At 71.6% G+C, this 55,749-nt stretch carries 56 protein-coding genes (1 of these 56 only partly in view); 27 read left to right on the top strand and 29 right to left on the bottom strand.

Annotation, left to right across the window (positions count from 1 at the left end; translation table 11 throughout):
- From ACRWK8_RS07595 to ACRWK8_RS07585, 3 genes are all read right to left on the bottom strand, one after another.
- Positions 1–107, bottom strand: the start of a protein-coding gene (locus tag ACRWK8_RS07595) for a hypothetical protein (protein ID WP_431869180.1). Its footprint begins 289 nt before the window's first position; 107 of the gene's 396 nt are visible here — the first part of the coding sequence; its start codon is at positions 105–107; its stop codon lies off the left edge, out of view.
- A gap of 82 nt (positions 108–189) precedes the next feature.
- On the bottom strand, positions 190–1,581 hold the full coding sequence (gene xylB, locus ACRWK8_RS07590) for a xylulokinase (protein WP_378741827.1): 1,392 nt from the start codon (positions 1,579–1,581) through the stop codon (positions 190–192).
- Positions 1,582–1,622: 41 nt separating this feature from the next.
- Positions 1,623–2,570, bottom strand: coding sequence for a sugar-binding transcriptional regulator (locus ACRWK8_RS07585; RefSeq protein WP_378741825.1), 948 nt, complete (start codon positions 2,568–2,570; stop codon positions 1,623–1,625).
- 216 nt (positions 2,571–2,786) lie between these two features.
- Between ACRWK8_RS07585 and ACRWK8_RS07580 the strand changes: the two genes are divergently transcribed.
- The 6 genes from ACRWK8_RS07580 to ACRWK8_RS07555 all read left to right on the top strand — a co-directional run bounded on the left by ACRWK8_RS07580 (position 2,787) and on the right by ACRWK8_RS07555 (position 8,654).
- Positions 2,787–4,145 (top strand): ABC transporter substrate-binding protein, encoded by a 1,359-nt coding sequence (locus tag ACRWK8_RS07580; protein WP_378741823.1) that lies wholly within the window; start codon positions 2,787–2,789, stop codon positions 4,143–4,145.
- A 75-nt stretch (positions 4,146–4,220) separates the two neighbouring features.
- The gene (locus ACRWK8_RS07575; protein WP_378741821.1) at positions 4,221–5,147 is read left to right on the top strand and encodes a carbohydrate ABC transporter permease; all 927 of its coding nucleotides are present in this window, start codon (positions 4,221–4,223) and stop codon (positions 5,145–5,147) included.
- Positions 5,144–6,034: a carbohydrate ABC transporter permease gene (locus ACRWK8_RS07570; RefSeq protein WP_431869176.1), complete on the top strand. Its 891-nt coding sequence runs from the start codon at positions 5,144–5,146 to the stop codon at positions 6,032–6,034. The genes ACRWK8_RS07575 and ACRWK8_RS07570 overlap by 4 nt, the downstream gene beginning before the upstream one ends.
- Positions 6,034–7,029: a zinc-dependent alcohol dehydrogenase family protein gene (locus ACRWK8_RS07565; RefSeq protein WP_431869174.1), complete on the top strand. Its 996-nt coding sequence runs from the start codon at positions 6,034–6,036 to the stop codon at positions 7,027–7,029. The genes ACRWK8_RS07570 and ACRWK8_RS07565 overlap by 1 nt, the downstream gene beginning before the upstream one ends.
- A gap of 14 nt (positions 7,030–7,043) precedes the next feature.
- Positions 7,044–8,135 (top strand): ABC transporter ATP-binding protein, encoded by a 1,092-nt coding sequence (locus ACRWK8_RS07560; RefSeq protein ID WP_378741815.1) that lies wholly within the window; start codon positions 7,044–7,046, stop codon positions 8,133–8,135.
- 99 nt (positions 8,136–8,234) lie between these two features.
- Complete coding sequence (locus tag ACRWK8_RS07555; RefSeq protein WP_431869172.1) at positions 8,235–8,654, top strand: hypothetical protein; 420 nt, start codon at positions 8,235–8,237, stop codon at positions 8,652–8,654.
- Positions 8,655–8,798: 144 nt separating this feature from the next.
- Here the strand turns inward: ACRWK8_RS07555 and ACRWK8_RS07550 are convergent, their stop codons facing one another.
- The 4 genes from ACRWK8_RS07550 to ACRWK8_RS07535 are packed head-to-tail and all read right to left on the bottom strand — an operon-like array spanning position 8,799 to position 12,372.
- Positions 8,799–9,320: a flavin reductase family protein gene (locus tag ACRWK8_RS07550; RefSeq protein ID WP_378741810.1), complete on the bottom strand. Its 522-nt coding sequence runs from the start codon at positions 9,318–9,320 to the stop codon at positions 8,799–8,801.
- A gap of 20 nt (positions 9,321–9,340) precedes the next feature.
- Positions 9,341–9,886 carry an NAD(P)H-dependent oxidoreductase gene (locus tag ACRWK8_RS07545; RefSeq protein WP_431869169.1) on the bottom strand — a complete coding sequence of 182 codons (546 nt, stop codon included), beginning with the start codon at positions 9,884–9,886 and terminating at the stop codon, positions 9,341–9,343.
- 31 nt (positions 9,887–9,917) lie between these two features.
- Entirely contained in the window at positions 9,918–11,087 is a 1,170-nt protein-coding gene (locus tag ACRWK8_RS07540) for an LLM class flavin-dependent oxidoreductase (RefSeq protein ID WP_431869167.1), read from the bottom strand.
- Between the two features lie 28 nt (positions 11,088–11,115).
- On the bottom strand, positions 11,116–12,372 hold the full coding sequence (locus tag ACRWK8_RS07535; RefSeq protein WP_431869165.1) for an SfnB family sulfur acquisition oxidoreductase: 1,257 nt from the start codon (positions 12,370–12,372) through the stop codon (positions 11,116–11,118).
- A gap of 596 nt (positions 12,373–12,968) precedes the next feature.
- Here ACRWK8_RS07535 and ACRWK8_RS07530 point away from each other — a divergent pair.
- The 4 genes from ACRWK8_RS07530 to ACRWK8_RS07515 all read left to right on the top strand — a co-directional run bounded on the left by ACRWK8_RS07530 (position 12,969) and on the right by ACRWK8_RS07515 (position 15,442).
- On the top strand, positions 12,969–13,511 hold the full coding sequence (locus tag ACRWK8_RS07530) for a cysteine dioxygenase (RefSeq protein ID WP_378741802.1): 543 nt from the start codon (positions 12,969–12,971) through the stop codon (positions 13,509–13,511).
- Entirely contained in the window at positions 13,508–13,912 is a 405-nt protein-coding gene (locus ACRWK8_RS07525; RefSeq protein ID WP_431869160.1) for a rhodanese-like domain-containing protein, read from the top strand. Before ACRWK8_RS07530 ends, ACRWK8_RS07525 begins: the two co-directional genes overlap by 4 nt.
- 175 nt (positions 13,913–14,087) lie before the next feature.
- Positions 14,088–14,234 carry a hypothetical protein gene (locus ACRWK8_RS07520; RefSeq protein WP_378741796.1) on the top strand — a complete coding sequence of 49 codons (147 nt, stop codon included), beginning with the start codon at positions 14,088–14,090 and terminating at the stop codon, positions 14,232–14,234.
- Positions 14,231–15,442 carry a YeiH family protein gene (locus ACRWK8_RS07515; protein ID WP_378741794.1) on the top strand — a complete coding sequence of 404 codons (1,212 nt, stop codon included), beginning with the start codon at positions 14,231–14,233 and terminating at the stop codon, positions 15,440–15,442. Before ACRWK8_RS07520 ends, ACRWK8_RS07515 begins: the two co-directional genes overlap by 4 nt.
- Before the next feature lie 108 nt (positions 15,443–15,550).
- On the opposite strand, the gene ACRWK8_RS07510 is transcribed toward ACRWK8_RS07515, so the two are convergent.
- Positions 15,551–16,093, bottom strand: coding sequence for a winged helix-turn-helix domain-containing protein (locus tag ACRWK8_RS07510; RefSeq protein WP_378741793.1), 543 nt, complete (start codon positions 16,091–16,093; stop codon positions 15,551–15,553).
- A 240-nt stretch (positions 16,094–16,333) separates the two neighbouring features.
- Between ACRWK8_RS07510 and ACRWK8_RS07505 the strand changes: the two genes are divergently transcribed.
- The 5 genes from ACRWK8_RS07505 to ACRWK8_RS07485 all read left to right on the top strand — a co-directional run bounded on the left by ACRWK8_RS07505 (position 16,334) and on the right by ACRWK8_RS07485 (position 21,324).
- Positions 16,334–17,200: a MetQ/NlpA family ABC transporter substrate-binding protein gene (locus ACRWK8_RS07505; RefSeq protein ID WP_431869157.1), complete on the top strand. Its 867-nt coding sequence runs from the start codon at positions 16,334–16,336 to the stop codon at positions 17,198–17,200.
- Between the two features lie 237 nt (positions 17,201–17,437).
- Positions 17,438–18,490 (top strand): ABC transporter substrate-binding protein, encoded by a 1,053-nt coding sequence (locus ACRWK8_RS07500; protein WP_378741788.1) that lies wholly within the window; start codon positions 17,438–17,440, stop codon positions 18,488–18,490.
- Between the two features lie 138 nt (positions 18,491–18,628).
- Entirely contained in the window at positions 18,629–19,678 is a 1,050-nt protein-coding gene (locus ACRWK8_RS07495) for an ABC transporter substrate-binding protein (RefSeq protein ID WP_378741786.1), read from the top strand.
- Positions 19,679–19,685: 7 nt separating this feature from the next.
- On the top strand, positions 19,686–20,459 hold the full coding sequence (locus ACRWK8_RS07490; protein WP_378741784.1) for an ABC transporter ATP-binding protein: 774 nt from the start codon (positions 19,686–19,688) through the stop codon (positions 20,457–20,459).
- Positions 20,452–21,324 carry an ABC transporter permease gene (locus ACRWK8_RS07485; RefSeq protein WP_378741782.1) on the top strand — a complete coding sequence of 291 codons (873 nt, stop codon included), beginning with the start codon at positions 20,452–20,454 and terminating at the stop codon, positions 21,322–21,324. Before ACRWK8_RS07490 ends, ACRWK8_RS07485 begins: the two co-directional genes overlap by 8 nt.
- A gap of 75 nt (positions 21,325–21,399) precedes the next feature.
- On the opposite strand, the gene ACRWK8_RS07480 is transcribed toward ACRWK8_RS07485, so the two are convergent.
- The 5 genes from ACRWK8_RS07480 to ACRWK8_RS07460 form a co-directional block, all read right to left on the bottom strand.
- A complete protein-coding gene (locus tag ACRWK8_RS07480) occupies positions 21,400–22,188 on the bottom strand; it encodes a sulfite exporter TauE/SafE family protein (RefSeq protein WP_431869153.1) in 789 nt (262 codons plus the stop codon).
- 46 nt (positions 22,189–22,234) lie between these two features.
- Entirely contained in the window at positions 22,235–23,395 is a 1,161-nt protein-coding gene (locus ACRWK8_RS07475) for an iron-containing alcohol dehydrogenase (RefSeq protein ID WP_431869151.1), read from the bottom strand.
- A gap of 212 nt (positions 23,396–23,607) precedes the next feature.
- Positions 23,608–24,204 (bottom strand): Dps family protein, encoded by a 597-nt coding sequence (locus ACRWK8_RS07470; protein ID WP_378741775.1) that lies wholly within the window; start codon positions 24,202–24,204, stop codon positions 23,608–23,610.
- A 112-nt stretch (positions 24,205–24,316) separates the two neighbouring features.
- On the bottom strand, positions 24,317–25,531 hold the full coding sequence (locus ACRWK8_RS07465; protein ID WP_431869148.1) for a cytochrome P450 family protein: 1,215 nt from the start codon (positions 25,529–25,531) through the stop codon (positions 24,317–24,319).
- 73 nt (positions 25,532–25,604) lie between these two features.
- Positions 25,605–26,768: a PucR family transcriptional regulator gene (locus ACRWK8_RS07460; protein ID WP_378741771.1), complete on the bottom strand. Its 1,164-nt coding sequence runs from the start codon at positions 26,766–26,768 to the stop codon at positions 25,605–25,607.
- Between the two features lie 294 nt (positions 26,769–27,062).
- Between ACRWK8_RS07460 and ACRWK8_RS07455 the strand changes: the two genes are divergently transcribed.
- Positions 27,063–27,890, top strand: coding sequence for an aldo/keto reductase (locus tag ACRWK8_RS07455; RefSeq protein ID WP_431869325.1), 828 nt, complete (start codon positions 27,063–27,065; stop codon positions 27,888–27,890).
- Between the two features lie 45 nt (positions 27,891–27,935).
- Here the strand turns inward: ACRWK8_RS07455 and ACRWK8_RS07450 are convergent, their stop codons facing one another.
- A complete protein-coding gene (locus ACRWK8_RS07450) occupies positions 27,936–28,091 on the bottom strand; it encodes a hypothetical protein (RefSeq protein ID WP_352388736.1) in 156 nt (51 codons plus the stop codon).
- A gap of 82 nt (positions 28,092–28,173) precedes the next feature.
- Between ACRWK8_RS07450 and ACRWK8_RS07445 the strand changes: the two genes are divergently transcribed.
- On the top strand, positions 28,174–28,704 hold the full coding sequence (locus tag ACRWK8_RS07445; protein WP_378741769.1) for a RidA family protein: 531 nt from the start codon (positions 28,174–28,176) through the stop codon (positions 28,702–28,704).
- Positions 28,705–28,755: 51 nt separating this feature from the next.
- On the opposite strand, the gene ACRWK8_RS07440 is transcribed toward ACRWK8_RS07445, so the two are convergent.
- Positions 28,756–29,661 carry a DMT family transporter gene (locus ACRWK8_RS07440; RefSeq protein ID WP_431869144.1) on the bottom strand — a complete coding sequence of 302 codons (906 nt, stop codon included), beginning with the start codon at positions 29,659–29,661 and terminating at the stop codon, positions 28,756–28,758.
- A 64-nt stretch (positions 29,662–29,725) separates the two neighbouring features.
- On the opposite strand from ACRWK8_RS07440, the gene ACRWK8_RS07435 reads away from it, so the two are divergent.
- The gene (locus tag ACRWK8_RS07435) at positions 29,726–30,319 is read left to right on the top strand and encodes a TetR/AcrR family transcriptional regulator (protein WP_431869142.1); all 594 of its coding nucleotides are present in this window, start codon (positions 29,726–29,728) and stop codon (positions 30,317–30,319) included.
- Here ACRWK8_RS07435 and ACRWK8_RS07430 read toward each other — a convergent pair.
- Complete coding sequence (locus ACRWK8_RS07430; RefSeq protein ID WP_431869140.1) at positions 30,316–31,200, bottom strand: sulfotransferase family protein; 885 nt, start codon at positions 31,198–31,200, stop codon at positions 30,316–30,318. The two genes, ACRWK8_RS07435 and ACRWK8_RS07430, sit on opposite strands and share 4 nt — an antisense overlap.
- Positions 31,201–31,366: 166 nt before the next feature.
- On the opposite strand from ACRWK8_RS07430, the gene ACRWK8_RS07425 reads away from it, so the two are divergent.
- Positions 31,367–32,164: an SIR2 family NAD-dependent protein deacylase gene (locus tag ACRWK8_RS07425; RefSeq protein WP_431869138.1), complete on the top strand. Its 798-nt coding sequence runs from the start codon at positions 31,367–31,369 to the stop codon at positions 32,162–32,164.
- On the opposite strand, the gene ACRWK8_RS07420 is transcribed toward ACRWK8_RS07425, so the two are convergent.
- From ACRWK8_RS07420 to yczE, 8 genes are all read right to left on the bottom strand, one after another.
- Complete coding sequence (locus ACRWK8_RS07420; protein WP_431869136.1) at positions 32,161–35,430, bottom strand: NACHT domain-containing protein; 3,270 nt, start codon at positions 35,428–35,430, stop codon at positions 32,161–32,163. The two genes, ACRWK8_RS07425 and ACRWK8_RS07420, sit on opposite strands and share 4 nt — an antisense overlap.
- 161 nt (positions 35,431–35,591) lie before the next feature.
- Positions 35,592–36,266 carry a uracil-DNA glycosylase gene (locus ACRWK8_RS07415; RefSeq protein ID WP_431869134.1) on the bottom strand — a complete coding sequence of 225 codons (675 nt, stop codon included), beginning with the start codon at positions 36,264–36,266 and terminating at the stop codon, positions 35,592–35,594.
- 207 nt (positions 36,267–36,473) lie between these two features.
- Positions 36,474–36,986, bottom strand: a complete 513-nt coding sequence (locus ACRWK8_RS07410) for a hypothetical protein (RefSeq protein WP_431869132.1) — start codon at positions 36,984–36,986, stop codon at positions 36,474–36,476.
- A gap of 13 nt (positions 36,987–36,999) precedes the next feature.
- Positions 37,000–37,800, bottom strand: coding sequence for a hypothetical protein (locus ACRWK8_RS07405; protein ID WP_431869130.1), 801 nt, complete (start codon positions 37,798–37,800; stop codon positions 37,000–37,002).
- 111 nt (positions 37,801–37,911) lie between these two features.
- Positions 37,912–38,265: a hypothetical protein gene (locus tag ACRWK8_RS07400; protein ID WP_431869128.1), complete on the bottom strand. Its 354-nt coding sequence runs from the start codon at positions 38,263–38,265 to the stop codon at positions 37,912–37,914.
- Between the two features lies 1 nt (position 38,266).
- Positions 38,267–38,740 (bottom strand): hypothetical protein, encoded by a 474-nt coding sequence (locus ACRWK8_RS07395; RefSeq protein ID WP_431869126.1) that lies wholly within the window; start codon positions 38,738–38,740, stop codon positions 38,267–38,269.
- A gap of 230 nt (positions 38,741–38,970) precedes the next feature.
- On the bottom strand, positions 38,971–40,776 hold the full coding sequence (locus tag ACRWK8_RS07390; protein WP_378742073.1) for a glycoside hydrolase family 15 protein: 1,806 nt from the start codon (positions 40,774–40,776) through the stop codon (positions 38,971–38,973).
- Between the two features lie 417 nt (positions 40,777–41,193).
- A complete protein-coding gene (gene yczE, locus ACRWK8_RS07385; RefSeq protein ID WP_431869124.1) occupies positions 41,194–41,844 on the bottom strand; it encodes a membrane protein YczE in 651 nt (216 codons plus the stop codon).
- Between the two features lie 161 nt (positions 41,845–42,005).
- Here yczE and yczR point away from each other — a divergent pair, with 161 nt between their 5' ends.
- Positions 42,006–43,466, top strand: a complete 1,461-nt coding sequence (gene yczR, locus ACRWK8_RS07380) for a MocR-like transcription factor YczR (RefSeq protein WP_378741752.1) — start codon at positions 42,006–42,008, stop codon at positions 43,464–43,466.
- A gap of 38 nt (positions 43,467–43,504) precedes the next feature.
- On the opposite strand, the gene ACRWK8_RS07375 is transcribed toward yczR, so the two are convergent.
- Positions 43,505–44,326: an alpha/beta hydrolase gene (locus tag ACRWK8_RS07375; protein WP_378741750.1), complete on the bottom strand. Its 822-nt coding sequence runs from the start codon at positions 44,324–44,326 to the stop codon at positions 43,505–43,507.
- Positions 44,327–44,639: 313 nt separating this feature from the next.
- On the opposite strand from ACRWK8_RS07375, the gene moaA reads away from it, so the two are divergent.
- The 3 genes from moaA to mobA all read left to right on the top strand — a co-directional run bounded on the left by moaA (position 44,640) and on the right by mobA (position 47,620).
- On the top strand, positions 44,640–45,647 hold the full coding sequence (gene moaA, locus ACRWK8_RS07370; RefSeq protein ID WP_378742070.1) for a GTP 3',8-cyclase MoaA: 1,008 nt from the start codon (positions 44,640–44,642) through the stop codon (positions 45,645–45,647).
- Between the two features lie 138 nt (positions 45,648–45,785).
- Complete coding sequence (locus ACRWK8_RS07365) at positions 45,786–46,973, top strand: RtcB family protein (RefSeq protein WP_431869121.1); 1,188 nt, start codon at positions 45,786–45,788, stop codon at positions 46,971–46,973.
- 44 nt (positions 46,974–47,017) lie between these two features.
- On the top strand, positions 47,018–47,620 hold the full coding sequence (mobA, locus tag ACRWK8_RS07360; protein WP_378741746.1) for a molybdenum cofactor guanylyltransferase: 603 nt from the start codon (positions 47,018–47,020) through the stop codon (positions 47,618–47,620).
- 125 nt (positions 47,621–47,745) lie between these two features.
- Here mobA and ACRWK8_RS07355 read toward each other — a convergent pair whose 3' ends face one another.
- Positions 47,746–48,006, bottom strand: coding sequence for a hypothetical protein (locus tag ACRWK8_RS07355; protein ID WP_378741744.1), 261 nt, complete (start codon positions 48,004–48,006; stop codon positions 47,746–47,748).
- A 545-nt stretch (positions 48,007–48,551) separates the two neighbouring features.
- On the opposite strand from ACRWK8_RS07355, the gene ACRWK8_RS07350 reads away from it, so the two are divergent.
- Entirely contained in the window at positions 48,552–48,761 is a 210-nt protein-coding gene (locus ACRWK8_RS07350; RefSeq protein WP_378741742.1) for a dodecin, read from the top strand.
- 88 nt (positions 48,762–48,849) lie between these two features.
- On the opposite strand, the gene ACRWK8_RS07345 is transcribed toward ACRWK8_RS07350, so the two are convergent.
- The 3 genes from ACRWK8_RS07345 to ACRWK8_RS07335 all read right to left on the bottom strand — a co-directional run bounded on the left by ACRWK8_RS07345 (position 48,850) and on the right by ACRWK8_RS07335 (position 52,330).
- Positions 48,850–49,644, bottom strand: coding sequence for a VldE C-terminal domain-containing protein (locus ACRWK8_RS07345; protein ID WP_378741740.1), 795 nt, complete (start codon positions 49,642–49,644; stop codon positions 48,850–48,852).
- Between the two features lie 183 nt (positions 49,645–49,827).
- Positions 49,828–50,547, bottom strand: coding sequence for a cell wall anchor protein (locus ACRWK8_RS07340; RefSeq protein ID WP_378741738.1), 720 nt, complete (start codon positions 50,545–50,547; stop codon positions 49,828–49,830).
- Between the two features lie 232 nt (positions 50,548–50,779).
- Positions 50,780–52,330, bottom strand: coding sequence for an LCP family protein (locus ACRWK8_RS07335; protein WP_378741736.1), 1,551 nt, complete (start codon positions 52,328–52,330; stop codon positions 50,780–50,782).
- Positions 52,331–52,782: 452 nt separating this feature from the next.
- On the opposite strand from ACRWK8_RS07335, the gene ACRWK8_RS07330 reads away from it, so the two are divergent.
- The 3 genes from ACRWK8_RS07330 (at position 52,783) to ACRWK8_RS07320 (ending at position 55,661) form a co-directional block, all read left to right on the top strand.
- Positions 52,783–53,691 carry an Lrp/AsnC family transcriptional regulator gene (locus ACRWK8_RS07330; RefSeq protein WP_378741734.1) on the top strand — a complete coding sequence of 303 codons (909 nt, stop codon included), beginning with the start codon at positions 52,783–52,785 and terminating at the stop codon, positions 53,689–53,691.
- Between the two features lie 123 nt (positions 53,692–53,814).
- Positions 53,815–54,690: a dihydropteroate synthase gene (folP, locus tag ACRWK8_RS07325; RefSeq protein WP_378741732.1), complete on the top strand. Its 876-nt coding sequence runs from the start codon at positions 53,815–53,817 to the stop codon at positions 54,688–54,690.
- A 224-nt stretch (positions 54,691–54,914) separates the two neighbouring features.
- Positions 54,915–55,661 carry an RraA family protein gene (locus ACRWK8_RS07320; protein ID WP_431869322.1) on the top strand — a complete coding sequence of 249 codons (747 nt, stop codon included), beginning with the start codon at positions 54,915–54,917 and terminating at the stop codon, positions 55,659–55,661.
- Positions 55,662–55,749: the final 88 nt, after the last annotated feature.

Raw genomic sequence — 55,749 nt, 5'->3', positions numbered from 1 at the left:
AGGGTGGTGACGGTGTGCGCCACGACCAGCACGCGGCGGCAGTCGGGCGCCGTCGACCAGCCGGGGGCCGATCCGATGGGTACCCTCAGCCGCTCCTCGACCGACATGTGCTCTCCCGCCACTCGTGTCCGTTCTGCCCGGTCCGCGACGGAACAGGGTACCGAATCCCCGCTCCGTGGCGGGGGCCGGTCAGACCCCGTGGGTGGCGCGGCGGTGCTCGGCGTAGCGTTCACGCACCCGCAGGCCCACGTCGGGGGCGTGGCTGGACTCCTCCTCCGGCGCGCCCAGGGGCCACACCGGGGGTTCGGCGGTTCCGGCGAGGGTCCAGGCGGCCTGACGGGCCGCGCCGATGGCCACGTACTCGGCGGCGGGCGGCACCACGATCGGCGCGCCCAGCACGAGCGGCGCCACGGCCCGCACGGCCGCGGACCGGGCACCGCCGCCGACGAGCAGGACACGCTCGACCGGGACCCCGCTCGCGGTCATCGCGGCCAGGCCGTCGGCCAGTCCGCAGAGCATGCCCTCGACGGCGGCGCGCGCGATGTTCTCCGGACGCATGTTGTCGCGCGTCAGTCCGTGCAGTGAGCCCGTCGCGTGCGGAAGCTCCGGGGTCCGCTCCCCGTCCAGGTAGGGCAGCAGGACGACCCCGCCGGCGCCGGGTTCGGCGTTCAGCGCGAGGGCGTCCAGCCCGGCCAGGCCGGTGCCGAGCATCGCGGCGGTGGCGCTGAGCACCCGCGCCGCGTTCAGGGTGCAGGCCAGCGGCAGGAACCCGCCCGTGGCGTCCGCGAACCCGCAGACGGTGCCGGTGGGGTCGTGGGCGGGCCGGTCGTGCGCCGCGAACACGGTCCCGCTGGTGCCGAGCGAGACCACGGCGTCACCGGGCCGCAGGCCCAGCCCCAGCGCGGTGCCCATGTTGTCGCCGGTGCCGGGGCCGATGACGGCTCCCTCGGGGGTGTGACCCACCGGTTCCGAGGGAGCCGCCACCCGGGGCAGGTCGAGTTCGCGGCCGAAGGCGCGGACGAGCAGGTCGGTGCGGTAGGCGCCTTCGGAGGGCGACCAGTACCCGGTGCCCGAGGCGTCGCCCCGGTCGGTGGTCGGCGCGGTGCGGGCCCCGCCCAGCCGCCAGGTCAGCCAGTCGTGGGGGAGCATCACCCCGCGCGTCCGGGCGGCGTGGTCCGGTTCGTTCTGGGCGAGCCAGCGGAGTTTGGTGACCGTCAGACTGGCCACCGGCACGTTGCTCACCGCGTCCGCCCAGGCCCCGGGGCCGCCGAGCTCCTCGACCAGGTCGCGCGCGGCCCCGGCGGAGCGGGCGTCGTTCCACAGCAGGGCGGGCCGCACCACCCGGCCGTCCTCGTCCACCACCACCATGCCGTGCTGCTGTCCGGCCACGGACACGGCCGCGACGCCGTCGAGCAGCCCCGAGGAGGCCGTCGTCAGCGCCGTCCACCAGTGCGCGGGATCGGTCTCGGTTCCGTCGGGGTGCGGCGCGCGGCCCTCGCGCACCACCTTTCCGGTGGTGGCGTCGCAGACCACGATCTTGCAGGACTGGGTCGAACTGTCGATTCCGGCAACCAGCGTCATGTGTGCTCCGTGTGAGTGAGGGGTCGAAGCGTGCGTGGAGGTCAGTTCATCGCTGACTCGAGGAGGATGCGTGCCGTCGTGGTGTCGGTGACCAGTGAGGAGATCACCCCGGTCTTGAGGGTGGAGTGGATGGCCTGGGCCTTGCCCGAGCCCCCGGCCACGGCGATGACCTCGGGGACCGCGCGGAGCTGGTCCAGGGTGATGGCGATGACGCGGGAGGTCAGTTCCGGCGCGATGGGGGTGCCGTGCACGTCCACGGTGCGCGCGCACACCTCGGCCTGGACGCCCTCGCGTTCGAGGGCGGCCCCCTCGGCGGGGGAGAGGGCGTCGCGCACCAGGGAGAGCGTGGGAGACCACGAACCGATGGCGACCACGGCCTTGTCGAGTTCGCCGTAGCGCTGCATGGCGTCGGCCACCTGGGGCTGGCTGCGCAGCGCCTCCGCCGTGCCGGGGTCCGACACGACCAGTGGGGCGTAGACGGGGAAGGCCGGGCCGCGCGCGAGGCTGGCCACCCTCCGCACGAGTTCCACCGAGTTCTCCTCCACGCCGCCGGGCAGTACGCCGGTGAGCTGCACGACCGTGCACCGGGGCAGGTCGCCCAGGGCCAGAGTCATCGCGTTGAGGGTACGGGAACAGGCGAGCCCGAGGGTGTCGCCCTCCTCGAGGATCTCGGTCAGGTACTCGGCGGCGATGCGCCCGAGGCTGCGGTGCAGCGCCTCGCCCTCTCCGGCGTGGGCGACCACCACCGCCTGCTTGAGGCCGTAGGCGGTGCTCAGCCGCTGGGAGAGGTCGGTGTCCACCTCGGTGGGTTCCGCGATCTCGATGCGGACGATCCCCACGTCGCGGGCCTCCTCCAGGATGCGTGCGACCTTGAACCTGCTGATCCCGAAGTCCTCGGCGATGCGGATCTTGGAGTCGCCCGCCAGGTAGTACCTGCGGGCGACCGCGGTGGCGCGGATCAGTTCCGCGGGTCGGAACGCGTGCTTCATCTACGCCCTCCAGTGGTGACGCTCAAATGAGCGGAGTATCGCCCATTATTGCACCACGGGTTGACCGGTGACACCCGTCACAACTTAAATGAGGCCCGGGCCGCTCATGTGTTAGCAACAACGCTCATATGAGCGGCTGGTGCTCGGAGGAGACCGCACGGCCATCCCCCGCGTGTGATGCCGCGGTTCTCGCCTGCCTACCCCCAGGAGGAAGTCATGTTCACGAACGCACCGCGAGGCGTGCCGCTGGTGGCGGCGGCCACCGGACTGGCCCTGGTCGCCACCGGCTGCTCGGGGGCCGGGGGCGCCGGGGCGGACGGCGACCGGATCGTCACCGTCGCCACGGTCTCCAACCCGCAGATGGAGGACATCGAGGCGCTCGCGTCGGAGTTCAACGACGCGCACCCCGACATCACGGTCGAGTTCGTGGTCCTGCCCGAGAACCAGCTCCGCGACCGGGTGACCCAGGACATCGCCACCCAGGGCGGCCAGTACGACGTCGTCACCATCGGCACCTATGAGGTGCCCATCTGGGCCGAGAACCAGTGGATCCTCAGCCTCGACGAGTACGCCGCCGATCCGGACTACGAGATCGACGACATCATCCCCACCGTCCGCTCCGCCCTCTCCCACGAGGACCAGATGTACGGGGCGCCCTTCTACGGCGAGTCCTCCTTCCTCATGTACCGCGAGGACCTCTTCGAGGAGGCCGGCCTGGACATGCCGGAGCGGCCCACCTGGGAGGAGGTCGAGGAGCTCGCGGCCGAGCTGGACGACCCGGACACCGGCACCGCCGGGATCTGCCTGCGGGGGGTGCCGGGCTGGGGCGAACTCCTGGCGCCGCTGAACTCGGTGATCCTCACCTACGGCGGCCAGTGGTACGACGAGGACTGGAACGCCCACCTCGACTCACCCGAGGTGGAGGAGGCCGTCACGACGTACGTGGACCTCGTCCGCGACCACGGACAGTCGGGCGCCCCCAACGCGGGCTTCACCGAGTGCCTCACCACCATGGCCCAGGGCGACGCCGCCATGCTCTACGACTCCACCGTCGCGGCGGGCAGCCTGGAGGACCCGGACTCCAGCAGCGTCGTCGGTGACATCGGCTACGTCGCCGCGCCGACCATGGAGACCGAGCACGCGGGCTGGCTGTGGGCCTGGGCCCTGTCGATCCCCTCCACCTCCACCGACCCCGAGGCCGCGTGGGAGTTCGTCTCCTGGGCGACCTCCAAGGAGTACCACCAGCTCGTCGGTGAGGAACTGGGGTGGGAGCGCGTCCCGCCCGGCGCGCGCGTCTCGACCTACGACATCCCCGAGTACCAGGAGGCCGCCGAGGCCTTCGCCGGTCCCACCTACGACGCCATCGACAACGTCGACGTGGAACAGCCCGGGGTGCACCCGCAGCCCTGGACCGGGGTCCAGTACGTGTCCATCCCCGAGTTCCAGGACCTCGGCACCCTCGTCTCCCAGGAGATCTCCGCCGCCATCGCCGGCCAGCAGACCGTGGAGGAGGCCCTGGCCAAGTCGCAGGAGTACGCGGACCAGACCGCCGTGTCCGGTGGCTATCGCGACTGAGAACCCCCGGTGCCGGACACCGAACCCGGCACCGGCACCGGAGACCTCCCCACCCCGACTCCCGCAAGGAGGGCCATGACCGCTCAGACCCCGCCGGAGACGGCGCGGCGCGGGCCCCGGACCCGGGACCTGACCCGGGCGGAGCGATGGCTCCGGCGCGGTCCGCTGCTGCCGGGACTGCTGTTCGTCATCGCGATGACCCAGATCCCGTTCCTGTTCACCGTCTACTACAGCTTCCAGAGCAGCAACCTGCTGCGCCCCGACTCCGACTCCTTCGCCGGGTTCGCCAACTACGGCAGCGTCCTGGGCGACCCGCTCTTCCACAACGCCGTGGCCAACACCGTCCTGCTGACCGTCGGCGCCGTCCTGGCCTCGCTGGTCCTCGGGCTGGGCCTGGCCCTCCTCCTCGACCGCGCCTTCCTCGGCCGGGGGATCGTCCGGACCCTGATGATCACCCCGTTCCTGGTCATGCCGGTCGCCGCCGCGCTGCTGTGGAAGACCTCCATGTACCACCCGGTGTACGGCCTGCTCAACTGGGTGCTGTCGCCGTTCGGGGTCCAGGCGGACTGGGTCAACGACTTCCCGCTGCTGTCCATCGTCATGGTGCTGACCTGGCAGTGGACCCCGTTCATGATGCTCATCATGCTCGCCGGGCTCCAGAGCCAGTCACCCGAGGTGCTGGAGGCCGCGCGGGTGGACGGCGCCGGACCCCTCGCGGTCTTCCGCCGGATCACCTTCCCGCACCTGCGCCGCTTCGTGGAGCTGGCGATCCTGCTCGGCACGATCTACATCGTGCAGACCTTCGACGCGATCTACATGATCACCCAGGGCGGCCCGGGACAGTCGACCACCAACCTGCCCTACTTCATCTACCTTCAGGCCTTCCGCTCCTTCGACGTGGGGGAGGCGGCCGCCGCCGGAGTGATCGTGGTCGTCGCGACCCTGGTCGTCGCCATGTTCGCCCTGCGCGTGGTCTCCAGCCTGTTCGAGGAGGAGTCGTGACCCCCGTGACCGCACCTCCGGCCGCCCCGTCGGGGACGACCGCGCCCCGGCCCGGCTCGGTCCGGCGTCGACGTCGGCGCCGACCCGTACGCCCCCTGCCGGGCCTCCTCGCGTGGGCGCTGGGACTGCTGTTCTTCTTCCCCGTGCTGTGGATGTTCCTCACCGGCTTCAAGCAGGAGTCCCAGGCCTCCACCAACCCGCCCACCTTCTTCTTCCAACCGACCCTGGACCAGTACTCGGCGGTGATCGGGCGCGACTTCGTCCCCTACCTGCTGAACTCCGTCCAGGCGTCGGTACTGTCGACGATCCTCGCCATCGTCCTGGGCCTGCCCGCCGCCTACGCGCTCTCCCTGGTGCGCGTCCCGGCGTGGCGCGACTCGCTGTTCTTCTTCCTGTCCACCAAGCTCCTGCCGCCGGTGGCCATGATCCTGCCGCTGTACGTCATCGCCAGGAACCTCGGCGCGCTGGACGACGCCCGCACGCTCACCCTCGTGTACACGGCCATGAACCTGCCGATCGCGATCTGGATGATCCGGTCGTTCCTCGTCGAGCTACCGAAGGAGGTCCTCGAAGCCGCCCGGATGGACGGAGCGCGCCGGTTCACGGAGATACGGCGCGTCATCCTGCCGATGATCGCCCCCGGACTGGCCGCCACCGCCCTGATCTGCTTCATCTTCGCCTGGAACGAGTTCTTCTTCGCGGTCAACCTGACCGCGTCCCAGGCCTCCACCGTCCCGGTCTTCCTCGTCGGCTTCATCAGCGGCGAGGGCCTGTACTGGGCCCGACTCTCGGCCGCCTCCACCATGGCGGCCCTGCCCGTGATCCTCGCCGGATGGGCCGCCCAACGGTGGCTGGTCCGCGGCCTGTCCCTAGGAGCCGTGAAGTAATGCGCGCACTCGTTGTCAGCGAACCCGGAAGCTACTCCGTCCAGCAGGTGGACGACCCCAAGCCCGGCCCCGGGCACGTGGTCGTCGCCCCGGCCGCCGTGGGCATCTGCGGTACCGACCTGCACATCATCGACGGGGAGTTCGCACCCACCCCGTACCCCATCGTCCCCGGGCACGAGTTCGCCGGAACCGTGGTCGCGGTCGGCTCGGAGGTCACCGACGTGGCCGTCGACGACCGGGTCGCGGTCGACCCCTCCCTGTTCTGTGGTGAGTGCGCCAAGTGCCTGGTGGGTCGGGGCAACCTGTGCGCGCGGTGGAACGCGGTGGGCGTGACCCGGCCCGGCGCCAGCGCCGAGTTCGTCTCGGTGCCAGCGGCCTCCTGCTACCGCATCCCCGACGCCATGCCCTTCGAGCACGCCGCGCTCATCGAGCCCCTCTCCTGCGCCGTGCACGGGTTCGACCTGCTGCCGGGCCGGGTGGGCGAGCACTACCTGGTCTACGGGGCGGGGACCATGGGCCTGCTCATGGCCCAGCTGGCCGCCTCCGCCGGGGCCGCCAGCGTGTCCGTGGTCGACCCCAACACCGACCGCCTCGCGGTGGCCGCCTCCCTGGCGGCGGACGCGGTGGCCGTCGGCGCCGACGCGCTCGACCGCTCCGACTGGGAGGTGGTCATCGACTGCACCGGCGTGGTCCCGGCGATCGAGGACGGTCTGACCAGGGTGGCGCGGGGCGGCACCTTCCAGGTGTTCGGGGTGGCCCCGGCCGAGGCCACCGCGACCTTCTCGCCGTTCCGTATCTACAACGACGAGATCACCGTGGTCGGCTCCATGGCCGTGCTGCACAGCTACGGGCGTGCCGTGGACATCATGGCCAAGGGGGTCGTGGACGCCGAGACCATGGTCACCGACTCCTTCGGCCTCGACGACTACGGTCTCGCCGTCGAGGCCTTCCGCGCCGGTCGCGGCCGCAAGCTCCAGGTCAACCCGCAGCTGTAGAGGAGTGATGCCACGTGGCATCGGTCAGTTTCGAGAAGGCCACCCACTTCTACCCGGGCTCGGACGCGCCCGCCGTGGACGAGCTGAGCCTGGAGATCGAGGACGGGGAGTTCCTGGTCCTGGTCGGACCGTCCGGCTGCGGGAAGTCCACGTCACTGCGCATGCTCGCCGGACTGGAGGAGGTGGACCACGGGACCATCCGCATCGGGGACACCGACGTCACCGACCTCAGCCCCATGGACCGCGACATCGCGATGGTGTTCCAGTCCTACGCGCTCTATCCGCACATGACCGTGGGGCAGAACATGGGCTTCGCCCTGGAGATGGCCAGGGTCGGAAAGGAGGAGCGGACGCGCCGGGTGGCCGAGGCCGCCGAGCTTCTGGACCTGACCCCGCTGCTCGACCGCAGGCCCAAGGCGCTCTCCGGCGGCCAGCGTCAACGCGTGGCGATGGGCCGCGCGATCGTGCGCGAGCCCCGGGTCTTCCTGATGGACGAGCCGCTGTCCAACCTGGACGCCAAGCTCCGGGTGTCCACCCGTACCCAGATCGCCGAACTCCAGCGCAGGCTGGGCGTCACCACCGTCTACGTCACCCATGACCAGGTCGAGGCCATGACCATGGGCGACCGGGTCGCGGTGCTCAAGGACGGGCTGCTCCAGCAGTGCGACACCCCGCTCGGGCTCTACGAGCGCCCGGCCAACGCCTTCGTCGCCGGGTTCATGGGCTCGCCCGCGATGAACCTGCGCGCGTTCCCGGTCACGGGTGAGGCGGTGCGGGTGGGCGGTCACGACCTTCCGCTGAGCCCGGGACAACGGGCGCGTCTGGCCCGGGAGGGCGCGGACTCGGTCCTGTTGGGCTTCCGGCCCGAGGCGGTGGACCTGGTGGGCGACGGGGACGGCTTCCCGATGGAGGTCGGCCTGGTCGAGAACCTGGGCGCGGACTGCTACCTGTACGGGGGGATCCCGGGGCACCCGGCCGACAGCGACCTGGTGGTGAGGGTGGCCCCGGACCGCGCCCCGAGCAGCGGGCAGGTCGTCCACCTGCGGGTCCGGCCGGGACAGGTGCACGTCTTCTCGCCGGGGTCGGGGGAGCGCCTGGACGCGTGACCGCCGCCATGGCCGTGTCGGACACTTCTCCCTTGCCCTCGTGAGGGTGCGTCAATAAACTTGAGCGCAGACAACTCAAGGACGAGGGGAAGTGGTCCGATGCGCGTCACGGATGTCTTCGCGGGTACCGACGAGCGGATCGACGAGCACCTGTGGGCCCAGTTCGAGGCCGAGCCCGTGGCCCGGGTGGACAGCGGCCGCTTCGGCGGCGACCTCGTGGTCGAGGTCGAGCTCGCCCCGGGCGTCGACCCCCGAGGGGTGGTCGTCCTGCGCGAGGGCGACACCCTCGTCCTCGCCCGGAGCGCGGACCGCGCGCCCCTGTGCCGCGTGGACCTGAACGCCCCGATCGGCCGCCCGACCCTGCGTCGCGGCACGGGCGGGCTCACCGTCACCGCGCCCCTCACCGCACCCGCACCGGTGGCCGTCCTCCCGGGGCTGCGCCCCGTCTCCCGCTCCACCGGCGTGCGTGCCGCCCTGGCCCGACTCGCCGCCCGCCTCCGGGCCCCGTTCACGCGCTGACCCGCGATCCTCCGCCCCACCCGGGCCTTACATGTGCGCCCGGCGTCACGGTGCGGATCCACGAGGCACGGACCGCACGGCGGAGGGGAGCCCCCGTCAGTTCGGGGCCCCTCCGCCCAGGCGAGGGGGTTCGCGGAGCCGTGCCTACTCCGTCGGAGTCACCGTGGTGAACCCGCCCCGGTGGTAGAGGAGCGGCGGCCGCGGGTCCGTCAGGACCAGCGTGTGGGTCACCTCCCCGACGACCAGCCAGTGGTCACCGATCAGCCGGGTGTCGAAACGCGTGCAGACCAGGTGCGCCACCGCCCCGTCCAGCAGCGGCACCCCGTCCGGGCCCGGTCGCCAGGCCGTGGGCGGTGCGAAGCGGTCGACGTCCCTGCTCGCGAACCGCGCGGCCACGTCCGCCTGCTCCTCGCTCAGCAGCTGCACCCCGAACTCGCCCGCGCGGCGCAGTGTCGGCCAGGTGGTGGACGTGTCGGCCACGTAGAAGGACACGAGCGGTGGATCCAGGCTCACGCTGGTGAAGGACGTGGCGGTCAGTCCCACCGGCCTTCCTCCGACGCTCGCGGTGATGACGACCACCCCGGCCGGGTGGTGGCGCATCGTCGCGCGGAACCGGTCGGCCTCGGCCCGGGTCCGGCCCGGGGACGAGGTCTCGGTGACACTCAACGGACTCTCCCTTCTGGCGGTCAGACGGTGGTGGTCCGGGATCGGACGGCGGCGCGCAGGGCCGAGGCGGACCGGTGGGCCCACGGCTCCAGGACCGCGTCCAGCCGTAGGCCGGGGTCGTCATCGGTGGGCACGGTGTCCTGGAGCAGGGCCAGCCCCGAGGTGGGAACCGTGGCCCCGAGTTCCAGGAGCAGCGGGCGCAGGTGCACGTCCACGGCCAGGGTGTGCGCGGGGGAGGCCATCACCAGGACGGGGACGGCCGTGACGCCCTCCAGGACACCGGACGGCAGCAGGTCCAGGAAGACCTTCAGCAGTCCGGTGTAGGTCGCCTTGTAGGTGGGGCTGGCCACCACCAGGAGATCGGATCCGCTCACCTGTTCCAGGGCCGACCGCACGTCCAGGGTGGGTCCGGGGGTGAGCAGCAGGGGCGAGAGGTCCGCCAGTTCCAGGACCTCCTGCTCCGGAGGCAGCCCGGCGGCGCGTGCGGCGTGGTGGGCCACGGCCTGGGCGGCGGTGGCGGTGCGGGAACCCGGGCGCGGGCTCCCGACGAGGACGGTCGTGGTCATGACGGCTCCGGAACGGAAGGAAGGGGCGGACTCAGGTGGTGGCGGGCTCCGCCACGGCGAAGGGGACGAGGGTGCGGCCCCCGGTGGCCTCACCGCCGTCCGGATGCCGCCACAGGCCGCGTTCCCGGAGCAGGGGCAGCACACCCTCACCGAACCAGTACGCCTCCTCCAGGTGCGGGTAGCCCGACAGGACGAACTCGCTGATGCCCACCCGGTGGTACTCCTCGATCAGGTTCGCGACCTGTTCGTGGCTGCCGACCATCGCCGTACCCGCCCCGCCGCGCGCCAGCCCCACACCGGCCCACAGGTGGGGGTGGATCTCCAGGTCGTCGGCCCGGCCGCCGTGCAGGTCCAGCATGCGCCGCTGCCCCTCGGACTCGCTCCGGCGCAGACCGCTCTGCACCTGGGCGACGGTCTCGGGGGAGATCCCGTCGAGCAGACGCCGGGCCTGCGCCCACGCCTCCTCCTCGGTGTCGCGGCTGATCACGTGCAGCCTGATCCCGTACTCCAGGGTCCGACCCCGTTCGGCGGCCAGCGCGGAGACCCGGCCGATCTTCTCCGCGACGGCGGCCGGAGGCTCACCCCAGGTCAGGTAGGTGTCCACGTGCGAGGCGGCCACCTCCAGAGCGGCGGGGGAGGAACCGCCGAAGTACACGGGCGGGCGCGGGGAGGGCGTCCGCTGGAGGGCGGCCCCCTCGACGGTGACGTGCTCGCCCCGGTGGTCCACGGTCTCGCCGCGCCACAGGGCGTCCACCACACGCAGGAACTCTCCGGTGCGCCGGTACCGGGCGTCCTTGTCGAGGAAGTCGCCGTGCTGGCGCTGCTCGGCGGACTCGCCGCCGGTCACCACGTTCAGCAGCAGGCGGCCCCCGCTGAGCCGCTGGTAGGTGCTGGCCATCTGCGCGGCCAGGGTGGGTGAGAGCAGGCCGGGACGGAAGGCCACCAGGAACCTGAGCCGCCTCGTGCCCCCGACCAGCATCGCCGTGGTCAGCCAGGCGTCCTCGCACCACGATCCGGTGGGGGTGAGGACACCCTCGAACCCCAGCCGTTCGGCGGCCTGGGCGATCTGGCCGAGGTACTCCAGGGAGGGTTCGCGCGTGCGCCAGGCGGGGGAGGACACGACGTCCGCGCCGTGGCCTCCGCCGACGACGCCTCTGCTGTCTCCCTGCGTGGGCAGGAACCAGTGGAAGGTCAGGGGCATGAGGGTGTCAGTCCTTGCTCTCGGGGCGCTAGATCTGTCCGTGCCGGGGAGGCCGGCGACGGTTGAGGGAGTACTCCCCGACGTGCTGGACCTTCCAGCGCACCGGGTCGTGGACGGTGTGGGTGCGGGCGTCGCGCCAGTGGCGGTGCAGGTTGGCCTCGTCCGCCGTGGCGCGGGTGCCCGCCGCCTCGAACAGGGCGGAGGAGACCTCCACGGCGGCTCGGCCGCCGACGACCTTGGCAGCGGCGACCGCGACGGAGGCCTCGGCGGTGGCGTCCTCCGCGCCGGGGGCTCCCCCGGCCAGGAGCGCGTCGGCCGCCTCCACACGGTCGGCGGCGGTGCTGATCAGGGCCTCGGCGGAGCGGACCTGGATCTCCAGCTCTCCGAAGCTCTGGACGAGCAGGAGGTCCTCGGTCGCGGTCTCGACGCCGCTCTCGAACCAGGGGCGGCTCTTGGTGCGTACGAACTCCGAGGCCTCCTCCAGTGCCCCGCGCGCGGCGCCGACGTCGATGGCGGCGTGCAGCAGCTGGGCCAGGGCTCCGTAGGTGGTGGGGCCCTCGAAGGTCCGGTACTGCTCCAGGACCAGCTCGGGCCAGACCGTCACCCCGGACAGGTGCACGGTGCCGCTGGCGGTGGTGCGCTGGCCCATGCCCGCCCAGTCGTCCTCGATCCGGACCCCGGGGTGGTCGGCGGGGACGAACGCCAGGTGCGGGCGGGGGCCGTCCGGGGTGGCGCCGGGCGCGACCACGGCGAGCCAGTCAGCGAACAGGGATCCGGTGGCGTAGTACTTCGTGCCGTCGATCCGGTACGCCTCTCCGTCACGTTCGATCCGGGTGGCGTGGGTGTGCGCGTTCCGGCCGGAGCGCTCAGCCTGCGCGTTGCTGACCAGGGCGCCCGCGAGGACGTCGGAGTACACGCGGCGCCGGGCCTCGGGGCCGCCACGCAGGCGCAGGGCGTTGAGGAAGGCGAAGTGCGGCTGGAGGATCTGGGCGAGGCTCAGGTCGGCGGTGCCGAGCAACCGCAGGACCTCCGCGACGGTGGCGGCTCCCACGGCCGCCCCGCCGAGGTCGCGGGGGACGGTCACCCCCAGCAGACCGGAGCGGGAGAGCGCACGGAGGACGTCGTGGGGCAGACAGCGGTCCCTGTCGCGGGTGGAGGCTTCGCGCGCGACCAGGGGGACCAGGGAACGGGCCACGCGGACGGCTTCGGCGGCGGAGGTCAACACGGGAACCGGGGTGGCGTCGGGGGGCGTGTCGGGGGTGGTTCCGGTGATGGTCTCGGACAAGGGGAGCCTCCTGAGCTGGGGCGCGACCGACACGCCCGGTAATCCTGAATGCCTACTGGAATTACCCGGAATCAAAGCACGTGTGGAGCGGGTCGGTCGTGAGGCACCGATCGTCGGTGTGGCGCGGTGGTTCTGTGGGTGTCCGGGCCGAGGGTCGGGCGGCTCCGCGCATGGCAGCCCCCTCGGCCCGGAACGTGGACCGGCCTCGCGCTCGTGATGTCCGTCCGGCGGGGTGGCCCGGGCGGCGCGAGGTTCGGCGGGTCCGCGCCGACCGGCTCCGCGATTCCGGTCGGCGTGGTGTTCACTGTGGTCGCCGGAACCCGATTTTGTCAACCAATAAAGTAGGGATTTATCGAAGCGCGAGGTCAGGGGTGGTGATGGGTGGGTGGCGCGTGGTGCTGGCGGGGCGGGTGGGGCCGGAGGTGGCGCGCCACTACCGACTAAACCTGTAGGGAATATGGTTTACTGGCGAGCATGGCAGTCAGCGCATCACCACACCTCCGGCCCTGGTGGCGACCGCTCACCTTCGACGAACGCTGTCAGTGACACCGTCCCGCACGACCACTGACACCGCCCGGAGAGAAGCACGAAGCCCCATGACCGTCGACGACACCGCCGCACGCGCCGCCGCGCCCACACCGCTCACCCTGGACCGCCTGTCCGAGCTGACCGCGCAGGTCGCGGAGGAGGTCCGCCAGGGAATCCACGAGATCCGCTTCGACGCCGAGAACCGCTGGTCCGTCCGGCTCCACGCCGACGACTACACCGACGTCTGGCTCATCTCCTGGACCCCCGACCAGTCCACCCGGCTGCACGACCACGCGGGCTCCCTCGGCGCCCTGACCGTCGTCACCGGGGAGCTGGTCGAGCACTACTGGGACGGGGAGCTGCGCGAACGCGTCCTCGCGGAGCGCGGGGGAGGGCGCTTTCCCCTCGGTCACGTGCACGACGTCACCAACACCTCGGACCGTCCGGCCGTGAGCGTGCACGCGTACTCGCCACCGTTGACCGCCATGCACTACTACGAGGTCACCGGAGACGACGCGCTGCGCCGGACCGGCAGCATCCTCACCACCGACCCCGAGCCCGACGTCCCCACGCTGGAGTCCGTGCCCGCCGCCGAGGGGGTGGGCCGGTGAGCCACGTCGAACGCCTCCTGAACAGCAGGCGCGCCCACCTGGAGCGTCTCACGCCCGCCGAGGCGCTGGACGCCCAGCGCGAGGGCGCGCTCCTGGTCGACACCCGGCCGGTCGTCAACCGCGCGGCGGAGGGAGGGATCCCCGGTGCCCTGGTGATCGACCGCAACGTCCTGGAGTGGCGGCTCGACCCCACCAGTCCGGACCGGGTGGCCGAGGCCGACTCGCCGGACCGGCACGTGGTGCTGTTCTGCAACGAGGGCTACGCTTCCAGCCTGGCCGCCGCCCAGCTCCAGGAACTGGGGCTGGCGCGCGCCACCGACCTGGTCGGTGGTTTCCGGGCCTGGCGCGAGGCCGGGCTGCCCGTGACCGAGCCCGAGCGGGAGTCCGCTCCCGCCTCCTGACCCTGTCCCGGGCGGCCCCGACCCCGCCGCCAGGGTTCCGCGGCTCCGCGTGTCCCTTATTCATACTAAATAAGTAGGTTTAATGAGGAAGGGTCGCCGGCCCCGCGACCCTTCGCAGTACCCCCCGCTCCGTCCCCCGACCCAGGGCGCCTCGAGTGCCCGGAGGAGAAGCGTCATGAGTGAGACACCCTCCAGACCGACACCCACCACCCCCGCGCGGACCGGACCCAGGATCAGCGAGGACTGGGCCGCCACCCTCACGGGCCTCCTGCTGCTCGGCCTGTGCCTGCTCGGTGTGATCCCCGAGGGGCTGATCCCGTGAGCACCGGAACCCCCGATCCCCGCGCTCCCCACGGCGCCCCGGAGGAGGGTCCTCCCTCGGAGGCCGCCCCGTCCACCGCCGCCGAGCCCCCCGCTCCGGAGGCCTCCCCGCCCGGCACGCCACCGCCCGCCTCCCGGGGCTGGACCGCCCTCGGCCTGCTCGTCGTGCTGGCACTGGCCGCCGCCACCCGGTTCCTGGAGTCCTGGGTCCCCGAGGCAGCCGAGGGCACCGCACTGTCCGGGTTCGCCAGCGCGGTCGAGTACCCCGTCTACGCGATCCTCCTCGGTCTGGCGGGAAACCTCGTCCTGTCCCTGACCGGACTCCTCGATCGTCTCTCCCCGGCCTTCCGGACCGAGTTCCTGATCAAGACCGGGCTGGTGCTCCTGGGCTCCACGGTCCTGTTCGACGTCATCATCCGCGCGGCCGGACCGGCCGTCCTCCAGGCCCTGGTACTGGTCACCTCGGTCTTCCTGTTCACCTGGTGGCTCGGGGGCAGGCTCGGGCTCGACGACCGCCTGCGGGCCCTGCTGGCCTCGTCGGTCTCCATCTGCGGCGTCAGCGCCGCGATCGCGGCGGCCGGAGCCGTGCAGGCGAGGAAGGAGCAGCTGGCCTACACGGCGAGCCTGGTCATCCTCTTCGCGGTCCCCTCGATCTTCCTGCTTCCCTGGCTGGTCCAGGTGATCGGGCTCAGCGACGCCCAGGCGGGCGCGTGGATCGGCGGCAACATCGACACCACCGCCGCGGTCGCGGCCTCGGGGGCGATCGTGGGCGAGGACGCGCTCCAGATCGCCTCCATCGTCAAGGCCACCCAGAACGTCCTGATGGGTGTGGTCGCGGTACTGCTCACGGCCTACTTCGCCTTCCGGGTGGCCGCCACGGACGGAGCGGCCGCCGAAGGGCGCCCGGGGCTGCGCACCCTGTGGGACCGCTTCCCCAAGTTCGTGCTGGGCTTCCTGGTCGCCTCGGTGGTGGCCACGTTGTGGGCCAACAACGCCGCCGAGGACGCCCAGGCGGGTCTGGACACCGCCAAGGCGCTGCGGGACTGGTTCCTCATCGCGGCCTTCACCAGCATCGGGCTGGAGTTCCGGCTCGGCTCCCTGCGCGAGGCGGGGTGGCGTCCGATCGGTGTCTTCGGCGCCGCCACCGCTTTCAACCTGCTGGTGGGACTGCTGCTGGCGATGCTGCTGTTCCGGGGGTTCTCCTTCTGACCCGGACGAGGGAGGGGCGCGGCACCGTGTGGGTGCCGCGCCCCTCTTCGTGCGCGCGGGCTCGGAACGGTCGCTCCGCCCGAGCGCTCCGATCGGTGGCCCGGTCGGTCAGTCCTCCCGCCCCGGGGCCGACGTCGAGGGGCCGTGGTAGATGTAGCCGACCTTGCGCACGGTGGCGATGCGGCCTCCGGCCCGGCCGAGCTTGCGGCGGAGGCGGTGGATGTGCACGTCGATGGTGCGGGAGTGGAGTTCGCGACTGGAGCCCCAGACCCGTTCCATGAGCTCGCCCCGGGTGACCGCGCGGCCGGGGGAGGCGGTCAGGCACTCCAGGAGCTCGTACTCCTGGAACGTCAGCTCGACCTCGGTGCCCTGGGCCCACACACGGCGGGAGCCCCGGTCCAGGAGCAGGTCGCCGCCGGTCTCCGGCGCGGGGCGGACCCCGGGGTGCGGTTCGTCCACGACGACCCCGTACACCAGCATGTACCGGCCGCTCTCGGGGAGGGGGAGCACACCGAGGAGGGAGTGCTCGCCCCCCGGGGCCTCGGCGGTGGGTGGGGAGGCGGGTCCGGGCACGGCGGTCAGGGCCGGGTGACTCCGCGTCGGGGTGGTGCGGGCGTCGGCTCGGGGAGGTGCGGTGTGTGCGCTGAGCATGTACCCATGATGCTTCCAGTTCCCTTTAAAAGCTACCGGATTAGTAGGTAATTTGTCCCGCTGTGGGGAAGGCCACGATGGGCTCGCGGCAAAACGGATTTTTCCTACCAAGAAGGTGGTCTAGTCTCTGGTATCAGCGTGCCCGGGTCCCACGAGGACACCGGGCCGTCCCGGCGCCGGTCCCACCGTCGCCGGACACCCCCCGCCATCCTCCGTCCCACGACCACGAAGGAGTGCACCATGCGCACGACCTCGACCCTCATCGGCGCGGCCGCCCTGGCTCTGACCCTCGCCGCCTGCGGTTCCCCCAGTGAGCAGGCCTCCGGGTCCGCCGACGCCGAGGCCGGGGAGGGGCCGCTCCGGGTCGGAGTCAGCCCGGTGCCGCACGGTGACATCCTCGCGTTCATCGACGAGAACCTCGCGGAGGAGGCCGGGCTGGAGCTGGAGATCGAGGAGATCGCCGACTACAACACGCCCAACGCCGGGCTCGTCAACGGTGACCTGGACGCCAACTACTTCCAGCACCGCTCGTTCCTGAACGAGTGGGTGGAGAACGGCCCCGACGCGGACCTGGCCTACGTCACCGACGTCCACATCGAGCGGCTGGGGCTCTACTCCGAGACCTACGAGGGCGCGGACGACCTGCCCACCGGCGCCAAGGTCGCGGTCCCCAACGACCCGGCCAACCTCTACCGCGCGCTGACGATCCTGGAGACCGAGGGTCTGATCACCGTGGACCCCGACGCCGGTGAGACCGCCACCGAGAAGGACGTCGTCGACAACCCGAAGGACCTGGTCATCACGCCGCTGGAGGCCGCGCAGCTGCCGCGTTCCATCGCCGACGTCGACGCCGCGGTCATCAACGGCAACTACGCCATCGAGGCCGGGGTCACCGAGGACGCCAACGTCCTGGCCTGGGAGCCCGAGGGCGACGACTACGTCGAGAAGTACGCCAACGGCCTGGTGGCCCTGGAGGAGAACGTCGACGACGAGCGCGTCCAGCTGCTGGCCGAGCTGCTGCACGACGAGCGGGTCCTGGAGTACATCCAGGAGACCTGGCAGGGTGTGGTGCTGGCGGTCGACGCCGACGGCTCCGTCGCGGAGTAGCGTCCGCGGGCCCGCCGCGCCCTCGGGCGCCCTTCCACCCCCTCGGGGCGGTGGAGCCTCCGGCTCCGCCGCCCCTTTCGTGTTCCCTGGTGGGTCGTGGTGTGGTCACCCTTCGTGGTCGTGCGTGAGTAAGGTGTCCTGAGTCACAGGAAACCTCCGCGCCTCCTGTTCCACAAAACCTACTTATTAAGTAGAGTTTGGCCCGTTCGTCCCTCTGATCACCCGAAAAGGACCCTCATGAGCCTGCGCAAGACCGTGCTTTCGGCCGCCGCCACGGTACTGGCGATCGGGATGGTCGCGACCGCCTGCGGCGGGTCGGCCGACGGTGACGGGGGCGGGGACGCCGACACCCTGACCCTCGGCTACTTCCCGAACATCACCCACGCGCCCGCCCTGGTCGGTGTGGAGAACGGCACCTTCGCCGAGGCCCTGGGCGACGTCGCACTGGACACCCAGACGTTCAACGCGGGCCCGGACGCCATCAACGCGCTGTTCGCCGGTGAGGTCGACGCCACCTTCATCGGACCCAACCCGGCCATCAACGGGTGGTCCCAGTCCGACGGTACGGCCCTGCGCGTCATCGCGGGTTCCACCTCGCGCGGCGCGGGCCTCGTGGTCCGTCCCGGGATCGACTCCGTGGACGACCTGCCCGGCACCACGCTGTCCACGCCGCAACTGGCCAACACCCAGGACGTGGCGCTGCGCTGGTTCGCCCAGGAGCAGGGTTGGGACGTCGACACCGAGGGCGGCGGCGACCTCTCGATCATCCCGCAGGACAACTCCGACATCATCAACGCCTTCGAGCTCGGGGAGATCGACGGCGCCTGGGTCCCCGAGCCGCACCTGAGCCGCCTCCTGGTGGAGCTCGACGGCGAACTGCTGGTGGACGAGACGGACCTCTGGGAGGAGACCGGAGGCGAGTTCGTCACCACGCACCTGATCGTCAGCGCCGAGTTCCTGGAGGCCCACCCCGACGTGGTGGAGGACCTGCTGCGCGGCCACATCGAGACCGTCGACTGGATCAACGACAACCCCGAGGAGGCGCAGGCGGCCGCCATCGCCCACCTGGGGTCGGTCTCCGGCAGCGGGCCCAGCCCCGAGGTGGTCGCCTCGGCCTTCGAGAACACCAGCTTCACCGTGGACCCGATCGCCCCCTCGCTCCGGGGCGGAGCCGAGCACGCCGAGGGCGTGGGCCTGCTCGAGCCGGTCGACCTGGAGGGCATCTACGCCCTGGACCCGCTCAACAAGCTCCTCTCCGAGGGCGGCGGCGAGGCGGTCGCGGGGCTGTAGCGGCCCCCTCGACACGGGGTGGCGGGTCCGAACGGGGGCCGCCACCCCGGCTCGCGCCACCCCGGTGCTTTCACAAAACCTACTTATTAAGTAGAGTTTTTCCCGTCCCTCCGCAGACACCCGACAAGGACCCCTGAGATGCGCGTTTCCCCGACCCCGCTGAGAACCATCGCGGCCACCCTGGCCCTGGGGCTGGCCGCCACCGGGTGCGGGGGAGACGGGGACGGTGGCTCCGCCGACACCCTGACCCTCGGCTACTTCCCCAACATCACCCACGCTCCGGCCCTCGTGGGAGTGGAGCGGGGCATCCTCGACGAGGCCCTGGGCGACGTCGAGTTCGCCACCCAGACCTTCCACAACGGACCCGACGCGGTCAACGCGGTCTTCTCCGGAGAGATCGACGCGGCCTTCCTCGGCCCCAACCCCGCCGTCAACGGCTGGTCGCAGTCCGAGGGCGAGGCCCTGCACGTCATCGCGGGGGCGGCCACCCAGGGCACCGGCCTGGTGGTCCGCGACGACATCGAGACCACCGACGACCTGCCCGGACACACGTTCTCCACACCGATGCTCGGGGGAACCCAGGACGTGGCGCTGCGCTGGTTCGCCCAGGAGCAGGGCTGGGAGGTCGACACGGCGGGCGGCGGCGACCTCTCGATCATCCCCCAGGACAACCCCGACACCGTGGACGCCTTCCGGCTCGGGGAGATCGACGGCGCCTGGATCCCGGAGCCCCACCTGAGCCGGGTCCTGGCCGAGGACGACGCCCACCTGCTCATCGACGAACCCGAGCTGTGGGAGGAGACCGACGGCCAGTACGTCACCACCCTCCTCGTCGTCAGCGCCGAGTTCCTGGAGAGCGACCCCGGGGCCGTGGCCGACCTGCTGCGCGGCCACGTCACGTCGGTCGACTGGATCAACGACCACCCGGAGGAGGCGGCCGAGACCTCCCGCACCCACCTGGAGGCCCTCACCGGCGGTGAACTCGACCCCGAGCTCACCACAGCGGCCTTCGAGAACGTCACCTTCACCGTCGATCCGGTCGCGCCGTCGCTCCTGGTCCAGGCGGAGCAGGCCGAGGCCATCGGACTCCTGGACCCGGTCGACCTCAACGGAATCTACGCCCTCGACCCGCTCAACGACGTCCTGGCCGAGGCCGGACACGAGCTGGTCGCCGGGCTGGAAGGGTAAGGGCACCATGACCGCCATCACCGAACCCCGGACGACCGGGACGAACGCCGTGGAGATCGACGCCATCTCCAAGGTCTTCGGCCGGGGCAGGGGCGCCGTGACCGCCATCGACGGCATGTCGATCAGCGTCGGCACCGGAGAGTTCCTGTCCATCGTCGGCGCCTCGGGCTGCGGCAAGAGCACCCTGCTGTCGCTGGTCGCCGGGCTGGAGGAGCCCACCACGGGGGCCGTGGACGTCGGGGACCACCGCGTGGCCATGATGTTCCAGGAGGCCGCGCTGTTCCCGTGGCTCACCGTGGGGGCCAACATCGAGGTCCCCATGAAGGTGAACCGGGTCCCCGCGGCCGAGCGCCGCAGGCGCGCCATGGAGCTCTTGGACCTGGTCCGTCTGACCGGTTTCGAACGCAAGCGCCCCCACGAGCTCTCCGGCGGCATGCGCCAGCGCGTGGCCCTGGCCCGCGCCCTGGCCCAGGACGCCGACGTCCTGCTCATGGACGAGCCCTTCGGGGCGCTGGACGCGATGACCCGCGACATCCTCCACGACGAACTGGAACGGATCTGGCGGGAGAGGTCCCTGACCGTCCTGTTCGTCACCCACAACGTCCGGGAGGCCGTGCGCCTGGGCGACCGGGTCGTGCTCCTGTCCAGCCGTCCCGGCCGAGTCATCGAGGAGTTCACGGTGGACGGCGAACGCCCCCGTCGGATCGACTCCGTACCCATCGCGGAGCAGGCCGCCGCCATCACCGACCGACTGCGTGAGGAGGTCTCGCGCCATGCCTGAGACCGACGTGCGGGACCGCCAGGTCCAGGGGCTCGACGCCCTCGAACTCCAGCCCCGACGCGGTGTCGAGGAACGCGGCGCGGGGGAGATCGCCCGGGGCGTCTGGGCCGCCACCTGGCCCAAGCTGGCCGCCGTGGTCATCGTGCTCGCCGCCTGGCAGGCGGTCGTGTGGTCCGGGTGGCGCACGGAGTTCGTGTTCCCCGGCCCGGACCGGGTCCTGCCCACGCTGTTCAACGAGGTGACCAGCCCCGAGTTCTGGACCGCCGTCCAGGTCACCATGCGCCGCGCCTTCGTCGGGTTCGCGCTGGCCCTCGCCGTGGGAGTGGTCGTCGGACTGGCGGTGTCGCAGTTCAAACCGCTGCGGGCGGCGATCGGCTCGCTGATCACCGGCCTCCAGACCATGCCGTCGATCGTGTGGTTCCCGTTCGCGATGCTCCTGTACGGGATCAGCGAGTCGGCGATCATGTTCGTGATCATCCTGGGCGCGGCCCCCTCGATCGCGGGCGGACTGACCTCGGGCATCGACTACGTGTCCCCCTCGCTCCTGCGCGCGGGCAAGGTCATGGGTCTGCGCGGGGTCCAGCGCTACACGCTGCTCGTCATCCCGGCGGCGCTGCCGATGTTCGTCACCGGACTCAAGCAGGGTTGGGCGTTCGCCTGGCGTTCGCTGATGGCCGGGGAACTGCTGGTCATCATCAACCAGCAGAACTCGATCGGCTGGGCGCTGAGCCAGGCCCGCCAGCTCAACGACGCCGAGCGGCTGCTCAGCTACATCATCATCGTGCTCGTCATCGGCATCATGATCGATGTCTTCTTCAGCTGGGCGGACCGCTCCCTGCGTCGCCGCTGGGGGATCACCCAGTAGCCGACACGAGGGGGTGGGGGCCGCGCGTTCGAGGGGACGCGCGGCCCCGCCGCGTCCCGGCCGGGAGCTCCCCGGTCAGGCCAGCAGGCCCGCCAGGTACGCGACCCCGGTGAGCGACACCAGTCCGCCGAGCAGGAACCGCAGAGGCCGTTCACCCAGACGGCGTCCGAGGGTGACTCCCACCAGCGCGCCCAGCGCGCCGCCCGCTCCCAGAGCGAGGCCCACGCCCCAGTCCGGGGCGGCCGGGGCCGCGCCGAAACCGATCCGGTCGAACACGGCGTAGGCGCCCAGCCCCGCCGCCGAGGTGACCAGGGTGGTGGTCAGACCCACCAGTGCCGCCCGGGAGGTGTACCAGCCGCCCACGGCGATCAGCAGCGGGGCCAGGAGCGAGCCCCCGCCGATCCCCACGGCGGAGCCGAGGAGCGCCGCACCTCCGGCCGCGAGGGCGAGCGGGACGGTGCGCGCGCGGCCTCTTCCCGCCACGGGTGCGGGCCGGGCCCGTGCCCGTGTGACCAGCAGCCGGACGCCCATGCCGAGCATGAGCACCGCGAGCAGACCCCGGAACAGCGCCGGGTCCGACAGCCACGTCACACGGACCGCGGCCCCGGCGACCGCGCAGGGGACCGCGGCCCCGGCGGCGACCAGCGCCCCGGTACCGTGACCACGCACGGAGCGGGCCAGGCGGCTCAGTCCGAGCGGGGTGGCCACGACGTTGTAGAGCAGGTTGGTGGCGCTGACCGCGGGACCGTGCAGGCCCAGCACGCTGAGCTGGACGGGCAGGAGCAGCACGGCCCCGGAGACCCCCACCGGTGTGGTGACGGCGGCGACGGAGAATCCGGCCAGGACGGCGAGGAACAGGGTCACCCGAAAACCCTACTGTAATAGTAGGGATAAGGTGGTGATCCTCGGATCACCCGTACACGGCGTGGTACAGCTCCACGATCTCCTCGGCCCCGGGCACCCGCGGGTTGTTCCCGGGCGACCCGGAGGCCAGCGCCTGCTCCGCCATCAGCGGGGCCAGTTCCCACCAGGGCTCGGGACCGATCCCGTACTCGCGCGGGGTCGGCACCTCCAGCTCCTGGTTGAGCAGGCGCAGCTCCCAGACCAGGGCGCCCGTGGCCTCACCGGTCGTGCTGTCCGGGGCGGCCAACCCCATCGCGCGTGCGCAGTCGGCGTAGCGGTCGGGCGCGGAGGGCACCGAGAACTCCGTGACGGCGGGCAGGAGCATGGCGTTGGACAGTCCGTGCGCCACCCCGAAGTGCGCGCCGATCGGCCGGCTCATCCCGTGCACCAGGGCGACGCTGGAGTTGGAGAAGGCCATCCCCGCCTGGGTGGCGCCCACCATCACCGCCTCGCGTGCGGCCCGGTCGTCCGGGTCGGCGTACACGGTCCGCAGGTGGGCGAAGATCGTGCGCATCGCCTCGCGCGCGAACCCGTCCGAGACCGGGTTGGCCCGCGCGCTCACGTACGCCTCGATCGCGTGGGTCAGGGCGTCCACCCCGGTGTCCGCGGTCAGACGCGCAGGCATGCCCAGCGTGAGCTCGAAGTCCACCAGAGCCGCCCGGGGCAGCATCGCCAACCCCGCGCAGAGCATCTTCTCGCCGGTCTCCGCGTCGGTGATGATGCTGTAGCGCGTGCACTCCGAGCCGCTGCCCGCCGTGGTCGGCACCGCCACCACGGGCAGGGCGGGCGTGTCAGTGACCACGGGTGACCGGTAGTCGCGCATCCGCCCACCGTGCGCGCCCAGCAGGGCGACGGCCTTGGCGGTGTCGATGGGGCTGCCGCCGCCCACACCCACCAGGGAGTCGAAACGGCCCTCCTCCAGCGCCCGCACCCCCGCGTCCACCACGGTGGTCGTGGGATCGGGGACGGTGTCGGCGAACACTCCGGGAGTGAGACCCGCCCCCTCCAGGTCGGCCAGGAGCCGCAGGAAGAACGGCTGTCGCGCGACGAAGGGGTCGGTCACCAGCAGCGGACGGGACAGGCCGAGGGCGTCCAGGGTCCCGGCCAGTTCGGCCGAGGCCCCCGCGCCCACGCGGATGACCTGGGGCAGGACGATGGAAGCGGACACTGGGGGTACCTCCGGGGGCGGGAGCACGGGCTCGGTCGGGTGCCCCCGGGTGCCGGGGGTCACGACGCCCGGTACCTACCCCCCTCTCCGGTTCGACTCCTCCCGGGCCGTACCGATTTCGTACCGACTCCGTCACGCACCGTCCCGGCGCGGACGGAGGGCCGGGCGCGTGGCCCGGCCCTCCCGCACGGTACGACGGCTGGCGGAGCGGGTCAGGCGTGCACGAGCGGGGTGTCCACCAGGTGCTCGGCCACGAACCAGGCCTGCAGCTCGTTGGTGCGGATCACGTCCGAGACCAGCACGTCGTTGGAGCCGTCGTCGCCCTGCTCCTGCACGCGCGCGGCGGCCTCGTGGGACTCCTCCAGGATCGACTCGTGCGCCTCCAGGAGCCGCGAGAGCATCGCCGGGACCTCCTCCACGCCGTTCGGCGGGCGCGGGATGCGGGTGAGCTCCGCGACGTGCCTCGGGTCTCCCACCGCCACCCCGCCCAGGGTCTGGACGCGCTCCGCCACGGTGTCGATCAGCTCCGTCAGCTCACCGGCGTGCTTGTCCATCAGCAGGTGCAGCTGGTAGAAGGTGTGCCCGCGCATGAGCCAGTGGTGCTTCTTGTACAGGTCGTGCAGGATACGGAGATCCGACAGCACCTGGTTGAGCCGCTGACACGAGTACATGCGCGCGTCGTAGGACAGACCGACCGGCAGCTGACGGACCGTCCCGAACTTCTGAATCTCCTCGCCCCTCTGGTGGAGCCACGGCTGGCTGTTGCGCGGCTTGGGTGTCTGGCTCGAACTCTGGTCGGCGGTGGTCACTGCGCGTCCCCCTCCGGGTCGGTGTGCTGCGTGGAACAGGAAGCTCCGCCAGCCAGTCTTGGTCACGGACCGTTGTCGGGAGAGAAAACGCACGCCATGTGGTGGCAAGGATTCAGACGGCACCCCGGTCGAAGGTCACGGGCAGCGCGAACAGACCGTGCATGATCATGCTCGGCCACCACCGCAGCTCGCTCTCGTCGACGGCCAGCCGCACGCCGGGCAGTCGTTCGAGGACGGCGGTGACCGCCAGCCGGGCCTCCACCCGGGCCAGCCGTGCCCCCACACAGAAGTGCGCGCCGTGACCGAAGGAGAGGTGCGACGCCTCGCGCCGTGGGTCGAAGACGTCCGGGGCCTCGTACCTTCGCGGGTCGCGCCCGGCGGCCAGCAGCGACACCAGGACCGGTTCGCCCGCCTCCAGCCGGACCCCGCCCACGGTCGTGGCCTCCGCCGGGAAGCGCCAGGTCGCGTTCTGGAGCGGGCTCTCCAACCGCAGCGCCTCCTCGATCGCTGGTCCCACCAGCGCCGGGTCCTCGCGCAGCCGCGCCAGCTCCTCGGGTTCGCGGAGCAGGAGCAGGAGCATGTTGCCGATCAGCGCGACCGTCGTCTCGTGCCCCGCGACCAGCAGCAGGAACGCCGTCGAGGTCACCTCGTCGCGCGTGAGCCCACCGGCGCGGTGGGCTTCCACCAGGTCGCCCAGGAGGTCGTCGGAGGGTGTGCGCAGCCGGGCCTCCACCAGCTCACCCAGGTAGGCGTCGAACCAGTCCGTGGCCGCGCCGATCGCCTCGTGCTCGTCCGGCGAGGAGGAGTCGATCACCGCCGCCTGGCGGTGGAACTCGGGCCGGTCCGTCTCCGGCACCCCGAGGATGTCGCAGATGATCGCGATGGGCAGCGGGTAGGCCAGGTCGCGCACCAGGTCCGGTTCCGCCTCCTTCGCCAGCGTGGTCACGAGTTCACCCGCGATCCGTTCGGCGCTCTCCTCCAGCGCCCGCACCCGGCGCGGGCTGAACGCCGCGCTGGTCGCCCTCCGGAGCCGGGAGTGGTCGGGGGCGTCCACGTTGACCATGCTGCGCACGAGGCTGGGCCGGTGGTCGAAGGGCAGACCCAGACCGGCGCGGTACCAGGTCTCGTCGGCGCGGCGGGGGTCCTTGAGCATGGTGGGGTCGGCCAGCACCGAGCGGGCGTCGTCGTACCGGGTCACCAACCACGCCCAGGCGCCGCCGGGGAGGTCGACGCGGTGGACGGGGTCGTGCTCGCGGAGCCACCGGTAGGCCGGGTGGGGGTCCGCCTCGAACTCGGGTCCGTGCAGGGCGGGGGGTGTGGGGGGCATACGCCGGTCCCTCCTCGTGGGTGCGGTTCCCCCGTCTCCTACCCACCCGAGCGCCGCGGTGGCGCGGGGGCGGTCAGGGGGACACGGCGCAGGCCGTCTCCAGCACGAACCTCGGCCAGGGGCGGTGCGGGTCGTGGCCGGTCAGTTCACGGACCCGCCGCAGTCGGTACCGCAGGGTCTGGGCGTGGACGTGCAGCGACTCCGCCGCCGTCGTCGCCGCGCCGGTACGGAAGTAGGCGCGCAGCGTGTCCAGCAGGTGCCGGTTGTCGTGGGCCAGCAGCGGCCCCAGGACCACCCGGCGCACGGTCGTCGGCGCGACCCCGCCTCCGTTGAGCAGTGCCAGCACGTGGGCGTCGGAGTCCCGCAGCAGCCCGTCCGCGCCGAAGGCGTGCGGGGGAGCGGTCTCCACGGCGCCGTCCGCCAGCCGGTACGCGGCGGACAGGTCGGCGAGCCCGCGCGGTTCCAGGGCACAGCCCCGCCACCCCCGGGCCACCAGCGCCGCCGTGACCCGCTCGGAGTCCCTGGGAGCGGCCAGGACGACCACCCGTCCCGAACGGGTCGTCACCAGGGGGTCCGTGCCGCCCGCTGACGCCTCCGCCACCAGTTCGAGACCGACCGCCACCGTGACGTCCTCCGGGCGCGCGGGCTCGGCGACCACCAGCACCGCCGGGTCGGGCGGTGCGATGCCCAGGGTGCGCGCCCGGTCCCGGATGGCGCCCTGGGAGGCCTGGCGGCCGATCAGCAGATCGTCGAGGAGAGCGCGCCGGGCGCGTTCCCGGTCCGCGTCCAGACGTTCGGCGGCCTCGGCGTGGCCGGTCTCCAGACTCTCGGAGATCTGGTCGAGGGAGGTCAACCACAGTTCGCTCAGAGCGAACACGTCGGCGGCGTCGAGCCTCGCGCCCGCCCGCTCGCGCAGCGACCGCACAGCCGTGGCCGAACCGACCCGGTGCGCACGGACCACGGCACCGATCGAACGCCCGTCGGCGGCCCGGGCCCGCCCGATCCCACGGAGCCGCTCCACGTCCTCCGGAGGCAGCCGGAGGGCGCCGCCCACCCACAGCTCCAGGGACCGGGTGACCAGCCAGCCGGTGATCGCCCGGACCTCGGCCAACTGGGAGCCGTGCAGCGCCCGGTACGCGGGGACCTCCGCGTAGACCTCGGAGACGATCCGCTCGACTAGTCCGGCCCGGTCGCGCTCCAGCTCGGCGCTGACCCGCGCGCGCTCCTCACGCCCCATGCCCCTCCTCCGGCCCCCTCCGCCGTCCCCCGGCCCGCGGCCGCGTCCCTGGCGTGGGCGGGCAGCCTATCGCCCCCTCCGGCCCCCGACCCAGACCGACCATCCGGGTAAAAACCGTGCACATGCGCGGCGCAGCCTCAGAGCCCGACCTCCGCTGACATGGCAGTATGCGCACACAGGCCCGGGAGAGAGCACGAGTCCAACACCGAGCGTCGGCGTGCCGGGCGCGCCGGTCACACACCGGTCGGCCGGGGGAACGGCCGGGCCGGACGGGGAGTACGGGGGATGAGGACGATGACGGTTCCCGGCATCGCGCTGAACAACGGGCTGCAAATGCCGCAGCTGGGTTTCGGCGTGTGGCAGGTGCCCGACGACTCCGTGGGCGAGGCGGTCTCACACGCCCTCGAGACGGGCTACCGCAGTATCGACACCGCCGCCGCGTACGGCAACGAGGAGGGGGTGGGCGAGGCGCTGCGCCGGTCGGGGCTCCAGCGGGAGGACGTGTTCGTCACCACCAAGCTCGCCAACTCCGACCAGGGCTACGACGCCGCCCTGCGCGCCTTCGACGCCAGCTCGGAGCGGCTCGGCGTGGACGTGGTGGACCTCTACCTCATCCACTGGCCGCTGCCCGAACGCGACCTCTACGTGCCCACCTGGAAGGCGCTGGAGCGCCTGTACGCGGAGGGCCGTGCCCGCGCCATCGGCGTGTGCAACTTCAAGCAGCCGCATCTGGAACGGGTCATGGAGGAGGGCGGGATCGCTCCCATGGTCAACCAGATCGAGCTGCACCCGCTGCTCTCCCAGGAGAAGACGCGGGCCTTCGACGCCGACCACAACATCGCCACGGAGGCCTGGAGCCCGTTGGGGCAGGGCGAACTCCTCCGTCACCCGCTCATCACCGAGATCGCCGAGGAACTCGAACGCACGCCCGCGCAGGTGCTGCTGCGGTGGCACGTCCAGCTGGGCAACGTGGTCATCCCGAAGTCGGTGACGCCCGAGCGCATCACATCCAACTTCGAGATCTTCGACTTCGAGCTCTCGGAGGAGGACATGGCGCGGATCAACGGCCTCGACGAGGGGCACCGGTTCGGACCGGACCCGGACGCCTTCGACGGCGACTGAGCCGCGCGGCCGACCGGTGGCCGGTGGCGGCGCGGCCCAGAGCGGCTAGCGCAGCTCGCGGAGCCTGCGGGCACCGGCCAGGGTGGCGTCGATGCCGTCGCGGCGCACACGGGCGACGTACACGCCGCCGCCGACGAAGATCGCGAGGAAGAGCCCGACCACAGCGGTCAGGGCCAGGACGGACAGCACGGAAGAGATCATGCGGTCATGGTAGCCGCATGTCGGACGACGCTCTCCCCGGGGGAGTCCCGGGTGCGCGCCGAGCGAGACGGAGGGTCCGCCGATGGACCAGACACCGCACGAGATCATCAACCCGCTCTCCCTTCCCGACCCCGTGGGCTACGCACACGCCCTCGTGGTGACCCCGGGCCGCACCGTGTACGTGGGCGGACAGACCGCCCTGCGTTCCGACGGGGCGCTGACCGGCGACTCGCTGGTGCAGCAGTTCGACCACGCGCTCGCCAACGTGGTGGAGGCGCTGCGGACGGCGGGCGCCGAGCCCGCCCACGTGGTGAGCATGCGCGTCTACACCACCTCCATCGGTGTCTACCGGGTCAACCTCAGGACGCTCGGTTCCGTCTACCGACGGCACATGGGCCGCTACTACCCGCCGATGGCCGTCCTGGGCGTCACCGAGCTCCTGAAGGAGGGGGCGCAGGTCGAGTTCGAGTGCGTCGCGGTGATCCCGGACCCGCGTGACAGCGCCGAGCTGGCCGGGGAGGGACCCATCGGTCTCGTGGAGGAGGTCGACGACCCCTTCGTGGACGGCCCCGGAACCGACGAGCCCGGGGAACCCGAGAGCGCGCGACACTGACCCGCGCCGGGCCGCGCCCCGACCACCAGGGTCGGGGACGCGCCCGCCCGGTCACCGTTCCGGGGACCGCACCAGGAGCACCGCCACCACGCACACCCCCATCCCGGCGAGGGCACCCGCGCCCACCGGCTCCCCGAACATCAGCCACGTCCACACGAGTGTGGTGGGTGGCGTCAGGTAGAGCAGCGCCGACACCCGCGCCACGCTGGTCCGGGCCAGGTTGACCCAGTACAGCCCGTAGCCGCCCAGCGTGGACAGCAGGACCACCCATGCCACCGCGGCCCAGAACCCCGGAGCGGCGGGCGGGGCCAGGGTCCCCGTCGCGGCGGCCAGCCCGGTGAACAGGACCGCGCTCACCGCGCACTGCACGGCCAGCGCCTCCACCAGGCTTCCGCCGGGACGTGTGCGCCGTTCCACCAGGGTGGCGGCCACCAGCGAGAGCATGGCGCCGAACGGGAGCGCGTACGCCCACCAGGGGGCGGATCCGGTTCTGAGCAGGTCCGCGCCGACCACCATGGCCGCGCCGACCAGGCCCACCAGAAGCCCGAGCACCTGGCGTCCGCGCACCCGCTCCCCGAGCAGGGGGAGGGCGAGCGCGGTGGCCACCATCGGTTGGAGGGCGGCGACCAGAGCACTGGTCCCGGCGGCCACTCCCGCCTCGGCGGCGGCCACCACTCCGTACAGGTACCCGGCCTGGGCCAGCACTCCGAGCACCGCGTGCAGCGCCAGGTCGCGGCCGCCCATCCGGGTTCCCCGCCACAGGCACCAGGCCACGAGCAGTCCGCCGACGACAAGGAAACGCCAGGCGAGCAGGGTGGTGGCCGGGGCCTGTCGGGTGCCCAGCTCGGCCCCGACGAACCCCGAGCTCCACATCACGACGAGTCCGGCGGCCAGCAGGAAGGGGATCAGGGGGCGGGAGGTCGTTCGGGTCCGTGTGCGCTCAGCGGTGGTCTGCATGCCGCACACGTAAACACACCGGTCGGTATACTCACAATGTAGTCACCGAACCCAGGAGGAAACGATGACCGGCATCACCGAGGCACCCCGGCTCACCCCCGCCGCGCGCCGCGTCCTGGACGTGGCCACCGAGCTCTTCTACACGCGGGGGATCAACACCGTGGGCATGGAACTGGTAGCCGAGCGCGCCGGGGTCACCAAGAAGACCATCTACGACCGGTTCGGTTCCAAACAGCGGCTGGTCGTCGCCTACCTGCGCGCCCGTGACGCCCGCTGGCGCGACTTCCTCGCCGCGCACCAGGACCCGGACGCCTCACCGCGTGCCCGGATCGGGGCGACCTTCGAGGCCCTGGACGCGTGGATGCGGCAGGAGAACCAGCGCGGCTGCGCCATGGTCAACGCCTACGCCGAGCTCTCCGACCCCGAGCACCCCGGCCGCGCCGTGGCCGAGGAACAGAAGGAGTGGCTGCGGGACCTGTACACCGACCTCGCCCGGGAGTGCGGGGCGACCGCCCCCGGGACGCTGGGCTCCGTCCTGGCGATGCTGCACGAGGGAGCCGTCGTCGCGCGCAACGTCACGGGGGAGGCCGACGCCGCCCTGACGGCGCGCGCGGCCGCCGACACCCTCCTCACCGCCCACGGGGTCCCGGACGCCTAGAGGTACCCCAGCCGGGAGAGTTCGTGGCGGGCCACCTCGTGCACGTCACCGTGGTCCCCGCGGGTCAACCGCTCCCGCCACGACCCCACGCGCCACGAGTGGTCGGTCAGGAGTTCGCTGGCCGAGACCCGGGCGCCGGTGAACTCCAGGAGGCGCTCGGCGGTCTCGATCTCCTGCCCGTGCACGTCCTCGTAGCGCAGGGTCATCAGCTGCTCCGGGCCGATCTCCTTGCGCAGTCGCGCGGACATGCGCACCGCGCCCCGCCAGCGCATCGCGCACTTGGTCGCCACCGACCCGTCGGTGAAGTCACCCAGATCCGACTCCTCCTCCAACCCGAAGAAGTGGTTGGGGAACTCGTGGTCCAGCTTCATGAAGCTGGGTTTGAGCCAGGCCAGCGACCGCTCGTCCTCCATCATGTCCGCGACCACGTCACGGCCGTCGCGGATGATCTGGACGAAGCGCGCGTCGGGGAAGGCGGCGTGCAGGGCGCTCGCCGAGTACAGGAGGTCCGGGCTGGCGTCGCCGTAACGGCGCGCAGCAGCGCTGTGCTCGCAGGGTTCGGCGGAGGCGTTGGCCGGCACCCGGGCGCCGGGCCCGGGGCACCTGGGGCAGGTCAGGGGGGTGAGATGCCAGATCTCGGCGTAGGCCTCGCGCAGCAGGGTCGCGGTGCCCGACACCTTGTCCTGTGCCAGGGAGGGGCGCCTGGCCACGGCGTAGACGGCGTTGAGCACACCGGGGGATCCGGCGCCGATATGGAAGCCGGGCGCGCGGGCCAGGGCGCGGGCGATCACCGGAACCCCGGAGTGGGGGGCGCCGAGCACGAACACCGGGCGCTCGACCTTGGTCCCGTTGACCACGAGGATGTAGGAGGGCTGCTTCATGATTGTGTCGTATTTTTGCACCCTTTGCCCTCCTCGTGTGCATCGGCTGGGGCCTGGCGGCACCCGCCCCACACGTTCCCCGAGGTTAAGGGCAGGATCGGTCCGGAAAGCGCCGTGCTGGGCCAAGACCGGGGAAAGCCGTGCAAAGACGCTGTAAGAATGGGGTATGGCCTCGATGACCGACGACACCACGCCGTTCGCCGACCCGGACGGGTTCGAGCACGCGGCGGACCTGCTCGCCTCCGCGCGGCGCGTCACCGTCCTGACCGGCGCCGGAGTGTCCACCGATTCCGGCATCCCGGACTTCCGTGGCCCCCAGGGGCTGTGGACCACCGATCCCGACGCCGAAGCGATGTCGGACATCGACAGCTACATGGGAGACGTGGACGTGCGCCGCCGCACCTGGCTGGCCCGCCGCTCCCACCAGGTCTGGAAGGCCGAACCCAACGCGGCCCACCGCGCGCTGGCCGACCTGGCTGCCGCCGGGCGCCTGCACGCGCTCGTCACCCAGAACATCGACGGCCTGCACCAGCGCTCCGGGGTGCCCGAGGACGAGGTCATCGAGGTCCACGGCACGATGCTCCGGGTCATGTGCATGACCTGCGGCCTGCGCACCCCCAGCCCGGAGGTGCTCGATCGCCTCGACGAGGAGTCCGACCCCCGGTGCCCGGTGTGCGGGGGCATCCAGAAGACGGACACCATCTCCTTCGGTCAGCGCCTGGACCCCGAGGTCATCGAACGGGCCGCCCAGGCCGCCCGCGAGTGCGACGTGTTCGTGGCGATCGGCACCTCGCTCACGGTCCACCCGGTCGCCGGGCTGTGCGACGTCGCCATGATGGGTCGGGCCGCGCTGCTCGTGGTCAACGCCGAACCCACCCCGTACGACGACTACGCCAGCGCGGTCCTGCGCGATCCCATCGGTGACGTCGTCCCGGCCCTGTTCAGGAGGGCCCTGGCGGACTAACCGAGACCGTCCGGGGGCGGCCCGGCCGACCCACCGGGGTGCTCGAAGGGCTCGGCCAGGCCACCGGGATACCCGAAGGGGTCGTCCCCCGAGGCGGCGGCCCGGCCGATGGGCACGGGCCGGGACGGAGGCGTGTCCCGGGGCCCGTCCATCGGTTCGTTCTCCAGCCGGCCCACGAACTGGAGCAGTTCCCGCCTGAGCCGCTGGAAGGAGTCCCACACCGCCGGGGGAGTGGCCTGTCTCCTGACCATGCCGCGGAGCGCCTTCTGGACCATCCGGGACAGCGCGAGCCGGGAGTCCGGGCTCAGCTGGTCCGGCCAGGACCGCAGGTCCTCCACGGCCTGCCGCAGCACGGTGAGTACCACCTGGTCGGGTTCGTCACGGAAGATGAGGCGCGAGTAGCTGCTCAGACGGTCGGTGACCAGGGTTTCCGGGATCTGGTCGATCGGTTCCAGGCGCAGGCGCAGGACCTCGTGGGTCTCGACCCAGGACTTCTGGTCTCCGCTGGTGTACCAGGTGCCCAGGTCGTCGGAGACGTAGCGCAGGTACGGGGTCAGCAACAGGGCCATCCGGGAGGCCGTGCCGTTGGCGCGCATGGCCGTGGAGCGGAGCAGCCGCGAGACCACCGTCGAGTAGGGGACCTCCACCTCATAGGGGTTGAGGGTCGAGGGATCCCCCGGGGAGTCGGCGCGGAGTTCGAAGCCGACGCACTCACCGACGTTCACGGGTTCGCCGTGGTCGCGAGTGAGGGCGCTGAACGGGCGTTCGCCCTTCCAGTAGCCCAGGTGGCGCATCCGCATGAAGTCGACGATCCCGAACCACTGGGTGGCGGACAGGGCACGCCAGAGGGCCACCGTTCGCCGCCAGGCGCGCCAGGGGTCGTCCGAGTCCGGATAGAGGCTCTCCAGGGGCACCGGCTCCTCGCTGACCAGGATCAGGAGGGTGACCAGGTTCGCGGTGTAGCGCGCCTCCCGCGAGGTGACGGGCATCCGCAGGGGTTCGTACCCGGGGAACGAGCGGTTGGCCGCGGGGAAGGGCGCCTCCTGGAAGAGCTCCAGGAGGAGTTCCCGGAACTCCTCCCGTAGCGCGGGTTCCTCCTCCAGCCGACGGGTCAGGAGCTCGTCCAGGAAGGTCACCACCCGGTCCCGGCCCGCGTAGGCCGCGAAGGACGCCAGCGCGTACAGCTCACCGTCGTCCAGGTGCAGGGCCCGGCTCCGCCTCCGGGACACCCGGGCGCGGTCCTCGACCAGTTCCTCCAAGGCCGCGACCACCATGCGGGCGACCAGGTACTCACCGAAGGTGGCGTGCAGGAACTCGAAGGCGCTGCTGGTGCCGTCCGTGGTCCGGGACCGCGCCTCGTGGACGAAGAAGAACCGTCCCAGCACCTGGTGCGCGGGGGCGATCCGGCCGTGGAGGTCGGCGTCGTCGGGGTTCTCCGCCGCCTCGGGCATGAGGACGGCCAAGTCCTCGTCCAGTTCCTCCGCGCGCACGCTCTGGCGCCCCCGGGCGAACATCGCCATCGCGGCCACCTCCAGCCGCCGCAGCTCGTCCTCGATCGCCCGGTCGAGGTCACGACCGCCCAGATGGGGCCGGTGCTTGTCGACCTCGCGCCGGGCGAACATGGTGAGCAGCCGCTCGTACAGCTCACCGTGGGAGAGGTCGTCCGAGGCGTCGAGCAGTGCGTTGCCGTGGGCGTCGTAGATCAGCAGCATGATCAGGAGGAGGGGCTGCTCGGCGAGGTCGCGGTAGCGGAGCACCGCCTCCGGGGTGAGCGGTCTCAGCTTCGCGGACCCGAAGGCGCGGGTGTTGGCGCTGGTCCACACGGCGAGCATCTGCTCGATCTGGGTGTCGTCGAAGGCCTCCAGACGGATGATGGTGGTCAGCGGGGGGAACCGGGTCCGGTCCGCCACCAGCGTGCGGCTGGTGACGATCACGACCACCGGCTGTCCCAGGGCCTCCTGGCGCTGCTGGAACTCCTGGACCCGCTCCAGGTAGTCGGAGCGGTCCACGCCGGTCGCCTGGAGGAGTTCGTCGAAGCCGTCCAGGATGATCACCGGCAGCGCGCCGTCGGCGTCGTCGGCCAGCTCCCGCCAGGAGACGCTGGCGTGCAGGTCCGCCCGGAGCCCGTCCTCGATCTGGACGTGCAGGGGCGCGTTGGGGCTGACGGCGCGCAGCTCCACGCGGATGGGGAGGAAGTCCTCCGGCGGCAGCTGGGCGGCGAGCATCTCGGTGAACTTGGACTTGCCCGCGCCGGGGTGGCCGAGGATCACCGTGGGGTACTCGGTGGCCCGGGGATGCGTGATCAGGGAGGCCACGATCGTCTGGAGGTCGTCCTGGACGGGAAAGTCCCGCCACCAGGCGTCACTGGCCGCGTTGTGGGTCTCGTGCGCCATGGTGACCCGCCCGCGTGGCGGGATGTAGGCCGTGCGGAGGGAGGGCAGCACCAGCCCGGCCGGTGCGTCGTCGGAGCGCAGGATCGGCCGGTTGAGCACCGCCTGGTAGGAGGCGGTGAGTTCCTGCCTCCTCCGGGTGACCGGACGCGTGGAGCTGATACGCGCCAGCTGTTCGTGCAGGTCGGACAGGCCGGTGCCGATCTCCTCCCGGGTCCGTTCGTGCTCACTCGTGTGCAACCACATGCCGAACTCGGGGATCTCGGCCCCCAACCGCCGGATGTTCTCGTCCAGGCGTCCGGGAACCACCTGGGCCATGGTGGCCCTGAACTTCCGCACCAGGAGGTGGTCCGGGGTGATCCCGTGCCGTTCCGCCACCGCCAGACCACAGGCGAAGTCCGCGACGCAGGCGGCCGCGCCCTGCGCGAACTCGACCGTCACCGTGCCGCGTTCCCGCCGGTGGCCGGAGTGGGTGATCGGGAAGGACGGTCGTGGACCGGGGAGCTCCAGCAGACGCGCGCCCAAGAGCGCGAACTGCTCGTCCGACGTGATCTCCAGGTCGTCCAGCCCGAAGGGCATCCCGACCCGTGTGAACACCTCGTCGGCGGCCTCGAAGACGGAGGTGACCACCAGGATCTGGTGGGCGGCCTGGATCTTCTCGGACCGGGTCAGTCGGCTCTCCCCACGGAGCCTGCCGCCCAGCCCCTCCAACAGCTGGCGGCCCTTGCTGACCAGGGCGCCGCGCATTCCGAACAGGTCGGGGACGCCCACCAGACCCAGCCCGCCGTCGGCCACCTTCTCCGCGAGGTCCAGTGCCTCCGAGTCGCCGCCGCCGAGAATCCTGAGCGCGTCACTGTAGGTGAGCCGTTTGGCCATCGGTGCCTCTTCCACGTCCGGGGGTGTCTGGGGGCGGGAACGCGATCGGACCCGACACCGGGGGTGGCATCGAGTCCGCACGTCAGAAGGGGTTGCGCGAGTATGGGGTTGTCCGTCGCCGAGCGCCCGCGGGGGCGGACGCTCACGCCCGGTGGGACGTCCTAGGGCAGCTGCCAGTTCACCGGTTCGGCGCCCTGTTCCCGGAGCATCTCGTTGGTCCTGCTGAACGGCCTGGAGCCGAAGAAACCGTTGCGGGCCGAGAGCGGGCTCGGGTGCGCGGACTCCACGCACGGGATGCCCGGCATCATCGGGCGCAGGTTGCGGGCGTCGCGGCCCCACAGGATCGACACGAGCGGCTTGCCGCGCTCGGCCAGGGCACGGATGGCCTGCTCGGTGACGGCCTCCCAGCCCTTGCCACGGTGCGATCCGGCGTTGCCCGGAGCCACCGTCAGGACCCTGTTGAGCAGCAGGACGCCCTGCTCCGTCCACGGCGTGAGGTCGCCGTTGGAGGGCATCGGGGTGCCCAGGTCCTCGCCCATCTCCTTGTAGATGTTGCGCAGGCTCGCGGGGAGACGGACCTCCGGCGCCACGGAGAAGCTCAGCCCGACGGCGTTCCCGGGGGTGGGGTAGGGGTCCTGGCCCACGATCAGCACGCGCACGTCGTCGAAGGGCTGTTGGAACGCACGCAGGACGTGGTCCCCGGCGGGGAGGTAGGTGCGGCCCTCGGCGACCTCCTGGCGGAGGAAGTCGCCCATAGCGGCGATCTGCGGGGCGACGGGCTCCAGCGCCTTCGCCCAACCGCTGCCCATGATCTCGTGCAGGTCCTTGTTCGGCATGGCCAGAACACTAGTGGCAGCCGCGGACATCCAGACCCGTTTCGGCACCCGGAACCGTCACACCCGAGTCACGGCTACGCGGCGCGCGTGGGCAGGGGCGGACCCGCCGCCGCCATCGACCCAGGTGGGAGGAGCCCTCCCCGTCACCGGGCGCGAGGGTTCGTGGGAGTGCTGGACCGCTCGACCCGCTCCCCGGACGGCCACCCGTCACGAGAACAGGTCGACCAACAGGGCCGTGAGCGCGAACAGGACCGTGGCGACCAGGCAGACGCGCAGGACCGCCGCCGAGACGTACACGGCGCTGTCGACCGCGCGGAAACGGCGGTTCAGGGCCTGGATCCGGTCCCGTTCCTCCTCCAGGTGGTGTTCCAGGTCCTTCCGCTGCTCCTTGGCGAGCCGCTCCGCTGCGTCGAGGGACTCCCGCAGCTCGTCCAGGTGCTCCCTGGCCTGTTCGGGACCGACCACGGCCCTGAGCTGTTCCGGGTGATCGCTGCTGGGCATGTACCCGTAGACACGGCTCTCGCAGTTCCGGACGGCGGTCAGCCGCTTCTGGAAGGACGCACGTTCGATGTCCAGCTCGCGTTCCCTCCTCTCTCGAACGAGTCCGGTGACGACCAGTTCGTCGGTCGCCTGCACGGCCCTCCGGCGTGAGTCGCCGTGAACCCAGCTCAGCGCCAGGACGGCCGGGAGGGAGAGCACGATCAGAAGTAGGATTCCCATGGTTTCGGGCACGCTAGTAACCCATTCCCCTCTCCTGCGCGCTCTCCTTCGGAATCGACTCCCGGGCCTTCGACGCGAGCTCCAGGAGTCGATCGCGCGGTGAGCCGACCACGTGTTCCCGTGCTCCATCCTCAGCGTTCTTCGGAGATCCCGAGCTCTCGTCGGGTGCTTCCCGGGGTGTCGTCGTCTCCGGCGTCCCGGGGTGCGCGTCGGTCCGCGGAGTACCCTGTGTCCGACCCTCGCCCTCCTCGGGCCGGTAGGTCTCGATGATCTTGGAGAGCGTCTCCCGGTAGAGCTCCTCGGGAGATCCGAGCTTCCGGAGGAGTTCCGGCGAACTGCTGGCGGTGATGGCCCCCAGTTCGCTCCTTCTCTCGTTGACGACGGTCGTCATTCTCTCGATGGCGGACTTCATCTGGTGTGACTTCACGATGTAGGCGTTGTCCTGTTCGATGGCCAGGCGGGCCATCCGCTCCTGGGGTTCGGTCAACCCCGAGAGTTCGACGATCTCGAAGGTGCCGTCGCTCCGGCTCCGGACGTTTCCGGCCTCCAGGAGTGCTGAGTAGTTCTCCGAGATCCGCGCCAGCTGGAAGTCGATCCGGGTCCTGGCCTCGTCCAGGGACGCGGGCACGTGCTCCGCCCGGTCGGCGAGCCTCTCCGCGCTGTTCCTCCTCTCTTCGGTGAGGGAGTCCCTGATCTCCTCGATCTCGACGAGGAGTTCGGTCGTGTCGTCGAGGGATCTCTCGGATCTCTTCTTCTCTTCGGAGCGGTGGGCTCTGTCCTCTCTCATCCGTTGTCGGATCTTCTCCTGGATCACCGTGCGGATCGCGGCGGTGGTCAGAGCGGCCAGGGCCCCCACGATGACTGTCGGCAGGGCGACGACGGCAGGCTCCTCTGTTCGGTGGTCGGCGTGCGCGGTCGGTCCGGGTCAGTGGGGTGAGCGGCCGTCGAGGTGCGGGATCGCGGCCGCTTCGGAGCTCTCCCTGACTTCCAGGAGGGTCCTGGTGACGTGGTCCGTGCTCAGTCGCTCTCCTTCCCTCGCCGCTCCTCGAACCGCGCTTTCGAGTGCGCCGAGTCTGGCTCCCAGGGATCCCTCCGCGCCGGAGATCTCGTTTCGGGTCCCCTGGATCCTGTCCAGGTCCTGTTCGAGACGGCTCATGTAGTCCATGTCGGGGACCAGGACGGCGGATCTGCCGACTCTCACCCTGTGGAGTGTGTGGGCGACGATCAGTCCCGTCGACGCTGTCAGGACCAACAGCAGGAGGACCGAGGGGATCGGCACGTCATCTCTCCCATTCCTGCGTCGGTTCGGCGCTGGTGGGCCCGGGCTTCGCCCTGGGCGGGGCGTTCCCGGGTCTGCGGGCTCTGTTATCCTCCCGCGCGGGCCTCTCCACTCGGATGGGCTCGCGTGGTCGTGTCCCGGACCTTCCCCTTCGTGCCTCGGCGGCGACCGTGAAGATGTCCTGGACCGCCTTCGACCCCGAGGGGAGACTCGGTTCGGAGAACTTCTCGATCCGTTCCACCATGGCTTCCATGGAGTCGAACTCGGTCCTCATGTTCCTGAACTTCCGGTCCTTCTCGCTCCTGACGGACCTGAGCCTGAACACGACATGCCCCAGGGTGTCCCTGATGCCCTTCCTAGGTCCGTCGAGGGCGAGCTTCCGGGATTCCAGTTGTCTCTGTCTCTCCTTCTCGGTCTCCCTGCCCATCAGGCTGGCCGTGATCGTGGCCGCCGCGGCGACGGCGACGGCGGACACACGTGCTGTGGTGAGGAAACTCTGTGCCACGGGTGCCCTCTCGTGCTGTGTTGGTGCGCGGCTTCGTTCCGAAGGCCCGACCTCTGGCTGGGGGAGGGGACGCGCCAACAGGTTTTTTACCAGGGTTTCGACGCGGGAAGCGGCACCCAGCGTGGCCACTTTCGGTCATCCGCTTGACGCACGGGAACGCCCCCGCGCCTGGGCGCGGGGGCGTTCCCGGGAAGGACCACCTAGTCGGCGCGCCAACCGCCCTGGCGGTCCGCGAGGTTGAGCGCCGTGGTCACCAGGGGCACGTGACTGAAGGCCTGCGGGAAGTTCCCCACCTGGCGGCCGCCCCTCGGGTCCCACTCCTCCGCGAGCAGACCCACGTCGTTGCGCAGGGACAGCAGCCGCTCGAACAGCTCCCGGGCCTCGTCCTGGCGGCCGATGGACAGCAGGGCGTTGGCCATCCAGAAACTGCACGCCAGGAAGGCGCCCTCGTCGCCGGGGAGCTGGTCGGCGGAGTTCTCCAGGTCCGTGCGGTAGCGGAGCACGAAACCGTCCACCATCAGGTCCTCGCGGATCGCCTCGATGGTGCCGACCACGCGGGGGTCGTCGTACGGGAGGAACCCGACCTCGGGGATGAGCAGCAGGGCCGCGTCCAGCTCCTTGCTGCCGTAGTACTGGGTGAAGGTGTTGCGCTGGGGGTCGTAGCCGTACTCGCACACCTCCGCGTGGATGGTGTCGCGCAGGGCCCGCCACCGTTCGATGGGCCCCTCGGTGCCGAACTCCTCGATGCTGCGGACCGCGCGGTCGGCCGCGACCCAGGCCATCACCTTCGAGTGGACGAAGTGCTGCCGGGGGCCGCGCACCTCCCACAGGCCCTCGTCGGGCTCGTCCCAGCACCACTCCAGGTAGTTCACCAGGGACCGCTGGAGGCCCCACAGGTGCTCACCGCCCTGGATGCCCGAGCGCCGCGCCAGGTGCAGCACGTCCATGACCTCGCCGTACACGTCCAGTTGGTACTGGCCCACGGCGGCGTTGCCGATCCGGACCGGGGCGGAGGACTCGTACCCCGGAAGCCACTCCGCCTCCCACTCGGTGAGGCGGCGCTCGCCCCGGATGCCGTACATGATCTGCATCAGCTGCGGTTCGCCGGCGACGGCGCGCGCCAGCCACTCGCGCCAGGCCATGGCCTCGTCCGTGTACCCCGAGCGGATCAGCGCCTCCAGGGTGATGGTGGCGTCGCGCAGCCAGCAGTACCGGTAGTCCCAGTTGCGGACCCCGCCGATCTCCTCGGGCAGGGAGGTGGTGGGCGCGGCCACGATCCCGCCGGTGGGGCGGTAGGTGAGGCCCTTCAGCGTGATGAGGGAACGCACCACCGCCTCACGGTAGGGGCCGTCGTAGGTGCACTGGTCCACCCACTTCTCCCAGAAGCGCTCGGTGCGGGAGAGGGCCTTCTCCGCGTCCAGGTGGTCGGACTCCTCCACCTGGGAGGGGTGCCAGGTCATCACGAACGGCACGCGCTGTCCGGCCGTGACGTCGAAGGTGGTGTCGTGGGTGAAGTTGTGACCCTTGAGGGCGACGGGGGCGCTGAGCCAGATCGCGTCGGGGCCGGCGATGGCGACGAGTTCGGTTCCGGCCCGGTGCATCCACGGGACGACGTGCCCGTAGTCGAAACGGATGCGCATGGTGGTGCTCATGCGCACGGTGCCGCTCAGCCCCTCCACGATCCGCACGATGTGCGGGGCACCGCCCCGGGGCGGCATGAAGTCGATGACCCGGACGGATCCGGTGTCGGTGTCCCACTCCTGCTCCAGGATGAGGGTCTCGCCCCGGTAGTGGCGCCGGTCGGCCTTCTCCGCCCCGTCGGCCGGGCGCAGGGTCCAGTGCCCGTTCTGTTCGTCGCCCAGGATCGCGGAGAAGCAGGCCGAGGAGTCGAAGTCGGGAAGGCACGCCCAGTCGATGGACCCGTCCCGCCCGACCAGCGCGGCGGTCTGCATGTCGCCGATCATTGCGTAGTCCTCAATCCAGCCGGGCACGCGGCTCACCCCCAACACGTCGTCTTCGTCTGTGCGGTGGCGTGAGCCGCCCCGTCGCCACGGGGAGCGTCGCCTCCGCGCGCACGCCCGTGTGCGCCCCTCGTCGGGGACCCGTCGCCCGACCCTCCGGATCGGGGCGCCGTTCCGGTCATGTCTCCCCCCGGACCGCCCGCAGCTGCCTCGTACCCGGTTATGTGCCCAGGCGCGGGCAGGCGAAAAGGCCGGTTGTGGAAAGGACCCGTCCCCCACCGGTCACCGCGGTCCCCATCTTCCATGCTCCACGGGGGCCTGGCTACGGGTGGATGCACGTGCATCCGGGCGTGCGGGAAGTATGTCGCGGTATGGGTGACTTCCGTCGGGGAGAAGTTATGACGCGGTGATCAACGGGAGGTGACGGGACGGCTAACGGCCCGACGGGGCGGGACTTTCCGGCTATTCCTCGGGCATCCGCAGCATCGGGAGGAACACCTGCGCCAGGGGTCCGATCGTCACCATGAACACCACCGTCCCCACACCGACGGTGCCGCCGAGCAGGAACCCGGACAGCGCCACGGTCACCTCGATGAGGGTGCGGGCCCGCCGGATCGACAGCCCGCGCGCGGCCAGCCCCGTCATGAGGCCGTCGCGGGGTCCCGGGCCCAGCCCCACGCCGATGTAGAGGCCGGTCGCGATCGCGCACACCAGGACCCCGGACGCCAGGAGGACGATCCTGACGCCCAGTGCCTCGGGCGCGGGCAGCAGCCAGAGGGAGAGGTCCACGGACGCGCCGACCACCACCACGTTGCTCAGGGTGCCGAGTCCCGCCCTCTGGCGCAGCGGGATCCACAGCAGGATCAGGAGGGCGCCGACGATGACGCTCCAGGTGCCGATCGACAGGCCGGTCTGGAGGGACAGCCCCTGGTGCAGCACGTCCCAGGGCATGGCGCCGAGGTCGGACCGGAGGAGCAGGGCGCCGCTGAGCCCGAACAGGTAGAGGCCCAGGTAGAGCTGTGTGAGGCGGCGCAGCCGGGGGCGCGGCAGGACCGGGGTGATCAGCACGCGTCGGACCAGGGCAACCACGGGGCTCGGGGTTCGTTCGGACAAGGCCGGCCTCCACTCTCACGCGGACGCGTGAAGAGATTCATGGGGTGATTGGATGACCATCCGCAGAGGGGGCCACATCGGTATCGTGGCTCAAGTGGTGCTCGGATTGAAGAGCCAATCCCGGCAACTGGCCCGATTTCTCCCCCGGCGAGGTGAATCCCATGGCGAGGCAGCGCACCGACCACCCCCGGACCGGTGGTGGCACACGGCGGATCAACGGTCGGCTGCTCGCCCGGCTGATCGGTGAGGCCCCGGTCGAACGCCCCTTCTACCTCGCGATCGCCCGCGCCGTGAGCGGGCTGGTCCTGGACGGACGGGTCCCCACGCACACCCGGCTGCCCGCCGAACGCGACCTCGCCACCGCGCTGGGAGTCAGCCGCAACACGGTCACCGCCGCCTACGCCTGGCTGCGGGAGAACAGCTTCCTCGACAGTCGGCAGGGCGCGGGCAGCTGGACCGTCCTGCCCGACTCCGGGACCCGGGGTCCGGCGCCCTTCGTCCCCGCCGCCGAACAGATCGACCTCGGCGTGGCCGCGCCCCCGGCGGTCGACGGACTGCGGGCCGCCTCCTTCCACGCCTCCGAACAGCTCGCGGCCCACGTGGGTGGGATCGGGTACTACCCCTACGGTCTCCCCGAGCTGCGGCACGCCATCGCCCGACGGTACGTCGAGCGCGGGCTGCCCACCACGCCCGAGCAGATCTTCGTCACCAGCGGCGCCCAGCAGGGAGTCACCCTGGCCATGGAACTGCTGGTCGACGAGGGGGACGAGGTCCTGCTGGAGTCGCCCACCTACCCGCACGGACTGGACGCGGCCCGACGCAACGGCGCCCGCGTCCGCACCACCGGGGTGACCCCGCAGGGCTGGGACATGGAGTACCTGGTGGACGCCTTCCGGCAGCGCCGACCCTCGGTGGCGTACATGATCCCGGACTTCCACAACCCGACCGGCGCACTCATGGACGACGACGAGCGCCGGGTCCTGGTCCGGGAGGCCCGCCGCGCGGGCAGCCACCTGATCATCGACGAGTCCGGGGCCGAACTGGCCATCGACTCCGGGGACCTGCCCGCCCCGGTGGCCGCGTACGACACCGACGGGCGCGTGCTGACGGTGGGCTCGGTGGCGAAGCTGTTCTGGGGCGGACTGCGGGTGGGGTGGGTCCGGGCGACCCCGCCCATGGTCACCCGGATCATGGCGATCCGTCAGCGCGTCGACCTGGCCGGGTCGGTGCACGACCAGCTCACCGCGACCCACCTGCTCTCCGACGTGCTGCGTATCCGGGCCGAGCGCAGCCGTCAGCTGCGCCGCAACCGGGACGCGCTCCTGTCCGCGCTGCGCGAGCGCCTGCCGGACTGGCGGCCCAGCGTGCCCGGCGGCGGCCTGGTGCTGTGGGCCGCGATGCCCCAACCGGTCGCGACCGCGCTGTCGGAGGCCGCGATCCGGCACGGGGTCCACCCGGCGGCCGGGCCGGTGTTCGGGGTGGACGGCACCCTGGAGCGCTATCTGCGTCTGGCCTACACCCGACCGCCGGACGTGCTGGTCGACGCCGTGGATCGGCTGGCCGCGGCCTACGCCGAGACCCTGGCCCACCCCTCGCAGCCGCGCGGGCAGCTGTACGTGTGAGCTCCCACCGGTCCGGTGGTCGGGTGCGCTCCGCTCGGTCAGACGGCGAAGCGCCGCGCGAAGCGGACCACCTCGTCGATCACCTCGTCGCGGTTGGTCTCGTTGAACACCTCGTGCCGCGCGCCGGGGAAGACGCGCACGGTGACGTCCTCGCCCGCCACCGCCTCGATACCGACCCTTGTGTCGGACAGCGGCACCAGCCGGTCCTCGTGGCCGTGCACCCACAGCAGGGGGAGCGAGCCGAGACTGCCCGCGGCGTTGCCCCGCTTCATCTCGGTGAGCAGGGCGTTCACGGTGGCGCGCTTGAACGGGCCGTGCCAGACGAGTGCGTCGGCCACGTAGGCCGCGCCGACGGCCGGGTCCCGGGAGAGCGTGGCCGGGTCGATGGGGGCGTCCGGGATCACCTCGGCGGCGGCGATCTCCTCCAGGGCGGACCAGCGGCCCAGGACCGGACCGGTCAGCGCCAGGGCCTGCACCGCGCCCGGGTTCACCTGGGCGTAGCGGGTGGCGATCAGGCCGCCCATGGAGTGGCCGACCATCACCAGGGGGAGGCTGCGGTAGGCGGTGCGGGCCTGGGTGACGACGCGGTGGACGTCCTCGACCACCCCCGCGTAGTCCTCGATGAGCACTCTCTCCCCGGAGGAGCCGCCGTGGCCCCGGTGGTCGGCTCCGTAGACCACCGCTCCGGCGGCGCACAGGTCCCGGGCGACCTGGTCGTAGCGGCCCAGGTGTTCGCCGTAGCCGTGCACGAGCACGGCCAGCCAGGTCGGTTCGCCCTCGGTCGGGGCCCAGGCCCGCGCCGCCAGTTTCCCGGAACCGTCGGGTCCGCCGGCCAGCCCCCACTCACGTGTGCTGATCACCGTGTCCTGCCTCCTCGTTGCCGCTGCCGTCTGCGACGATCGAGTGGTCGCCGCCGGAGTGGTCACCCTAGAACATCCCGGGTGCGCCGCCGGGGGACGTGGCGGGGGCCGTGGCCGCGGTGCGCGTTTGGGGTATCGGTCGGAGACGCCGGTGTGATCTCGTGCGAGTTGCCGAAATATGCCAAATGGTGCGATCGATACGACTTGCCGTGAAACTGGATCTTCTACGCTTATGACGGGGTACCCCTCCCGTGGGGCGTACCCCGAGCTTTTCCCGACAGCCAAATCCGGACTGGAGAGGAGGATGACGCTCGTGCTGGCTGACTCCTATGGCCGCGTGGCGACGGACCTGCGTGTGTCGCTCACCGATCGGTGCAACCTCAGGTGTACCTACTGCATGCCGCCGGAGGGACTGGAGTGGCTTCCCAAACCCGAGCTGCTCACGGACGACGAACTCCTCCGCCTGATCCGCATCGGGGTCACCCGCCTGGGGATCGACGAGGTCCGGTTCACCGGTGGTGAACCCCTGCTGCGCCGCGGCCTGGTGAACATCGTCGCGGGCACCACCGCCCTCAGCCCCCGCCCGCACACCGCGCTGACCACCAACGGGATCGGGCTCGCCCGGACCGCGCCCGCCCTGGCCGAGGCCGGGCTGGACCGGGTCAACGTCTCCCTCGACACCCTCGACCCCGTCGTCTTCGAGAAACTGGCCCGGCGCCGCCGCCTCCCCGACGTCCTGGACGGGCTCGCCGCGGCCGCGAGCGCCGGACTCACCCCGGTCAAGGTCAACGCCGTGCTCATGCGCGAGGCCAACGACCACGAGGCCGCCGACCTCCTCCGCTTCTGCGTGGAGCACGGCTACGAGCTGCGCTTCATCGAACAGATGCCCCTGGACGCCCAGCACGGCTGGCGCAGGGACACCATGATCACCGCCGACGAGATCCTCGCGCGGCTGGAGGCCGAGTTCGACCTCGACGCGGCCGACGCCGACACCCGGGGCAGCGCCCCCGCCGAGCTCTTCCGCCTGCGCGGCCAGAGCTTCCCCAACGGCGAACCGGCCACGGTCGGGGTGATCGGTTCGGTCACGCGCCCGTTCTGCGGCGCCTGTGACCGGGTCCGGCTCACCGCCGACGGCCAGATCCGCAACTGCCTCTTCGCCCGGGAGGAGTCCGACCTGCGCACCCCGTTGCGCGAGGGTGCCACCGACGACGAGATCGCCGATCGCTGGCGGGCCGCCGTCGCCTCCAAGCTGCCCGGCCACGGCATCAACGACCCGAGCTTTCTCCAGCCCGCCCGCCCGATGTCCGCCATCGGCGGCTGAGCCGCGCCGGCCGCCAAGGGGGAGCTACCGGGATAAACCGGTTGCCGTCCTCCCGCTGCTCTGACTTGATGTTCCGGGGCACCGACACCGGAGAACGCCGGTGCCCCGGGGCGGGAACGAGAGAACGGGAGGTCCCCCATGCCCTACACCGAAGTCCCCGGCGACCTGGTACCGATCCGCATGTGGGCCGATCCCGGGCAGGTCGAGTCCGCCGCCATGGACCAGCTCCGCAACGTCACGCGCATGCCCTGGACGCACGGCCTGGCCGTCATGCCCGACGTCCACTACGGCAAGGGGGCCACGGTCGGCTCCGTGATCGCGATGCGTGACGCCGTCAGCCCGGCGGCCGTGGGCGTCGACATCGGCTGTGGCATGACCGCCGTGCGCACCGGCCTGACCGCCGAGCGCCTTCCCGACGACCTCCGGTCCCTGCGCTCGGCCCTGGAGGCCGCCATCCCGGTCGGCTTCCACGCCCACGACGAACCCGTCGACCCCACGCGGGTCCCCGGGCTGGGCGGTACCGGCTGGGACCGCTTCTGGGAGGGTTTCGACGGGCTCGCCTCCGCCGTGCACCCCCGGAACGCACGTGCCCGGCGCCAGATGGGAACCCTGGGCGGCGGCAACCACTTCCTGGAGGTGTGCCTCGACGACGACGGGGTCGTCTGGATGGTCCTGCACTCCGGCTCCCGCAACATCGGCAAGGAGCTGGCCGACCACCACATCACCCAGGCGCGGGCCCTGCCGCACAACCAGGACCTGCCCGACCGCGATCTCTCCGTGTTCGTCTCCGGGACCCCCGAGATGGACGCCTACCGGCGCGACCTGTTCTGGGCGCAGGACTACGCCCGCCGCAACCGCGACGTCATGATGGCCCTGGCCTGCCAGGTCCTGGCCGAGCGCGTCCCCGGCACCACGTTCGAGCAGCGGATCTCCTGCCACCACAACTACGTGGCGGAGGAGACCTACGACGGCGTGGACGTGCTCGTCACCCGCAAGGGGGCGATCCGCGCGGGGTCCGGAGAGTTCGGCGTGATTCCCGGGAGCATGGCCACCGGGACGTACATCGTCAAGGGCCTCGGCAACCCCGCCTCCTTCAACTCCGCCTCGCACGGCGCCGGACGCCGCATGAGCCGGAACAAGGCCCGCAAGACGTTCACCCGCGCGGACCTCGTCGAACAGACCCGGGGCGTGGAGTGCCGCAAGGACCTCGGCGTCGTGGACGAGATCCCCGCCGCCTACAAGGACCTGGAGTCGGTGATCGAGGCGCAGACCGACCTCGTCGAGGTGGTCGCCCACCTGCGCCAGGTGGTGTGCGTCAAGGGGTGAGCCCCCGCCCTCACGGCGGTCGCCGCGTGCGGCATGCTGGGAGGGTGACCGAGAACCTCGACGCGGTGGTGCTGGCAGGGGGCGCGGCGACCCGTATGGGCGGCGCCGACAAACCCGGCCTCACCGTCGCGGGACGCACCCTGCTGGAACACGTGGTGGGCGCCGTGCGCGCCCACGCACCGCACGCGGACGTGGTCGTGGTGGGACCCGAACGCGACAGCCCCCGTGCCCGCTACGTCCGTGAGGACCCTCCCGGCGCGGGCCCCGTCCCCGCCCTGCGGACCGGCCTGGCCCTGGTACGCGCGGAGCGCGTGGCGCTGCTCGCCGCGGACCTGCCCCACCTGGCCCCGAGCCACCTCGCCGACCTCCGTGCCGCGCTCCGTGGCGGCGAGGCGGGGGAGGCCCACGGGGCGGTGTTCGTGGACGCCACCGGCCGCGAGCAGTGGCTCACGGGGGTCTGGGACACCGCCGCGCTGCGCGCCGCCCTGGACGACTACACCGGACGCTCGCTCCACCGACTGCTCGGACCCCTCGACCCCGCACGTGTACCGCTCACCGGCGCCCCCGAGGAGTTCGACGTGGACACCCCCGAGGCCCTCGATCGCGCCCGCGCCGCCTGGACCCCCGGGGATTCGGGGCGGAGCTGACCGCCTCGAGAGGGCACGGGTCGGGAACGGCACGTGAGCCACGGGAGCGGCCCCGGACCGAGACGCGCGGCGCCGTCACGAGGCGGTCCGGCTGAGGGCCTGGAGCACCGCCGCTGGACAGCGTGTCAGGGGCGGGCGCCGGGCCCGCCCGCGCCGTCCTGACCGGCGTCGTCGCCCCCCAGGAAGTCGGCCATCGGCACGGTCTCCCGCAGGAACCCGCGCAGGCCGAGGAAGTTGGCGAGGTACTCGCGGTGCTCGTCGCAGGCCACCCACACCTTGCGGCGGTCGGGGGTGTGCAGCTTGGGGTTGTTCCACACGAGCGCCCACTCGGCGGGAGCACGGCAGTCCCTGCGCGAGCAGTGTGTGTCCGGTGCGGTATTACCCAATGCAGGCCCCCAGGCGACAAAGCGGATTCGGTGGTCAAGCCCCGGCCACCATCGGGTATTCCCGCCAGCCGGATGCGAACAAAAGGCGACGCCGGGTGGTTACGGGGGCAAACCACCCGGCGTCGCGCGATGTTTCGACGGGGGCTCGAAACATCGTCCCGCGCTTCGACGGGGGACCGAAGCGCTAGACCCAATGTACACCGACGCCCCCCGGGGTACGTCAAGAGTCAGTTACGACGTTGTCTCGGGACAGTCCCGCCAGGGCGGGCACTCAGGCCCAGGTCAGGTCTTATCCGACACTTCACCCGCCGTTCCGGGGCCCTTCCCCGACCCCATTCCCAGGTCGGAACCACTGCCTCGTTGGCCAAGCGCGTCCCAACCGGGGCCAAAGTCCTCAGAAACAATCAGCAAAGTCCACCGATCCGTTCTCCGGAAAGGTTCCTGGAGTAAATCGAGGGCCCCGTGTGGCCAGTGGGGATTGAGGGCAGGCAGGGAGCGGGGCCGCGTCGCGAGGCCCCAGCCACCGACTACACAGGGAGTCACCCATGACCGGCCACACCTACCGCGTCACGGAGATCGTCGGAACCTCTCCCGAGGGCCTCGACCAGGCGATCCGCAACGGCATCCAGCGGGCCTCGGCCACGCTGCGCGGGCTCGACTGGTTCGAGGTCACCGAGGTCCGGGGCCACATCGAGGACGGCGACGTCGCCCACTTCCAGGTGGGCCTGAAGGTCGGCTTCCGGTTGGACGACTGACCTCCCCGCCGATCCGGGAGCGGCGACACGTTCGACGGGGGCGAGGGGCCGGGCCCCGGGGGTTCGGCCCCGGGGCCCCGTGGCACGGTCAGGAACCGTCGTCGGGGTCCGGGCCGCGCAGCACGTCCACGTGCACGTGGTCCAGGTGCCGCAGGATCTCGTTGTCGGGGTCGGCCTCGTAGTGGCGCCAGCCCATCGACGGGTACCGGGTGCTCCAGATCTTGTCGTCGAAGATGATCACGTCGATCTGGTAGTCGGGCGCGTGCGCGATCAGCCAGTGCGCCAGCAGCCACCCCTCACGGCGGTTGTCCTCGTTGACCGGCCGGTAGAAGACGTCGAGCGCCCGCCCCTCGTAGTGGGCGGAGCCCTCACCGTGGCCGGTGTCGTACCCGCCGGCCACGAACCCGCCGATCTCGGTGTCGGCGAAGTCGTTCTCGATCCCCTTCTTGAGGGCCTTGGCGCGCGGGGTCAGTCCCGAGCCGAGCTCCTCCTCGAACTCGACCTCCTCGCCCGAGTAGCGGCAGCTCATCGAGGGCCCCGCGTCATCCGCGGGCCCGTTCACCAGGACGTCCATGACCTCGACGGGGATGTCGTCCACGTCGGGTGCGGAGATGGGCGCGTCGTCCCCCTGAGCGATCACGGCCGCCGCGGTGCTGGCCCGCTTGGCCTCGTCGCGGTCGAGCCTGACCTGGTCCTCCCCGGTCCACACCGAGCAGTCCGGACCCCACGGCGTGGACGTGGGAAAGCTCCGGCTCTGGTTGGCCACCACCCACTGGGTGCCCAGCACGGCGATCACGGCCAGGACGGCCAGCGCCGCCACGGACAGGATCAGCCCGTGCCATCGTCGGTGGACCCGGGAGGCCCCGGGAATTCTGTGGGTCATGCACTCCGCCCCTCCACGCCGGGGGACGGGACGGCCGTGTCGCCGTCGTCGTCCCGGCGCCCGTCACTGTCCGGTCCCCTCGCAGACTCCTCCGTCTATGGGACACAACGGGAACAACTCTCATTCCCGGCAGTGACACGGATCAAGCGTGCGGGGTCGTTCCGGGTACGAGGGTCGCGCCGGTCACCACACCGACCACAGGACCATCACGCCGCCCAGGAGCAGGGTCAACGCCCACACCCGGTCCATGGTCACACCCTTCCAACGCAGCGCGTGCACGCCGAGGAAGTCGTGGGCGATCAGCGCCGCCACCCCCGCGGCCGCCAGCATGGCCAGCGAGTGCACCCCGGTCGCGGCGAGTCCGAGCAGGGTGGCGTCCCACAGGCTCCACGCCCCCTCGGCGGCCTGCGTCGCTCCCGCCGTGGCCGCGGCGGGGGCCTCGGAGCCACTCGCGCCCGAGGCCCCGTGTCCCGCGTGGCCTCCGCCCTCCACGTGGGTGTGGTCGAGCCGCCCCGAGAGCACCGGCATGACCATGAGTCCGGCCCCGTGCGCCGAGGACATCAGGAAGGACCAGGCGGTCAGCTGCCACAGCGACAGGCGCACGTCCCGCCAGTGGAAGTGCTGGCGCGACAGCAGGATCACCAGTCCCAGCAGCACGATCACCCCTCCGCCGAGGACGGGGAAGAGCACCGACGCGGTGGACGACCCCGTGACGGTGATCGCCACCGCCGCCACGGCGACGCTGGCCGCGTGCCCCGCGGCGATCGCGGGAAGGGCCGTGAGCACCTGGCGGCGTCCGCCCTCCTGGAGTCCCCTGCTGACGGCGAGCAGCCATCCCATGCCGGGGTGCAGGCCGTGGAAGGCGCCCAGGGCGACGAGAGTCCAGAGCTGCGCTGTGGTCACCGCGTCAGGTTCACACGCCCTCGGGGGCCGGACAACGGTTCGTGGCCAACTGTCCGACAGTGGTCACCCTGTGTCGTCGGGGTTTGCCGGAACCCCCCAGGGGCATCGGACCGTGAGCGACGCGGAGGTCACCGCCGCGACGCCCGGGGCACGAACGGGCGTGGCCGCCCCGACGGGGTCGGGGCGGCCGTGGACTCCGGGACCGGGGTGTGGGGGACCGAACCGGGTCGGCTCAGGGACAGATCGAACCGAGGTCGGTGGCCTCCGAGCCGACCTGGCGGCCCGGGTCGGCGGGGGAGGGCTCGTCCAGACCGGTGTAGCGCTGCCACTCGGTCCGCTCGTCGTCCTCCCACTCCTCCCACTCCTCCGGAGTCGGGTTCTCGACGTCCTCGGGGCCGTCGGCGTCGGGAGAGGCGGAGGGTTCGTCCGGGAGGGCGTCGCCCGCGCTCTCCTCGCTGGCCCCGATCGCCTCGGAGACCAGCTCCTTGATCTCGTCCCAGTCCGGGTTGCCGGTGGACACCTGCGGCGGGGACAGCTGGAGCGCGCTCATGTCGCCGTGGTCGGTGAGCTCGTCGGCCAGCTCGATGAAGGCGGGCACCTTCGACTGTGGAACGTCGGTGGTGAGCGTCCGCTTGGTGGCCCCGGCGAGGCGCCGGTAGCTCGTCAGGATCGTGCCCGGGTCGACCTGCTCCGCGACGTACTTGACCAGGCACCCCTGGCGACCCATCCGCCCGTAGTCGTCGGATCCGATCCGGGAGCGCCCGTACCAGAGCGCCTCGTGGCCGTCGAGGCGGCGCACCCCGGGTTCCAGTACCCCGCCGTGCACCCCGTACGGGATGGGCTCCTCGATCCGCACCCGCACTCCGCCCACGGCGTCGATCAGGTCGCGGAAGCCCATCATGTCGACCATCGCGTAGTACTCGACCTCCAGGCCGAGGTTGTACCCGATCACCTTCTTCAGGGTGTCCGCGGCGGGGTCCTGGGAGATCGGGTTGAGGGCCAGTTCGTCGGGTTCCTCGGCGACCGTCTGGTACACGTCGTTGAGCAGCAGGTCGAAGCCGTACGGCTCGGGGTAGCGCTCCGCGAGCGCGCTGCCCTCGGGGAAGCGCACGTTCTCCAGGTTGCGGGGCAGCCCCACCAGGACTGCGTCGCCGGTCTCCGTGTCGACGCTCGCCACCATCATGGTGTCCGTGCGCACTCCGTACCGGTTGTCGGCCGAGTCCGCTCCGATCAGCAGTACGTTGACGCGGTCCGCGCCGTACCAGGGGTCGGCCTCGTCGTGTGGGGGCAGATCGTCGCGCTCGGGGGCGTCGAAGACCTGGGACAGCGTCTCGTAGGCCGTGTAGCCGCCGTGGAGCGCCCATGCCGCGGGTGCCCCGACGGTCAGGCAGAGCAGCAGGACCACGACCCCGCCGACCAGGCGCTGACCGAACCGCGCCCCCTGCGGCCGGGTGAGGGTCCACGAGTGGACGATCACGGTCAGCCACAGGACGACGACCGCGAAGACGGCGCCCATCACGCCCAGGAGCCAGTGGTCCCGCACGGCCATCCCGGCCAGCGCGGTCATCGCGCCGGACTCGTGGGTGCCGATCCGGAACGCCCAGAGGGCCAGGGCGGCGATCCCCGCCAGGTAGGCGCCGAGGATCACGGTCCCGGCGAACCGGCGCCTCATGCGCAGGTGCGCCACACCGGGGAGGGGAAGCGACGCGGCCGTCCACAGCAGCGCCCTTCCCGTGCTCAGGCGTGTGGGTGCCTCGTCCCGCCGCTCGTCCTCCGCTGCCACCAGCGTTTCCTCTCAAGCCGCGGGGCGATCACGGCCGCCCCGTCCTCAACTCCTGATTGTTCGCGCCACGGACTCCGTGGGGCGGTCACTTCCTGTGGTCGTGCCCTTTCCCGGGTGCGCGCGGGGGCTCGGCCCGCCGGTCGTCCCGCGCGAAGTGCCATGGGCGCCCTCGGGGGGCGGCGTCACGCGGACCCGTGTGATCAGTGTGGCGCTTTGTCGGGGTTGTGTGCACAGTGGCCACCTCATAAGGGGTGTTCTATACAAGTCTGTTATGTGGTCGAGAGTTGCCTGCTGGGGCATTGGACGGCGCTGTCCGGCCGGTCAAAGGGGTGAATCAACCGATTTCTTTGGCGATCAGTAGTGAAGCGGCGCCACAACTGCGATGATCTGGCCGGAGGAGGGGGCGTCGTCCGGGGGTAAGGGCGGCGTCATGGGAACGAAAGGCAACCATCGTGCTCGATGCGGTTGACGCCGCGCTCATGCGGGCGTTGCAGGGGGACGGCAGAGCGACGTTCCAGGCCCTGGCGGACGGGGTGGGCCTGTCCAGGACCGCGGTCCGCGCCAGAGTGCGCCAGTTGGTGCAGTCCGGGGCGATCAGGATCGTCGGCGTGCTGCACGCCGGGGTCGTGGGTATGGAGGTCCTCGGTCACGTGTCGTTCCGCGTCAGCGGACCGGTCGGGCCGATGCTCGAGGCGCTGGGGGAACGCGAGGCCGTGACCTTCGCCGCGCAGGCCGCCGGGAGGTTCCCGGCGGTCGCGCAGGTCAGGGTGGCCGACGACGCCGCCCTGACCAAGGAGCTCACCGACCTGCGCTCACTGCCCGGTGTGGAGGGCGCGGAGGTCTTCCGCGCCAACGCCGTGTACAAGGACGCTCACAGCAGTGTGCGTGAACTACGCGACATCGAGTTGGACGCGCTGGACTGGCGTCTGGTTCGGAGGTTGCTCAAGGACGGTCGGGCCTCGTACGCCGACCTGGCCCGGCAGGTGGGGTTGTCGCAGGCGGCGGCCCGGTCCCGGGTGGTGCGCCTGCTCAACTCGGGTGTGGTCCACGTGACCGCGCTCGTGGAGCCGTCGGCGGTGGGAGCCAACGAACAGCTCGGCTTCGGACTCCGCTGCCGGGGAGACGCTGACGCCCTGGGCACGGCGATGGCCAACATGGGGCGGATCTCGTTCCTGGCCAGCGGCTTCGGCCGCTACGACGTGCTCGGGACGCTCACGGCGCCGGACCGATTCCAACTGGTGGAGGCGCTCGAGCGGATCCGGGGCACCGCGGGGGTCGGACACGTGGAGACCTGGGACCATCTCCAGGTCCGCAAGGAGCGCCGTGGCGGTGAACGCACGCTCGGCTGGGGTCCGGGCTGACTCGGGGCGGCCCTTGGTGCCCCGGAGCCGGTTCACGGCGCCGGGGCGCCTCGGCTCGGCCCGGGACGTGAGCGGGGGTGGGGCGGGTGGTCGTCCGCCCCGCCCGTGCCCCAGGATGGAGCCATGGTGACGGACGGTCCGGGAACGCCGGAGACAGAGGCCGGGCGCGAACCGGGGACACTGCGGTTGCGCGGGCGGACCTTCGCGGGGCGGCGGTTCGCGGTGATGGGGGTGATCAACCGGACCCCCGACTCCTTCTACGACAGGGGCGCCACCTACGCGATGGAGGCCGCGCTGGCCTCCGCCGACCACGCGGTGGCGGCCGGGGTGGACGTCATCGACGTCGGAGGGGTCAAGGCGGGGTACGGGGCGCACGTGGACGAGGCGGAGGAGGTCCGCCGTACCGTGCCGTTCGTGCGCGAACTGCGGGACCGCCACCCCGACGTCGTGATCTCGGTGGACACCTGGCGGGCCGGGGTGGGTCGCGCCTGTGCCGAGGCCGGGGCGGACATGATCAACGACACCTGGGCGGGGGCCGACCCTGACCTGGCCCGGGTGGCGGCGGAGTTCGGGACCGGCCTGGTGTGCAGCCACAGCGGGGGACTGGCTCCGCGCACCGACCCCCACCGCGTGCGCTACGCGGACGTGGTCGCGGACGTGGTGTCCGGGGTGTGCGAGCTGGCCGAGCGCGCCGTGTCGGTCGGCGTGCGCCCGGACGGGGTCATGATCGACCCCACGCACGACTTCGGCAAGAACACCTACCACTCACTCGAACTGACCCGCCGCCTCGGTGAGCTGGCGGCGACCGGCTGGCCGGTGCTGGTGGCGGTCTCGAACAAGGACTTCGTGGGGGAGACCCTCGGTGCCGGACTGACCGAGCGCGGAGACGGGACCCTGGCCACGCTGGCGGTGTCCGCCCGTGAGGGGGCCCGCGTCTTCCGGGTCCACGACGTGGCGGCCGCCCGCGCCGCCCTGGACGCGGTCGCGTCTGTGCTCTGACACCGTGCTGGTCACCCTGCCTGGCCGGGGCCACCGACCGTGTCCGCGCGGACACGGTTCCCGGACTGATGTAACCATCGGTAGCATTTTTACGTGTTTCGGGCTCGCATGCCTTGCGTCACGTTTAAGTTACCCGCGAGTATAGAAGGGGTCGGTTCGAACCGACCGCACCGGGCGCGGGTGTAATGGAGGCTGACGTGGCGCTTGCGAAGACGTTGACGGCTGTGGGGACGGTGGCCCTGGCCCGCTGCGGGGGGCGTCCCTTCGGGACCCACCTCTTCTCCGTCTGGCCGGGGGCCGCGTTCGCCGCGAGCGCCTTCCCCGTCCGCTGCGCGCCGGGGGACAACCTGGCGCTGCACGTCGCGATCGCCCAGGCCCCGCCGGGCTCCGCCCTGGTGGTGGACGTCTCCGGGGAGTCCGAGTACGGCTACGTGGACGAGATCCTCGCCGTGGCCGCCAGCACCCGGGGCGTGGCCGGGATCGTCCTGGACGGCTGCGTGCGCGACATCGCCGCCATCGCCCGCTGTGAGCTTCCGGTCTTCGGTGCCGGGGTGGCGGTCCGCGAGGCCGGGCACGACGCGGGCGGCTCCGTGGGCCAGCCGGTGTCCATGGACGCGAGCGGCCCCGCACCGCTGCCGGTCCGACGGGGTGACTGGATCGTGGCCGATGACGACGGAGTGGTCTGTCTGCCGCGCGGCCAGGTGAGCGCGATCATCGCCGAGACCATGGACAGCGTCTCCCGGGACCGGGAACTCATCGACGCCGTCTGCGCGGGGGAGAGCACCCTCGACCTCCTGGACCTGGACCCGTCCAGGGTGACCGGCTGGGAGGGTGCCGCCGACCGGGGGTCCCGACGCGGCCGACCGAGGCCGATCGGGTCGCGGCGCGACGGTCGCGCTGTCCCGGAGGGGCACTCCCGCCCGAGGCTGGGTCCGCGTTCGGCGGTGGGCGACGTCCACGGCGGCGACTGAACCGCGCGGCCCCGTAGCGCCCCGTGGCGCCCCTTGGCGCAGCCTCACGACGCTCCACCGCGTGGGGCCGGAAACAGGCCCGATTCCC

Source organism: Nocardiopsis eucommiae (assembly GCF_965344335.1).
Classification (GTDB): Bacteria; Actinomycetota; Actinomycetes; order Streptosporangiales; family Streptosporangiaceae; genus Nocardiopsis; species Nocardiopsis eucommiae.
The sequence above is the reverse complement of the archived record's forward strand: the minus strand, read 5'-3'. Positions and strand labels throughout refer to the sequence as shown.

Excerpts from the sequence above, each read along its gene's own strand:
- ACRWK8_RS07540 (WP_431869167.1), bottom strand. The coding sequence starts at position 11,087 with ATGCCCCTGACCTTCCACTGGTTCCTGCCCACGCAGGGAGACAGCAGA.
- ACRWK8_RS07345 (WP_378741740.1), bottom strand. The coding sequence starts at position 49,644 with ATGACCCACAGAATTCCCGGGGCCTCCCGGGTCCACCGACGATGGCAC.
- ACRWK8_RS07530 (WP_378741802.1), top strand. The coding sequence starts at position 12,969 with ATGACCGTCGACGACACCGCCGCACGCGCCGCCGCGCCCACACCGCTC.
- ACRWK8_RS07465 (WP_431869148.1), bottom strand. The coding sequence starts at position 25,531 with ATGCCCCCCACACCCCCCGCCCTGCACGGACCCGAGTTCGAGGCGGAC.
- ACRWK8_RS07545 (WP_431869169.1), bottom strand. The coding sequence starts at position 9,886 with ATGACCACGACCGTCCTCGTCGGGAGCCCGCGCCCGGGTTCCCGCACC.
- ACRWK8_RS07495 (WP_378741786.1), top strand. The coding sequence starts at position 18,629 with ATGCGCGTTTCCCCGACCCCGCTGAGAACCATCGCGGCCACCCTGGCC.
- ACRWK8_RS07485 (WP_378741782.1), top strand. The coding sequence starts at position 20,452 with ATGCCTGAGACCGACGTGCGGGACCGCCAGGTCCAGGGGCTCGACGCC.
- ACRWK8_RS07520 (WP_378741796.1), top strand. The coding sequence starts at position 14,088 with ATGAGTGAGACACCCTCCAGACCGACACCCACCACCCCCGCGCGGACC.
- ACRWK8_RS07435 (WP_431869142.1), top strand. The coding sequence starts at position 29,726 with ATGACCGGCATCACCGAGGCACCCCGGCTCACCCCCGCCGCGCGCCGC.
- ACRWK8_RS07555 (WP_431869172.1), top strand. The coding sequence starts at position 8,235 with ATGCGCGTCACGGATGTCTTCGCGGGTACCGACGAGCGGATCGACGAG.
- ACRWK8_RS07455 (WP_431869325.1), top strand. The coding sequence starts at position 27,063 with ATGACGGTTCCCGGCATCGCGCTGAACAACGGGCTGCAAATGCCGCAG.
- ACRWK8_RS07440 (WP_431869144.1), bottom strand. The coding sequence starts at position 29,661 with ATGCAGACCACCGCTGAGCGCACACGGACCCGAACGACCTCCCGCCCC.
- ACRWK8_RS07585 (WP_378741825.1), bottom strand. The coding sequence starts at position 2,570 with ATGAAGCACGCGTTCCGACCCGCGGAACTGATCCGCGCCACCGCGGTC.
- ACRWK8_RS07410 (WP_431869132.1), bottom strand. The coding sequence starts at position 36,986 with ATGGGAATCCTACTTCTGATCGTGCTCTCCCTCCCGGCCGTCCTGGCG.
- ACRWK8_RS07430 (WP_431869140.1), bottom strand. The coding sequence starts at position 31,200 with ATGAAGCAGCCCTCCTACATCCTCGTGGTCAACGGGACCAAGGTCGAG.
- ACRWK8_RS07505 (WP_431869157.1), top strand. The coding sequence starts at position 16,334 with ATGCGCACGACCTCGACCCTCATCGGCGCGGCCGCCCTGGCTCTGACC.
- ACRWK8_RS07580 (WP_378741823.1), top strand. The coding sequence starts at position 2,787 with ATGTTCACGAACGCACCGCGAGGCGTGCCGCTGGTGGCGGCGGCCACC.
- ACRWK8_RS07575 (WP_378741821.1), top strand. The coding sequence starts at position 4,221 with ATGACCGCTCAGACCCCGCCGGAGACGGCGCGGCGCGGGCCCCGGACC.
- folP (WP_378741732.1), top strand. The coding sequence starts at position 53,815 with ATGGTGACGGACGGTCCGGGAACGCCGGAGACAGAGGCCGGGCGCGAA.
- ACRWK8_RS07425 (WP_431869138.1), top strand. The coding sequence starts at position 31,367 with ATGGCCTCGATGACCGACGACACCACGCCGTTCGCCGACCCGGACGGG.
- xylB (WP_378741827.1), bottom strand. The coding sequence starts at position 1,581 with ATGACGCTGGTTGCCGGAATCGACAGTTCGACCCAGTCCTGCAAGATC.
- ACRWK8_RS07490 (WP_378741784.1), top strand. The coding sequence starts at position 19,686 with ATGACCGCCATCACCGAACCCCGGACGACCGGGACGAACGCCGTGGAG.
- ACRWK8_RS07445 (WP_378741769.1), top strand. The coding sequence starts at position 28,174 with ATGGACCAGACACCGCACGAGATCATCAACCCGCTCTCCCTTCCCGAC.
- ACRWK8_RS07415 (WP_431869134.1), bottom strand. The coding sequence starts at position 36,266 with ATGCCGAACAAGGACCTGCACGAGATCATGGGCAGCGGTTGGGCGAAG.
- ACRWK8_RS07420 (WP_431869136.1), bottom strand. The coding sequence starts at position 35,430 with ATGGCCAAACGGCTCACCTACAGTGACGCGCTCAGGATTCTCGGCGGC.
- yczR (WP_378741752.1), top strand. The coding sequence starts at position 42,006 with ATGGCGAGGCAGCGCACCGACCACCCCCGGACCGGTGGTGGCACACGG.
- ACRWK8_RS07510 (WP_378741793.1), bottom strand. The coding sequence starts at position 16,093 with ATGCTCAGCGCACACACCGCACCTCCCCGAGCCGACGCCCGCACCACC.
- ACRWK8_RS07460 (WP_378741771.1), bottom strand. The coding sequence starts at position 26,768 with ATGGGGCGTGAGGAGCGCGCGCGGGTCAGCGCCGAGCTGGAGCGCGAC.
- ACRWK8_RS07500 (WP_378741788.1), top strand. The coding sequence starts at position 17,438 with ATGAGCCTGCGCAAGACCGTGCTTTCGGCCGCCGCCACGGTACTGGCG.
- ACRWK8_RS07450 (WP_352388736.1), bottom strand. The coding sequence starts at position 28,091 with ATGATCTCTTCCGTGCTGTCCGTCCTGGCCCTGACCGCTGTGGTCGGG.
- ACRWK8_RS07565 (WP_431869174.1), top strand. The coding sequence starts at position 6,034 with ATGCGCGCACTCGTTGTCAGCGAACCCGGAAGCTACTCCGTCCAGCAG.
- ACRWK8_RS07350 (WP_378741742.1), top strand. The coding sequence starts at position 48,552 with ATGACCGGCCACACCTACCGCGTCACGGAGATCGTCGGAACCTCTCCC.
- ACRWK8_RS07365 (WP_431869121.1), top strand. The coding sequence starts at position 45,786 with ATGCCCTACACCGAAGTCCCCGGCGACCTGGTACCGATCCGCATGTGG.